Genomic DNA, 57671 nt, shown 5'->3' with positions numbered 1-57671 from the left:
ACTTCATTTAGTACCATACGTATTGGCATGGCTTATATATATTTTTATCGTGCGCCTGTTTCTTCTATATATGCAGTTTGGTTACACCGGCGGTACAGGAATGTTCTCCTCACTGTTCATCTGCTTGCGGTCACTGATTCCTGCTATAGGTGTTTCCATTGTACTTGGTGCGGGAGGCTTGCTCTTACTGCTAGTGTGCGGACTGACGGGTCTGTTCTGTCCCGGCCTGCCGGCACTTATAATACGGCAAATCTCACCACTACCTTCTACGCTCTTAAAAATGTGGGGAATCTCTGCACAATATCATCTATGGTGTAGCAAAGCATTTCCACAATAAATTAACCTTATTTGACATAATAAAAAGGTCCCAATTCCTGTATTCAGGAGCTGGGACTTTTTCTCATTACGGATAACTGAAGAGTATTTGCAAAATCATAAAAGCTCTGTTACAATAAGTCCTGTGCTATTAGTAACAATTTTGTAATCAATTGAAACGATTCCTACATAACTAAATGTATTTATCGTAAGTGTAACTGTCGAAACGTCATTCTCTTGGTGCTTAACACGCCTAATTCCTTTGCACCGGGAAGTGGGGGAACCATATTTTGGGTGAATTGATCTCGCTTTACAGGGATCATAGGGAATCTTCTACCGAACCCTTAAGCTAACCTCGCAGGCCTTGGAAGGAGTACATCTTTTGAAAAGACATAATTTAAGAAAAAAATGCGTCGCTGCGGCGCTAGGACTTGTAATGGCATTATCTATTGGTGGAGGAAGCGCCTTTGCCGACTCTAAGATGGACACTGTAATCTCAAAGACTATTGGAGTTGCCTATAAAACCGGAGGTACAAGCACTGCCGGATTTGATTGCTCTGGATTTACAAAATATGTATTCAAGAATGTAGGTCTTACTTTACCTCGTACATCAAAAGCTCAATATAGCGTTGGAACTGCTGTATCCAAAAGCAATCTGCGTTCTGGTGATCTAGTGTTCTTTAACACACTTGGCAATGGAGTATCCCATGTCGGCATTTATGTTGGAAACGGAAAATTCGCACAATCGTCCTCTTCGCGTGGAGTAACCATCACTTCACTCAGTCAGGCCTACTGGGCCAATCGTTATGTTGGCGCTAAAAGAGTAATGAGTACTTCAGCTTATCAAGCTGTAGCCTTCGATTGAAACCTTCCTCACAACTATAACCTCATAATTACAACTATATGAACCTGAATCTGATTATGCCCGTAATCAAATTCGGGTTTTTCTTTTTTCCATAATATATTTTTACACTATTAGAGCCCAATTGAAACACGTTTATTTGATAAAAATTGCAATTATATTAAAAATTAGGTCATTATTAACGCTTACATATGCCTTTCTACCGTAAAAATGCCAATTTTTCTGCATTAATATGTTAAAAACGATTGCCAAGCGGCTTTCTGTTTGTTACAATTAGCGCAGTGAGATTTTAGTAACATTTTTGTAATCATTAAGTTGTTATTTACAAAGGTTTTGTCATGTATTGATTACAAGCTAATCCTAATCAACAGTATGAGCCGAGTTTCCTAACTATTAGGAAAACGGGGGAACCAACTTTGGGTGAATTGACCTCCATTATATAGAGGGGTCATAGGGGACCTTCAACCGAACCCTTAAGCTAACCTCGTAGGCATTTGGAAGGGGTATACACTTTTGAAGAAGAAGTTAGCAGCAGCAGTACTAAGCTTTTCCATCATCCTCACCATCGGAGCAGGAAGCGCTTTCGCAGATTCCAAAATGGATAAAGTGATTGACAAGGCCATCGGTACTAAATACGTATCCGGCGGTATATCCACTAACGGATTTGATTGCTCCGGATTTACAATGTATGTGTTTGATAAGATTGGCATTAACCTTCCACACCAATCAGGTTCCCAATATCAAATGGGCACAGCAATCTCCCGTGATGATATAAGAGCCGGAGATCTTGTATTCTTCAATACAAGTGGCAAAGGTGTCTCCCATGTCGGCATTTATGTCGGTGAAGGTAAGTTCGCACACGCTTCTACCTCACGCGGTGTTACCATTAGCTCTCTGAGTGATAGCTACTACGTGAAACGCTACGTTGGTGCCAAGCGCATTATGAGCACAGATGCTTACAAATCGGTTGCTGCTGAATCGGAAGACAATGATGATGTGCAATAAATAACGTACATAGGCTCTTTTCCAAGGTAATTCTTGGAGGAGAGCTTGTTTTTTTGTCTTATTACTTATTTACCCCTCTCATAATTTGTAAAACATTCCCCTCATATAAATTTTCTGAGTCGAACCTCCCCCATTTTGTATATAATTAGTAATATAGCAATGTCCTCGTGAAAGGAGATCGTTGACCTTATGATAAATCCCTCGGTAACTTTTCATGTAGTTCCTATGGAGGCAATTCACGGAGAAGCTATTTGTAAGTGGAGCTATACGCCTCCATATAATATTTATGGCTGGATGCCGTGGGAGCAGATGCAGGCCCTTGGCATCGAGTTTGGCGATCCGCAGCTCCGGGAGGAACAATATATCTCCATATTAAATGAACATGAGGTTTTATGCGGATTCGCACAGTTGTTCCCTATGGAAGGAGTCGTCCGTTTAGGGGTTGGGATGCGCCCCGATCTATGCGGCCATGGTTTAGGCAAACTATTCGTGGATGCCATCGTCCAGACAGCCTTGAATCGTTATCCTGATCGTGAGATAGATCTCGAAGTCCTGACCTGGAACCAACGCGCCATTCGAACTTATCAAAAATGTGGATTTACGATTACAGATACGTATGAACGCCGCACACCTACAGGAGACAAACCTTTTTATTGCATGGTCTATGACAAATGATATTAAATACCAGAAATTTCATAAGAATGATTGTATTCTCGTTCATTTTTTTGTCACAAACCCTATGATAACGCTTCACCATAAGCTATAATGTAGGGAGCAGCTTACATAGAAGGGACGAATTGGGATGCAGAAATGGATCATGAGCGGTTTGTTTTTTGCCGCCTGTGCCTTTGCGGTAGTACTCATGTTTACACTTCCGGGTAAAGAAGAGGTAGCGGAAGAAAATAAGCCCACGATGCCGGTAGTTCAACTGGACGCAGCAAAGGCAGAAGCAACCGTGAAAGCCAGCTGTATCACCTGTCACGGCGATCAGCTTCAAGGTGGAGTTGGACCAAGTCTTCAGAATGAAGGCGGCCAGCATGACGCTGAGGAAATCTACAGCATCGTCACCAAAGGACGTGGTCAAATGCCTTCCTTTAAGGAGAAGCTAGCCCCTGAAGAGATCGCCAACGTCGCACTCTGGCTCTCAGAGAAAAAGTAACCCATCAAGCAACTAAAAACGCCCGTGTATGAGATAGGTGACTATCTATGCACGGGCGTTTATTTTATGATTTTGGCTAAACTAATGATTTTTTTCAAAGGCTTCATTAAATTCATGCGCCGCTCGAAGATCTAGAGCCGTAATCCCATCTTCTTCATTAGATTCAAGTCGCAGGGTAACTGTTTTATAATCAATCGTAATATGTGGATGATGATCGAAGGCTTCTGAAATCGTGGCTACTTCATCAACGAACGCAATGCCCTTCATATATTGGCTGAACATATATTTTCGCACCATAACATTATTATCCAGCTTCCAGCCCTCCAGCTTGGTGATCTCCTCACGCAGTTCCTCTTCCGTAAATAACAATTCGTTTCCTCCCTTACAAAAAATTGCAGTAAAGTGCGCAGTTCCCTTTACTTGACTTAGGCGTTAAACAAAACATCCCTTAGCTTCTGAGGTCCAAGGGATGTGCCAGGATAAAGGCGATATTTTCGATTTAATGTATTCACAAATCCCAGCGATTATAACTCGGCTTTATCAATTTTAACACGGGCTACTAACTACGGGCAAATTACGTCCAGACGTCTCCTCTGCCTAAATCAAAACTACTGAAGCCAAATCCTCTTCGCCAACTAAAATATTAATGCGGTGCGTGTCCTTATCGTAAATAATTACGCCGCTCCCCACTTCAATCATAGGTTCATTACCCAGCGCGAAGAAAAGATCCTCAGCCAATGCTTCCCATACCTCCAGCTTTGATTCTTGGGGTAGTTCCTGCCACTCGTCCGGATCCATCTCAAAAAATAAATATCCATCGGAAATTCGTCCGACGGCTTCGGTCAAATCTGTTAGAATTTCACCGTAATCTCTACCATGCTTTACACCCACGTATATCACTCCGTTTTCTTCACAGATGAATAATTACTTACCTTATCCATTATAGCCGAAAAAATGACTTCACAAAAAACCGAATGATGTCGATAAATAAGAATATACGTTAATTCGGTTTCGCACAGAGTGCCCTGCCGCTGTTTCAAGGATGATATACGCGGCATTGTCGGAACACATCTTAAATCTCACGGACGAGGTGCAAAATGGAAATTTCAACAATAATTGGTTTAATTTTTGGTTTGGTTGCTGTAATCTGGGGCATGATCCTCAAGCACGCTCCACTTCATGCTTTGGCCACACCTGCTGCTTACGTTATTATCTTGGTGGGTACGGCAGCGTCTATTTTCATGGCCTTTCCTTTCAACGAGGTCAAAAAGATTCCAAGTCTGTTCAAAATGATTTTTATCAAAAAGAAATTAATCAGTAAACCCGAATTAATCACTATGTTCATGGAATGGGCTTCTATCACACGGCGTGAAGGTCTGTTGGCTCTAGAATCAAAGGTCGATGAAATAGAAGATAACTTCCTCAGGAATGGCATGCGGATGATCATTGATGGAAATGATCAGGATTTTGTCCGTGATGTCCTCATGGAGGATATCCACGCCACAGAGGATAGACATAAAGCAGGAGCGCTCATTTTCTCACAGGCAGGTATGTATGCTCCTACCCTTGGGGTGCTCGGGGCGGTTATCGGCCTCATCGCCGCTCTGGCTGATATGAGTGATATGAACAAATTGGCTGCGGCAATCGGGGCTGCCTTCATCGCCACTTTGCTTGGTATCTTTACAGGTTACGTATTATGGCATCCTATTGCTAATAAGCTGAAACGTCTCTCCAAACAAGAAATCGAAGTTCGAATGATGATGGTCGAAGGTCTTTTGTCCATACAGTCCGGTGTATCTACTATTGCCATCAATCAGAAGCTTGCTGTATTCCTAACACCTTCGCAACGCGTTAAGTTAAATGAGAAGGACGGTGGATCAGGTGAGCAAAAAGACTAGACACGAAGAGCATGAAGAACATGCCGATGAATCGTGGCTGTTACCTTATTCCGACCTCATGACTCTTCTGGTGGCTCTGTTCATCGTTATGTATTCTATGAGCGCAACGGATGCCAAGAAATTTGAAGAGATGAGTCAAGCCTTCAGTTCCGCACTTAATGGCGGTACAGGTATTCTTGAAGAGCGGGCAGCAATGCCTAGTAAGACTCAAGAAGATCTGGGCAAAAATGATAAGATGGGTAGCTCTACCTCCAAGAAAGCTGAAGAAGCAGAAATGGCAAAGCTACGACAAAAGGAACAAGAGGATTTAGAGAAGCTTAAGAAACAATTCGATCAATATATTAAGAGCAACGGCCTAACTGATCTGCTCAGTACGAAGCTTAATCAATCTCAGCTAATGATTACGATCAGTGATAACGCATTGTTCGCCTCTGGCCAAGCCATTGTTAAGGATGATTCGCGGCAATTAGCTAAATCCATCTCAACGATGCTGCAGCAATTCCCGGATTATGATGTAGTAGTGCAAGGGCACACCGACGATATTCCGATTTCCAATAGCAACTATTCATCCAACTGGGATCTGAGTGCGGATCGGGCACTTCAGTTCATGAAGATTTTGCTGCAGAACACAAATCTAAATCCGCGCAAATTTAGTGCGATTGGATACGGCGAATATCATCCTATTTCGGATAATGACACAGCTACCGGCCGAAGCAAGAATCGCCGGGTAGAGGTTTCCATCATTCGCAAATATCAAGAATCCAAAGAGTTCACAGGGATTGTTCCCTCTGCTGAATAAGTGATTTCGTAAGGTAATAAAAAGAGCTGTCCAAAGGTCTTAGACCCCGGACAGCTCTTTTTTTGTTGCGAGTACTACATTCTATATGGACCTGTAACATTGTAATAACATTCCTACAGTAACTCGTAGTTCAGCGTAGCTCCAAGCTCTTTCTTCTCATCAGCAGACAGCTCCCGCCATTCTCCCGTTTGCAATGCCCCCAGGCGAATATTCATAATCCGAATGCGTTGCAGCTTTCGCACCTCATAGCCAAAAGCGCTGCACATACGACGAATCTGGCGATTTTTGCCCTCTGTCAAAATAATACGGAAGACACGCTCCGTAATACGCGTGACCTCACAGGGCAGCGTCTTCTCACCTAATATTTTCACACCGCTCGACATGCCGGTAATAAATGAAGGCGTAATGGGTCTGTCCACGGTAACCACATATTCTTTTTCATGCCGGCCTTCCGCCCGCAAAATTTTATTAACGATATCACCATCATTAGTAAGCAAGATTAATCCTTCCGAATCCTTATCGAGACGACCAATCGGGAATATACGCTCATGATGACCTACAAAATCGACAATATTCCCCTTGATATGCTGTTCTGTGGTTGATGTAATCCCAACCGGCTTGTTTAGAGCAATGTAGACCGTCTGGCTTGAGGTTTCAAGCGCTATACCATCTATTCGCACATCATCGCCCGGAACAGCCTGACTGCCCAGCACAGCAGGCTCTCCGTTGATCGTAACTCTGCCGGCATCCACAAGCTTGTCTGCTTCTCGGCGTGAACAGTATCCTGTCTCACTGATGAATTTATTAATTCTCACGTTGTTCTTCACTCCGTTCATCCTTAATGTTAAGCCAAGGTGTAACCCCTCCAGCTGCAGGCAGCTTAATCATAACGGTTGTCCCCCGGCCAACTTCACTTTGTATTTCCAAATGACCCTTATGAGCCTGAATAATACGCTGGCTAATCATTAACCCAAGACCAGTCCCCGATTCCTTATTCGTGAAGAACGGTTCACCCAGCTTAGGCAGCACGTCCTCTGGAATCCCTTCACCCTGATCTTTGATTACAATAAAGACGCAATCCACAGAGTTCCACAGTTCCATTGAAATGACGCCACCCTCAGGCATAGCCTCAATTGCATTTTTAACAATATTAATAAATACCTGCTTCAGCTGGTTCTCTTCACAATGTACAGTAGCAGGTTGTTCAGAGAATTTCGTACTAAATTGAATATCATGTAGATGAGCCTGACTGTCCAATAGAGAAACTACATCACCTAATATGTAGCGAAGATCTTTCTCCTGAAAATGAACGGCTTGCGGCTTAGCCAAGATTAAAAATTCACTGACGATAAGATTAATCCGCTCCAGCTCGGATAACATCAGCTCTACATGAAGCGGAACCAAGAGCTCCTTCTCCTGTTGAAGCTGTAGAAATCCTTTTAACGTGGTAAGAGGGTTACGAATCTCATGAGCTACTCCTGCGGCCAATTGGCCGACTGTAGTTAGTTTCTCAGAGCGTCTAAGCAGCTCCTCCATTCGATTGCGTTCCGTCATATCACGAGAAACGTGAATAAAGGAATGGGGATAACCCTCTTCATCTCGAATTATCGAGGTACTAACGCTAACTTCAACTAATGATCCGTCCCGTTTAAGTCTCACTGTCTCGATCGGCGGCAGAACTGCACCATTTCTTAACGCGTCAAGCCGCTCTTCCTCTTGCTTAAGCGCTGTTGCGGGTACAAGATATGGCATATTGCCTATCACTTCTGTTGCACTCCATCCGTACAGCTCCTCAAAGGCTCTGTTAGTGCTAGTGATTCGTCCCTCCATATCCAACGTATGAATCGCATCCGACGTACCGTTAATTACGGATTCCAAATGCTCCTTAACCGCCCGGTTCTCTTCCAGCGTCTGCTTAAGACGATTGGTGCGTTGCATAAGATGAGAAGTCATAGCGTTAATCCGCAAGGCTAATTGACCTAGCTCATCACGAGAGGTTACGCTTAATGGAGGTTCGAACTTACCTCGCGCTACATCATTGACTTTAGCAAGTATAGCCTGAATTGGACGGGTAACAAAACCTGAAAGTATGTAACTACATAGCAAAAATAATGCCAGCAACAACAGAGACGTAGTCAAATAATTAGTTAATTGTTCATGAACTACGGATGAAATCACAGAGTAATCCAAAACTACACCGATTACATAAGGTTCCATTTTAGCAGTCTGGATAGGAATGAAGCTTTTGAGTACTCTTTTTCCATGTACTCTCGTCTCCAGTGTAACTGGCTTCTGCTTCTGCTGAGCTAATAGAATGGCCGCTTTATCTTGCTCCACATTACCATAAGTATAGGTACCGAACTTAATTGGGCGGTTGCCAAGTTTCTTTTTAAATGCATCGCTTCCGTCACCCGCCATACTCGCTAAACCAAATGTTGTTGGATTAAATCCTGTAAGCTCTAAAATCCCAGGATTAACTTCTTTGGTTCGTTCTACAATTTGATCGGGATTGGTGATTTTGACATATTCACTAGCCGCAGTATTGAGAATAACAGGATTTATGATGTAGTTGCTCTCTTCATCATGATAATAACCCCACTTCTCAATGAAATCGGGATTGTAGGTTGAATATTCAAATGGGCCTGACCAAAAATGATCCAATGCCTGACCTTGTCCCACAGTGACTTCCTGATTATCAAATAACTCCAAAAGGGCAAGGTACCAGTACCCCCAACCTTGAGTGGACATTCCAATATCAATAGGATTTGATGCCTTTGTCACCACGATATCATTATCAGTCTTTACCAGAATTGAAATATTAGACACGCCCAACTTGGAAGTTAGGGCCTTAAGTTGAGCATTGGTTATATTCTTATAATCCGGACCCAATTCCTTAGAGGCAAAGATGGCAGCCATTCTTAAGTTATGCGCAATTTGATATTCTACATAGTTAGAGCTATAGTTACTTTGTTCTACAGAAACAGCCATTTGCATAGCGGTGATCTGCATATTATTTGCGTTTTCATTTCTTAGATTATTCTGAGCGGCATAAAGGTTAAATGTCAGGTTTAATGCTAAAATTAGCAGTACCGCTCCAAAAATAATAGCAGATAGTTTTGTCTTTATGGACAAACTGTTATTCACCTCTTATCCACTGGTAAATCCTTGCGGAGCCTATAATAAACATCATACCTTTTGCCCCCTCATTTGAAAAGGACATTTAAAACAAGCCTATTAATTCACGAAATATTGAAATTCAAAAGGTGTTTCTCTACAATATATAAGAAACCATCCACATCTTATGCACATATAAACAAATTATTAAAGTCCGATGTGTACAAAAATGTGTATAAGTAGGCTGTTATCCACAGAGTTATGCACATTTTGTTAAGAACGAATATTTGTTCGTTGTACAATGGTTACAGAAGAAGGGAAGATGATCTTGAATATTAAAGCCGATGAATCGCCAGAAGATATACAAGCGGTTCATGAATATTGGATGAGGCAGGCGATCGCAGAAGCACGTAAAGCTGAGGCATTAGGTGAGGTTCCTATTGGCGCTGTCATTGTTCGACATGGTGAAATTATAGGACGTGGATACAATTTACGAGAAACGACAATGGATTCGACAGCCCATGCAGAGATGGTAGCCATTCGCGAGGCCAGCAATGTCCTGAATTCTTGGCGTCTGCTGGATTGCCAGCTGTACGTCACCCTAGAACCTTGTCCGATGTGTGCAGGAGCAATAGTGCAGTCCAGAGTGCCTCTCACGGTATATGGAACGCCTGACCCTAAAGCTGGATGTGCCGGGACCCTCATGAACTTGCTTGAAGAGCCGCGATTTAATCATAGAACTGAGGTAATACAGGATGTTTTACAAGAAGAATGTGCAGATCTACTCACCTCCTTCTTTCGCCGTTTACGTAAAAAGCCAATTAAACAAAAGGAGGACTCCTAAATGACCCTTACTCTATATCATACCTCTCAAGGGATCTATATTTCTCCACTTGAGCTTAAGGATGCACAGCGCCTGCTGGAGCTTCGTTTAAATAACCGGGTAACCCACGAACCGTTTGAGCCAAAACGTGATGAGCACTTCTTTACCCTGGAGAGTCAGCAACAGATCATCAATCAGCGTATTGAGGACGCCCTACAGGACAGAGCTTATATGTTCGGCATTTATCTGCTGGATGGACAGCTAATCGGTCAGATCACATTGTCCAACGTCTCACGAGGTGTAGCACAATATGCTGATTTAGGATATTTAATGGATCATCGGATGCAAGGACAAGGTTATATGACAGCAGCGGTCGGATTAGTCCTTGGCTATGCTTTCCGAGCCTTAGGTCTACATAGAGTTCAGGCAGCTATTTTATTGCATAATGAAGCTTCCCGAAGAGTCCTGGAGAAGAGTGGGTTTAAACCTGAAGGGGTTGCCCGTCAGTATCTTAAAATAAATGGACAGTGGCAGGATCACCAAACCTACGCAATCTTAACTGAAGATGTGCTGACAGAGGAACAGAAATAGGATTCTGCATTGTCGCAGGAATCAGTCTACTTTTTTTCCTGAAAAAAGACCCGCATGGGCGTATAATATACGCCTCATGCGGGTCTTTATCTTGCGAACTGGGATTAATAAGTTCCCAAACCACCGAATTCTTCTCCAAGTTGATCCATTGTAATTACATCATCACCTTGAGGGATACCAATCTTGAATACCGGCTTTTCGTTGATCTTGCTGTATTGGCCCGTTCCATTTACTGAGAAGGCCACTTTTGTGCCATCTTCCGGATCATTTACTTTAACATCCATCAATAAATCCTGATACACAGCGTATCCGTCCTTATTGATCGCAGTATTATAGTGGAACTGGTTGATGGTAAGGTACTTATCAAGATCAGCTAAGCCCTTATCCAATTCAGTTCTAGCTTCACCTGATGTCAGTTCTTCTTTAGCCTTAGCTAGATCTGCATCTTTAATCTGCAGCATATCCTTGTATTCTTCCTTGCTTACGATATCAATGATTTTTGGCAGGGCATTATTCACCAAGATAGTGATTGCTTCTTTAACATTATCGTTAGTCACTTGGAACTGAACGACTTGTTTAGCTTCCACACCTTCTGGTAAATTAGCATCTTTGGGATCAATCTCGTTAAAATATTTTTCTTCGTCATATTCAGCTAGGACAGTGTCCACCACTTCATTAGACAGCTTCTGCATTTTTTGAGTATCCATCGTACTTGGGTTAAATTCTGCACCCTCCTGCTCTGCCAACGCCTTCAGATCAACCTCTACAAACTTATTGAGGATTGTCTCAGGAATCGGTACGAAAGGAATAGATGGAATCTTAACATACAACTTCTCAGCAGTCATTACCATAGGAACATTAAAGCTCATGCTCATATCGCCTTTCAGATTCAGAACCATAGTTAGTTCTGTCTGCATTGGCTCTGCTTGATATACCCCATCAATGGTAATATCAGCATTCTTAAGCATACTAAGTACCTGTGTAGTCATTGCAGCAGATTCAGCGTCAGAAGTCTCGATCGTAAGATCGTTGATCGTGAATTTACTCTTCATCTCATAAGATGACATTGTAGTCGCTTTAGTAGCGGCTGATTTTAAGGCCTCTTTTGGCGCCTCCTGTTTACTTGCACATCCCGGCAGAATTACTGCTGCTGTAAGCAGCAATGCAGCGGCCGACAAACCCCACTTTTTGTTCATTATTGTTCTCCTCTCCCATTGTAAAAGAAATCTCTCCCCCTCCTATGATAAACCATTTGTAAAAATCAAGAAACACTTCTTTAAAATTCTTAACGTTTTTATTTGTTAACCTTGTGGATTATGGTGGTCAACATGGTTCGCTTGTTTCACCTTTTTAGAACCTGAAAGTGGTTCTGGACCTGAAGGAGTATGGTCTTTTCTCCGCTCACCACTTGTTGGCTCTGCCCCAGGAACAGGGATACTTTTTGGTTTCGACATTTTCATTCCTCCTAAGGATTGGTCAAGTTCTGAAGAGCCTGAGCACATTCATGAATTTGCCGTGAGTATTGCTGTGCTAGCTGCTGTACGGCATCACTACGCTCATCAATATGGAGACCGCTCTGTTCCACATCCAACAGATCCACTGCCACTTCTCTGCTATCTACATACTTGCAGCGAAAATCCAGTGAATAGCCTTGATGACCTGCCGCATTAAAATGAATCAGCAAGCTATTGGGATCCCCATTATCCGCCAGCACACTGAAACTATCCCCATCATCCATCAACGCCGGCAAACGCTCCTGCCAGGCTGAGACAAGCTTATGCTGATCAACTTCTAATGATCTATCCATGATTATGATCATCCTCCTTCTCTAATACATTGCGGAGAAATGAAGCTTTTTATTCTCAATAGAACTAGGTCTACCAAACAAAACAAAAAAACCGTCCCCCAGAGGGAACGGTTTCTATCTAATTATTCTTTAAGTTCATAAAGGAATGGCGGAGAGGATGGGATTCGAACCCATGTGGGCTTGCACCCTAACGGTTTTCAAGACCGCCCCGTTATGACCGCTTCGGTACCTCTCCAAATGCATTTAAATTTCACATGCATTAGGATTGTACCATACAATGCAAAGAAAAAGCAACTATATCTTTAAATAGTTTTTGGTTGTATCGATTTTACATTGCGCATATAAGGTTGTAGGCATTCTGGAATCAGAACACTGCCATCCTCTTGCTGATAATTCTCAAGAATTGCTGCAACCGTACGTCCAACAGCCAAAGCAGAGCCGTTCAGCGTATGAACAAATTCAGGCTTCGATTTTGGATCCTTACGGAAACGAATATTTGCCCGGCGTGCTTGGAAATCTTCTGTATTTGAGCAAGAGGAGATCTCACGGTACATCCCACTCTCAGGCAACCACACTTCCAAATCGTACGTCTTAGCCGATGTAAAGCCCATATCAGCCGTACATAACCCAAGTACACGATAAGGCAGTCCTAACAGCTGCAGCACACTTTCAGCATCTGCTGTCATTTTTTCTAATTCCTCATAAGAGGATTCAGGGGTGGTGAGCTTCACCAACTCTACCTTGTTGAATTGATGCTGGCGAATCAAACCGCGAGTATCACGGCCCGCCGAGCCCGCCTCAGAACGGAAACAAGAGCTGTAAGCTACATGGTATTTAGGCAGGTCAGCTGCCGTCAAAATCTCTTCACGATAGTAGTTCGTTACCGGTACTTCAGCTGTAGGAATCAAATAGTATTCGGTATCCCGTAGCTTGAACAGATCCTCTTCGAATTTAGGCAGTTGTCCTGTACCATACAAGCTGTCTTTGTTTACAATGTAAGGCGGCAGCATTTCCTCATAGTTATGCTCACCACTGTGAAGATCCATCATAAAGTTAATCAGCGCCCGTTCTAGACGTGCTCCGAGTCCTTTATAGAAAACAAACCGGGATCCTGTAACCTTTGCTGCAGCTTCAAAATCAATAATATCAAGCTGCTGCGCAAGCTCCCAATGTGATTTCGGAGTGAATCCGAACTCTTTAGGCTCCGACCAACGGCGTAATTCAACGTTATCATCCTCGGATTTCCCTACTGGAACTGAATCATGAGGAATATTAGGGATATTCATAGTAAGATCAGCAATCTGTGCTTCCAGTTCACGTACTTCATCATCAAGCTCTTTAATTCGGTCAGATACTGTACGCATTTCTGTAATTAGATCATCTGCTGGCTCGCCGTTCTTTTTCTTTTTTGCTACTTCACCTGAAACTGTATTACGACGGTTCTTAAGACCTTCGGTTTCTTGCAGTAATTCACGTCGACGCAAATCAAGTTGTGGAAAATCAGCAATTAAGTCCAGTGATTTGCCCCGTTTTTCTAAAGCCTCTTCCACTCTTGCGTAATCACTACGTAGTATTTTTACATCTAACACAAAGTTTCCCTCCTGAAAACAGCCTAAACTCTTTCAAAATGCTGATTACAGCTTTGAAAGAGTCAGGATGTTCTTTATATGCGATTTTGTTGTTGGACTTCCCTATTCGCCTCTACCATATCGGCAAAATATTGGTGCAGTCTGAAATCATCGGTCAGTTCTGGATGAAAAGAACACACCAGCAAGTTGCCTTCGCGCGCGGTTACAATCTCATCATTATAGACTGTAAGCACATCAACTCCCGGTCCTACCTCGTTGATAAGCGGTGCACGTATAAACACAGCACGAACCGGCTCATCAATGCCTTTAACCTCCAGATCACATTCAAAGCTTTCCCGTTGGCGGCCGAATGCATTCCGGGCTACGATAATATCCATCAGCTCCAAATGCCCCGGTTCACCACCGGCAATTTTTTTGGCCAGCACGATCATACCCGCACATGTGCCAAAAATAGGCTTACCCTGATCAGAAAAATCACGGATGGCTTCTATGAAGCCATATTTCCTCATTAGCTTTCCAATCGTTGTACTTTCTCCGCCGGGGATAATCAGGCCTTCAACTTCTTCTAGCTGCTCCACACGCTTGATAGGCACGCCTTCTGCACCGGTCTTCTCTATACTAACAATATGCTCCGTAACAGCGCCTTGCAGCGCCAATACTCCTATCTTCATCCTACAACCTTCTCTCTATTAACGGCCACGCTCCGACATACGTTCAGCCGGGGTGAGAGTTGCAATATCAATCCCCTTCATTGGTGCACCAAGGTTCTTGGATACTTCAGCAATCAGTTTGTAATCAGTATAGTGTGTAGTGGCTTCAACAATCGCACGCGCAAATTTCTCAGGATTGTCCGATTTAAAAATACCCGAGCCTACGAATACACCATCAGCACCCAAATGCATCATAAGAGCAGCATCGGCAGGAGTAGCTACACCCCCAGCGGCAAAGTTAACAACCGGCAGTTTTCCAAGCTCATGTACTTCGAGCAACAGCTCGTAGGAAACTCCCAGGTTCTTTGCTTCATTATATAGCTCGTCCTTGGACAAATTCGTTACTTTACGGATTTGACTGTTGATAAAGCGCATGTGACGCACGGCCTCAACAATGTTGCCTGTTCCTGGTTCACCTTTTGTACGGATCATGGATGCACCTTCGTTAATACGTCTCAGTGCTTCTCCCAGATCCTTCGCTCCACATACAAAAGGAACGGTGAACTCACGTTTATCAATATGGAATACTTCATCAGCAGGAGTAAGAACTTCACTCTCATCCAAGTAATCAACACCCAAAGATTCTAGAACTTTCGCTTCTACATAATGGCCAATACGAGCCTTAGCCATAACAGGGATACTTACCACCTTGAGAACCTCTTCTACAATTGTAGGATCGGCCATCCGTGCTACACCGCCAGCTGCACGAATGTCAGAAGGTACGCGTTCCAGAGCCATAACAGCAACTGCACCAGCAGCCTCAGCAATTTTTGCTTGTTCTGCATTCATGACGTCCATAATGACGCCGCCTTTTTGCATTTCTGCCATGCCTCTTTTAACTCGCGATGTACCTGTTTCCATGTCCTAACCCCCCGAATGATCTATCTTAATCTAACTTGTAATTTTACCCCAATGAAGGGAAATCTACAACCCATTTACTCGGATTTACTGCTGATTTCGACACCAAACTGCATTAGAACAAGTTCTTGATCCCTGAAAATAAATCACCGAAGAAATCACCAATCGCTCTAAGGAACAACTTGAACCAGCCAGCTTTCTCAGCTTCCTCTACAGTGATCAGATTAACTGTTTTCTCCTGTGCTGCTTGCATGCCTTCAGCCTTGTAGGAATAGGTAACTTTACCTACTTTAGAGGATTGAGCTATAGGAGCAACCAAAGTTGCAGGGTCATTTGTTACAACAGTTGTAGTAACTTCAGGAGAAACCGTTCCCTTAGGAACAATGAAAGAAACTCCTTCATCAGTAACTATAGAAACATCTTTATTCTTGCCTTTCAGTACCGGAACTGTTTCCGTGCCAGCAATAACAGCCTTCGGAGCTACAACCTGTTTGATTTCAAAGTTGTTAAATCCGTAGTCTAGCACTTTTTTAGTTTCTGTGAATCGATGTGCCTCCGAGTTAGCACCCATAACAACACTGATTAGACGCATTCCATCACGCACAGCAGTACCGGTAAAGCAGTTACCTGCATTTGTGGTATGGCCAGTCTTCAGTCCATCTAGACCTGGATAAGCATATGCCTTAAAGTTGGGGATACTTTTGTTAGCTTCCAGCATCCAGTTGTAGTTAATGATCGGCGCTGTATCCCGATCACGGAATTTATAAGACTGAATCGTTGTAAATTCAGTGAAGTCCGGGTGGTCTGTAACTATAAATTTAGCAAGAGTAGCTGCATCTCTAGCTGACATCACAGTCTCTTTATCAAGATCAGGACGGAATTTCTTCGGCATGTCTGCCCGATCAAGTCCAGTTGAGTTAATAAAATAGGTATTTTTCATGCCCATCTTCTGTGCAGTCTGATTCATTAGTTCTACGAATTGTTCTTCTGAACCCGATACCAATTCTGCCAAAGCAACTGTGGCATCATTCGCCGATCCTACGGCCATCGCTATGTATAGCTCTTTAACCGTATGTTCATCTCCAGCTGCCAGAAAAATTCGTGATCCGACCTGTTTGGAAGCATTCTCTTGAATGATAACTTTCTGATCCCAAGAGATGTCTCCTTTTTTCACGGCATCAGATACAAGATATTCAGTCATCATCTTGGTCATACTCGCAGGTGGGAGTGGTGTATCTGGATTTAGAGCCATAAGTACTTGGCCTGTAGTTGGTTCTATTAGAATAGCAGAACTCAATTCCAAGTTAAGAGATTCCACAGAAGGGATCTTAACTGCGTTGGTCTTGGGTGCAGTTTCAGTAGTAGTTGCGGCACCTTCAGTTGTAACCGGAGTTTTGCCCGCTTCAGCCAATGCTGGAATTACTGGGTTCATTAACATATTTAAAAGCAGACCTACAGTCGCTGTCTTAATTACAATTTGCTTACCATTAAATTTTCGTTTGTGCTTCAATGATTACGACTCTCCTTTAAATCTCATATCAATAGCTTGTTCTATTCTAACACAGGGGTACCCGCAAAAAAAGACAGACAGGACGAAATAGTCCTGTCTGTCCAAAAAATAATACGGTTAGTCCATTATACGGAATAGTTTGGCGCTTCTTTTGTAATTTGCACATCATGCGGGTGGCTCTCACGAAGTCCAGCACTTGTGATACGAATGAAAGAAGTATCGTTACGCAGTTCTTCCAATGACTTTGTACCGCAATAGCCCATACCTGAGCGCAATCCGCCGATCAATTGATGAACAGTGTCAGAAAGAGGCCCTTTAAAAGCAATACGTCCCTCAATTCCTTCAGGAACGAGCTTTTTATCATCATCTTGGAAATAACGGTCTTTACTGCCTTGTTTCATGGCACTCATACTGCCCATACCACGATATACTTTAAATTTACGGCCTTGATAAAGCTCGGATTCCCCCGGGCTTTCTTCTGTACCTGCAAACATACTTCCCATCATTACAGCATGAGCACCAGCTGCGATAGCCTTAGTGATCTCCCCAGAATACTTAATACCGCCATCAGCGATAATAGGAATTCCGTACTCGCGAGCAACTGTCGCACAATCATAAATGGCTGTAACCTGAGGTACGCCGATACCAGCGATAACGCGTGTTGTACAGATCGATCCTGGTCCAATACCTACTTTAACTACAGATGCACCAGCTTCAATAAGTTCACGGGTTGCTTCGCCTGTAGCTACGTTACCAGCAACAATCGTAAGATCAGGATACAGCTCACGAATTTGGCGAACCGCTTCAATAATATTAATGTGGTGACCATGTGCAGAATCGACGACGATCAAGTCCACACCAGCTTTTACTAATGCTGCAGTACGTTCGAAGGTGTCTTTAGAGATACCAACAGCTGCTCCAACAAGTAGACGGCCATGTGCATCTTTGGCTCCGTTAGGGAATTGAATAGCTTTTTCAATATCCTTAATGGTGATGAGGCCCTTAAGAATATTATTCTCGTCCACAAGGGGAAGCTTCTCGATCTTATGACGTTGCAGGATACCTTCTGCTTCCTGAAGGGTTGTACCCACAGCAGCTGTTACAAGATTCTCATGTGTCATAACTTCTTTAATCTGAATATTGAAATCATGAATAAAGCGTAAGTCTCTATTAGTTAGAATACCGACAAGTTTATTGTCACTGTCTACAATCGGTACTCCGGAAATGCGATATTTACCCATTAAAAGCTCTGCATCAGATACCATGTGTTCTGCCGTAAGTGAGAATGGATTCGTAATAACTCCGCTCTCGGAACGCTTCACACGATCTACTTCTTCCGCTTGCTGCTCCACAGGCATATTCTTGTGTATAATCCCGATGCCACCCTCACGAGCAATTGCAATGGCCATGGCTGCTTCTGTGACTGTGTCCATACCTGCACTCATAAGTGGAATATTCAACTTCACATTCTTACTTAGAACTGTGGTCAAATCCACTTCTTTAGGCAGTACCTCAGATTTACGCGGAACCAGCAGCACATCATCAAAAGTTAGACCTTCTTTTCCAAACTTATCTTTCCACACCTGGGTCATTCCTCCTCGGTTGTTTTAAATTATACCCGCCTACAAACTTTATGAAAGAAGAACCTTTGACTCCAGTCCATTCACGACAGACAATTCTGTACATCTGGGGGCTGAACAAGTGTAGATCTTCAATTAAGGTTTGAGATGCTTATCCAAAAATATATTATTGCCATCTTAGCAAAGGGCATTTGGACTGTCAAGAACATTACATCATCAGAGTAGGTATTCAAAAAACGGCCGCCGAGTAAGCGAATTATTGGACGTTAGTCCGTGCTGAGAGGACAATTTAGTGTGTTAAAAATTTACAGTTTGCCTCTGTTCACCTTTTAAACCACGCTTATCTCCAACTTAGTATCTCAAAATATAGCCCAATGAATTCTTTATTTACTTAACAAAAAGACCACTGTCGATTACTCAACAGTGGTCTTGCGTGCTTGGCAACGTCCTACTCTCCCAGGACCCTTCGGTCCAAGTACCATCGGCGCTGGAGGGCTTAACGGTCGTGTTCGGGATGGGTACGCGTGGAACCCCTCCGCTATCGCCACCAAACGGGCATTTACAGCGTAAATGCTCAGGCTTGATGCCTGAAAACTGAATCCGAAACGAATTTGCATCCTAAGTATAGGATAAGCCCTCGACCGATTAGTATTGGTCAGCTCCATGCATTGCTGCACTTCCACCTCCAACCTATCTACCTCGTCGTCTTCAAGGGGTCTTACTAATTGGGAAATCTCATCTTGAGGGGGGCTTCACGCTTAGATGCTTTCAGCGCTTATCCCGTCCGTACGTAGCTACCCAGCCATGCTCCTGGCGGAACAACTGGTGCACCAGCGGTACGTCCATCCCGGTCCTCTCGTACTAAGGACAGCTCCTCTCAAATTTCCTGCGCCCACGACAGATAGGGACCGAACTGTCTCACGACGTTCTGAACCCAGCTCGCGTACCGCTTTAATGGGCGAACAGCCCAACCCTTGGGACCTACTTCAGCCCCAGGATGCGATGAGCCGACATCGAGGTGCCAAACCTCCCCGTCGATGTGGACTCTTGGGGGAGATAAGCCTGTTATCCCCAGGGTAGCTTTTATCCGTTGAGCGATGGCCCTTCCATGCGGTACCACCGGATCACTAAGTCCGACTTTCGTCCCTGCTCGACTTGTAGGTCTCGCAGTCAAGCTCCCTTATGCCTTTGCACTCTGCGAATGATTTCCAACCATTCTGAGGGAACCTTGGAACGCCTCCGTTACTCTTTAGGAGGCGACCGCCCCAGTCAAACTGCCCGCCTGACACGGTCCCCGTACCCGATAAGGGCACTAGGTTAGAACCTAGATACGATCAGGGTGGTATCCCAACGGCGCCTCCACCGAAGCTTGCGCTCCGATTTCTACGGCTCCCACCTATCCTGTACAGATCGTACCCAAATTCAATATCAAGCTGCAGTAAAGCTCCATGGGGTCTTTCCGTCTTGTCGCGGGTAACCTGCATCTTCACAGGTATTAAAATTTCACCGGATCTCTCGTTGAGACAGCGCCCAAGTCGTTACGCCATTCGTGCGGGTCAGAATTTACCTGACAAGGAATTTCGCTACCTTAGGACCGTTATAGTTACGGCCGCCGTTTACTGGGGCTTCGGTTCATAGCTTCGGGTTACCCCTAACCACTCCCCTTAACCTTCCAGCACCGGGCAGGCGTCAGCCCGTATACTTCGCCTTGCGGCTTCGCACAGACCTGTGTTTTTGCTAAACAGTCGCTTGGGCCTTTTCACTGCGGCCCCCTCGTGCTATTCACACTACCGGGGCACCCCTTCTCCCGAAGTTACGGGGTCATTTTGCCGAGTTCCTTAACGAGAGTTCTTCCGCGCGCCTTAGAATTCTCTTCTCGCCTACCTGTGTCGGTTTGCGGTACGGGCACCTTCTCCTGGCTAGAGGCTTTTCTTGGCAGTGTGAGATCATGACCTTCGCTACTATAATTTTCGCTCCCCATCACAGCCCAGCCTTAACGATGTGCGGATTTGCCTACACATCAGCCTCACTGCTTAGACGGACATCCATCAGTCCGCGTCACTACCCTCCTGCGTCACCCCATCGCTCATAGCGGATTACGGTGGTACAGTAATTTCAAACTGTTGTCCTTCGACTACGCCTTTCGGCCTCGCCTTAGGTCCCGACTTACCCTGAGCGGACGAGCCTTCCTCAGGAAACCTTGGGCTTTCGGCGGATCAGATTCTCACTGATCTTTTCGTTACTCATACCGGCATTCTCACTTGTGTAGTGTCCAGCGCTCTTTTCAGTACACCTTCAACCCCTACACAACGCTCCCCTACCCCAGATGCAAAGCATCTAGCCATAGCTTCGGTGGTGTGTTTAGCCCCGTTACATTTTCGGCGCAGAGTCACTCGACCAGTGAGCTATTACGCACTCTTTCAATGGTGGCTGCTTCTAAGCCAACATCCTGGTTGTCTGTGCAACTCCACATCCTTTCCCACTTAACACACACTTGGGGACCTTAGCTGATGGTCTGGGCTGTTTCCCTTTTGACAATGGATCTTAGCACTCACTGTCTGACTCCCGGCAATAAGTATATGGCATTCGGAGTTTGACTGAGCTTGGTAATCCTTGCGGACCCCGCACCCAATCAGTGCTCTACCTCCACTACTCTTATACCGAGGCTAGCCCTAAAGCTATTTCGGGGAGAACCAGCTATCTCCGAGTTCGATTGGAATTTCTCCGCTACCCCCACCTCATCCCCGCACTTTTCAACGTACGTGGGTTCGGGCCTCCAGTGCGTGTTACCGCACCTTCACCCTGGACAGGGGTAGATCACACGGTTTCGGGTCTACGTCCACATACTCAATCGCCCTATTCAGACTCGCTTTCGCTGCGGCTCCACCTTCTCGGCTTAACCTTGCATGTTAAACGTAACTCGCCGGTTCATTCTACAAAAGGCACGCCATCACCCATTAATAGGGCTCTGACTTTTTGTAAGCACACGGTTTCAGGTTCTATTTCACTCCCCTTCCGGGGTGCTTTTCACCTTTCCCTCACGGTACTGTTTCACTATCGGTCGCCAGGTAGTATTTAGCCTTAGCAGATGGTCCTGCTGGATTCATACGGGGTTTCACGTGCCCCGCACTACTCGGGATCCGTCTCGGAGAGAATACAGTTTAGGTTACAGGGCTTTTACCTCTATCGCGGGCCTTTCCAGACCTCTTCACCTACCATATTCCTTTGTAACTCCATGTGAGACGTCCCACAACCCCAAGAGGCAAGCCCCTTGGTTTAGGCTGTTCCGCGTTCGCTCGCCGCTACTGACGGAATCACTATTGTTTTCTCTTCCTCAGGGTACTTAGATGTTTCAGTTCCCCTGGTCTGCCTCTACACACCCTATGTATTCAGGTATGAGTAACTGCGAATTACCACAGCTGGGTTTCCCCATTCGGACACCCCCGGATCAAAGCTTGCTTACAGCTCCCCGAGGCAGTTTCGTTGTTCGCCACGTCCTTCGTCGGCTCCTGGCGCCTAGGCATCCTCCGTGTGCTCTTATTAGCTTAACCTTGATTTTTCCGCAGGAAAATATCATACGATGACATTCTCTTTGGAATCATCTCACTAATAACATTTACTTGTTTGCACAAGTTGCTAAAAGATGTTCTAAAACGCAAATTCGTTTCGGTATCCAGTTTTCAAGGATCAAGTCTTACTTGAGAGCTTAAACTCTCAAAACTGAGCAACGAGTGAGTAACAGGCCTAAACCTGAGTTTTGGAAGCTGAGCTTCCGATTTGAATGTTCTCATTGCAGAGAACGATTCTCCATAGAAAGGAGGTGATCCAGCCGCACCTTCCGATACGGCTACCTTGTTACGACTTCACCCCAATCATCTACCCCACCTTCGGCGGCTGGCTCCCTTGCGGGTTACCCCACCGACTTCGGGTGTTGTAAACTCTCGTGGTGTGACGGGCGGTGTGTACAAGACCCGGGAACGTATTCACCGCGGCATGCTGATCCGCGATTACTAGCAATTCCGACTTCATGCAGGCGAGTTGCAGCCTGCAATCCGAACTGAGACCGGCTTTGATGGGATTGGCTCCACCTCGCGGCTTCGCTTCCCGTTGTACCGGCCATTGTAGTACGTGTGTAGCCCAGGTCATAAGGGGCATGATGATTTGACGTCATCCCCACCTTCCTCCGGTTTGTCACCGGCAGTCACTCTAGAGTGCCCAGCTTAACCTGCTGGCAACTAAAGTTAAGGGTTGCGCTCGTTGCGGGACTTAACCCAACATCTCACGACACGAGCTGACGACAACCATGCACCACCTGTCTCCTCTGTCCCGAAGGCCGCCGCTATCTCTAGCAGATTCAGAGGGATGTCAAGACCTGGTAAGGTTCTTCGCGTTGCTTCGAATTAAACCACATACTCCACTGCTTGTGCGGGTCCCCGTCAATTCCTTTGAGTTTCAGTCTTGCGACCGTACTCCCCAGGCGGAGTGCTTACTGTGTTAACTTCGGCACCAAGGGTATCGAAACCCCTAACACCTAGCACTCATCGTTTACGGCGTGGACTACCAGGGTATCTAATCCTGTTTGCTCCCCACGCTTTCGCGCCTCAGCGTCAGTTACAGCCCAGAAAGTCGCCTTCGCCACTGGTGTTCCTCCACATATCTACGCATTTCACCGCTACACGTGGAATTCCACTTTCCTCTTCTGTACTCAAGCCACCCAGTTTCCAGTGCGACCTCAGGTTGAGCCCAAGGTTTAAACACCAGACTTAAATAGCCGCCTGCGCGCGCTTTACGCCCAATAATTCCGGACAACGCTTGCCCCCTACGTATTACCGCGGCTGCTGGCACGTAGTTAGCCGGGGCTTTCTTCTCAGGTACCGTCACTCCGGTAGCAGTTACTCTACCGGACGTTCTTCCCTGGCAACAGAGCTTTACGATCCGAAAACCTTCATCACTCACGCGGCGTTGCTCCGTCAGGCTTTCGCCCATTGCGGAAGATTCCCTACTGCTGCCTCCCGTAGGAGTCTGGGCCGTGTCTCAGTCCCAGTGTGGCCGTTCACCCTCTCAGGTCGGCTACGCATCGTCGCCTTGGTGGGCCGTTACCCCACCAACTAGCTAATGCGCCGCAGGCCCATCCCTCAGTGACAGATTGCTCCGTCTTTCATTCTTCTCTCAGGAGAAAAAAGAAATTATCCGGTATTAGCTACCGTTTCCGGTAGTTATCCCAGTCTGAAGGGCAGGTTGCCTACGTGTTACTCACCCGTCCGCCGCTAAGTCATTTTGAAAGCAAGCTTTCAAAATGACTCCGCTCGACTTGCATGTATTAGGCACGCCGCCAGCGTTCGTCCTGAGCCAGGATCAAACTCTCCAATTAGTATTGAAAAGAGCGATATGCTCATTTTGAAACATCTGACGAGAAAATTAATTCTCTAATTTTGGATTTCACTTGCGTGATTTCCTACTCACTCGTTGTTCAGTTTTCAAAGATCAAGTTCTCGTTGGCGCCGTTTAATGTCTCAGCAGCAACTCTTATACTATATCATGTTCGGCTATTTAATGTCAAGCTCTTTTTTTAACTTCTTTTTCGAGCTCGGCATGTGTACTTCTTGGCCGGACTTAGAATATATCATGTATGAAGATGCATTGCAAGAGTTTTTTGAAACTAATATTAAATCTCTACATTCTATAGGAGCGATGAAGTGAAAGCACTGCTTCTAATCAACAGTAGCTGAGAGAACTGCCCTTAGACAGCTCCCTTAAGCCCCGTGTTCTATAGATACTATTCAGTACGGTTACGCATATGTGGAAACAGCAATACATCGCGAATCGATGCAGAATTGGTAAGCAGCATGATCAAACGGTCTACGCCGATTCCCAGTCCGCCAGTAGGTGGCATACCATATTCCAGGGCGCGGATGAAATCATCATCCATCTCATGAGCTTCGTCATTACCTTGCTCTTTCTCCTGGATCTGTGCCTCAAAGCGTTGACGTTGGTCAATCGGATCATTCAATTCACTAAATGCATTAGCGTGCTCACGACCCACAATAAACAGCTCAAAACGATCGGTAAAGCGTGGATCCTCATCGTTTTTCTTCGCAAGTGGTGAAATCTCAACAGGGTGTCCCATTACAAAGGTTGGCTGAATTAGAGTTTCCTCTACAAATTGCTCGAAGAAAGCGTTAAGGATATGACCGAACGTCATATGTTTCTCAACAGGCACACGATGTTCTTTTGCCAAAGCTTGTGCTTCGTCATCTGTCATGTGAACGCTGAAATCAACATCGGTTACTTCTTTAACAGCATCAACCATAGTTACACGACGCCATCCTGGAGACAGATTTACCTCTTTGCCTTGGTAATCCAGCAGTTGTGTACCTAATACCTCTTGGGCAATATGTGCAATCATATTCTCCGTGAGATTCATGATGTCCTTGTAGTCGGCATATGCTTCGTACAACTCAATCATAGTGAACTCTGGATTATGACGAGTCGACATTCCCTCGTTACGATAGACACGACCGATTTCGTACACTTTTTCCAAACCGCCAACGATAAGGCGTTTCAAGTGAAGCTCGATAGCAATCCGCATATACAGCTGCATTTCAAGTGTGTTGTGGTAAGTAATAAACGGACGCGCAGCTGCTCCGCCGGCGATCGTATGAAGTGTAGGTGTTTCAACTTCAAGATAACCAAGTGAATCCAAATAGCGACGCATCGATTGAATAATTCTTGAACGGGCAATAAAGGTCTGTTGAACTTCCGGATTAATAATCAAATCAACATAGCGCTGGCGATAACGCAGTTCTACATCTTTAAGACCATGATATTTTTCAGGAAGTGGCAGCAGGGATTTGGACAAGACTTCAAGATTATGCACTTTGATGGAGGTCTCGCCTGTTTTGGTTTTGAATACTGTTCCACGAACGCCGATAATATCTCCCAGATCGAGAACATTAAACGCCGTGTATTGAGTTTCAGGAATGCTGTCTTGACGAACATAAAGCTGAATTCTTCCGCTAAGGTCCTGGATATGTGCAAAGCTGGCTTTACCCATAACGCGTTTTGCCATAATACGCCCAGCAATGCTCACTTCAACAGAAAGCTCGTCCAATTCCTCTTTGGAAAGTCCATCATACTTAGCTACGATATCGCCAGCGTTAGCTGTGCGCTCGTATTTTTTGCCAAAAGGATCAATACCAAGCCCTCTTAGCTCGTCCAGTTTGGCACGGCGGATCTGCAAAAGCTCACTAAGTTCGTTCTCTGCATTGTCCACATTGTTCATTTCCTCGGTCATGCGATTCATCCCCTTATAACTCAGTAATATCATATACACAAGAAGAAACGGCTCCGTCTCCATAGTTAGAGGACAGTCCCGTTCCAGCTCAAAATATAAGCAGTTTGTTTACCTATCGTTTCTGGATGATTTGAAAAAAGCTTCCCTAAGGAAGCTTTCCCAAACATGTTCCCTTATCTACCTATGTACAGTGAAATGACTAATACATATGGCAGCACATCTATTTACAGACATTAAGGTCTGTATATTACTTCATTCTGATATCGAGAATTTTATATTGAATAACTCCTGCAGGTGTAGAAACATCAACTACCGTACCTATTTTTTTTCCTATAATAGCTTTGCCTACCGGACTTTCGTTGGAAATCTTGTTATTCAGTGGATCAGATTCTGCTGTACCTACGATCGTATACTCCATAGTGTCCCCATATTCCAAATCCTCGACACTTACAGTAACACCAATACTTACTACGTCAGTAACGATCTCGTCGCTATTGATGATACGCGCGTTGCGAAGCATCTTCTCCAAAGTGAGAACGCGTCCTTCGATAAAAGCTTGCTCATTCTTCGCGTCTTCATACTCCGAGTTCTCACTGATATCTCCGTAGCCAATCGCTACCTTAATCCGTTCAGCAACCTCACGGCGTTTTACGGATTTGAGGGTCTCCAGCTCATCTTCCAGACGTTTTAGCCCGTCCGGCGTAAGGATGACTTCTTTATCGCTCATCTCAACCGATTCTCCTGTCGTATACAATTATTGAAAACACCATACTATATGCTAATCTAGAAGGATAAGAACCCTCCCTGCTGCATTGCTCTTACTGTAACGGCGATTTTATACTGTGAAATTATATTGGAACCGCTACAAAATGTCAATGACACCACATATAAAGTCAGATGTGTTCAAATATCAGCAGAAAAAAGGCGATTATACAGCAGAAGAAGACATTTCAATGCCCTTGCTCTCTTCTTCATGCTTTAATTGAACGACAAAATCATTCAATATCCTCACCATTCCATCGCGTTTTGTTTCTGTCATAAGAACATCCTTCACTCTAGCGGCAGCCTTCAAGCCTTTTAAATACCAAGCCATATGCTTACGCATCTCACGGACAGCTACAGCTTCTCCCTTAAGAGCTACCAGACGATCCATATGAAGAATAGCAACCTTAATCTTCTCATCCAAGCCAGGTTCAGGCATAAGCTCGCCGGTGCTCAAATATTGAATGGTACGATACAACATCCAAGGATTACCGAGTGCTCCACGCCCGATCATTACACCATCGCAGCCAGTCTGATCCAACATAGCCCGAGCATCTTCAGGTGTATTAACATCTCCGTTGCCGATAACGGGAATGGAAACTGCTTCTTTTGCCATCTTGATGTAGTTCCAGTCCGCATCGCCTGTGTAAAGCTGCTCCCGGGTACGACCGTGTACGCTGACAGCCTTACCCCCGGCACGTTCAACCGCACGCGCATTATCTTCGACAAAAATATGCTCACTGTCCCAGCCAATCCGCATTTTCACGGTTACCGGTTTATCGACAACATCGACAACCGCAGAGACCATTTCATAGATTTTGTCGGGATTCAAAAGCCAGCGGGCTCCCGCATCACATTTAGTCACTTTTGGCACTGGGCATCCCATATTGATATCGATAATATCAGCATCGGTTTCTTTATCAACGACTTTAGCTGCTTGCACCAGTGACGCTCTATCCCCGCCAAAAATCTGCAAACTAAGCGGTTTCTCCCGTTCATCTACAAACAACATTTCGCGAGTACGTGTATTTCCGTGAATAATGGCCTTATCGCTTACCATTTCCGCACAGACCAGACCTGTACCAAATTCCTTAGCGATCAGACGAAAAGCCGGATTGCACACGCCAGCCATAGGTGCCAGAACAACCTGATTTTTCATCTCAATATCGCCAATCTTCAGCATTCGTATCACTTCCTGCCTTTTAATTCTTGGAAATTATGAGTTGGGATCCACAAGCTCTTCTGTTGTAACCCCTAGAACATTCGCAATTTTATCTAAAATTTGATCTTCTAATCGTCTGTTACCCCTCTCGACTGCACCAAGCACAGCCAAGGAAATTCCGGCAAGATCCGCAAGATCCTGTTGAGTATACCCTTTTAGCTTACGGAATGCCCTGACCCTCCGTCCCAAACGCTTGTTGTCCACAACCGAATTCCTTCCTTCCCGTCTATGTCTTGAAGCGCTGCTGTAATCAGCTTGCGAAGTCCGGAAGATTGTTCATTCTGTGGAACGATGTCACTGAGCGGAAACAATACAAAAGCACGCTCTAACATGCGTGGATGCGGTAACGTTAAATGTGGTGTATCGAGTACCTGACCCTCAACCCACAACAAATCCAAATCTACCGTTCTCGGTCCATAGCGGATATCCCGGATACGACCCAGCTGCGTTTCAATCCCCAACATCACTTCCAGCAAGGACTCGGGCGCAAGTGTCGTTCGCAAAGCTGCTGCCATATTGAGAAACTGCGGCTGATCTAAATAACCTACTGGCTCTGTCTCGTAAACTTTGGAGCAGCGGACCACCGATATTTCATCATGAGCGTCCAGTCTGTTCAAAGCCTCTGACAGTGTGCCCTCGCGGTCACCCAAATTAGCCCCTAAAGCAATATAAGCCTCTGATTCTTCAGAGGTGGAATGTATATTCATGGACCTTGTTCTCACTTTCTAGTTCTGCGCAGCTCTACAGTCACTCCCTGAAAATGAATGTCGAAAGGCGGATGAGGTTTAGTTACCTTAACCGTTACTGCATTGATAACAGTATAAGTGTCCAGTACGGAGGATGCAATATATTCTGCCAAAGCTTCGATCAACTTAAAAGACTTTATTTCGACAATGTTTTTGACTAATTCATGAACTTCAGCATAATTCACAGTTTGACTCAAATCATCATTCAAGCCCGCACCCTGCAAATCAAGCTCTAGCTCTAAATCAATGTAAAAACGTTGTCCCAGCTTACGCTCTTCCTCAAATACACCGTGGTATCCGTAATATTCCATGCGATGCATTGTCATTTTATCCATGATTAATCCGCCCTTTTTCGTAAAATATAGCTATTCACACACCACTGGAGGTGCAGCATACAACATCGCATCACACATCTTAACCGTTCGTTTAATTAGAGATACATCATGTACACGGACGATCTGGCAACCCTGAGCAATGCCAAAAGCTACTGTAGCTGCGGTGCCTTCCACAACATCATCAGACGGCAAATCAAGTACCGTGCGGATGAATTTTTTGCGGGATGTCGCCAGTAACAACGGATAGCCTAACTCAGTCAACCCGTCTAAAAGCATCATTGCCTGCAGGTTTTCATTATAATCCTTAGCAAAGCCGATACCTGGATCCAATATGATATTGGCCGGCTTAACACCTGCGGCTAACGCAAGATCAATACTTTCCTTAAGATCAGCCGACATATCCGCACTCAGATTCGTATAATTACGGTCCTGCCGGTTATGCATCAAAATAATAGGACAGTCAGCAGCAGCGGCCACTGCCGCCATTTCCGGATCGGCCTTACAACCCCATATGTCATTAATGATATGAGCACCCGCAGCTAAAGCTTGGCGGGCTACCTCAGCTTTATAGGTATCGATGGATAACGGAAGATGAGGTGCCGCCTTATGAATACTCTCAATCACAGGCAATACACGGGCTAACTCCTCTTCAAGTCCCACCGGTTGATGACCAGGACGAGTAGATTCACCGCCGATATCAATAATATCAGCACCCTCTGCAGCCATACGCAGCGCATGCTCAACGGCTTTGTCCGGATGATCCCAAAGTCCTCCATCTGAAAAAGAATCAGGGGTAACATTAAGGATGCCCATAATCAATGTTCGATTTCCTAACTCCAAGTCTGTATTTCCACAACGATATGTCCGCTTAAAGAGGACTGGTCTCATTTCGCAATCGCCGTCCTATCTCTATATAATGAAATCAAGCCAGCAGTAATTGTTCCACACTGGCCAGTACCTATAGTAAATCTTGCATCTCCGTGCCACACCCCGGTAACAGGAACAATTTCTTGTACGGAATTGGTAAGAAACACTTCATCAGCAGCTTTCAACTGCTCCCAGTGATATGTTCCTTCTTCAACACTAAGGCCTGCACTAAGAGCCAGCTCCAGCACCATTTCCCGGGTAATTCCCGGAAGAATGCCTGTGGTGAGATCTGGGGTATAGAGCCTGTTGTTTTTAATAAAAAAGATGTTGCTGACAATGCCCTCCGCAATAAATTCTTCTGCCGACAGCATTAGTCCTTCAGCACCATTTGCCGCAGAAGCATACCCTCTAAGCTCACGCTTAGCCAGAATGTTATTCATATAATGCAGCGACTTGAATCGCACTGTTCCCTCAGGAGTATTACGGCGCAAGGACAACAGCTGCAGCTCTTTGCCTTCACTGTAAAGCTTATCTGGTACTTTCGGCAGCGCTTTGATGTACAACAAATGATTGGGCTTTTGATAATCACCAGCAGGTAATCCGAGAATATCCTCACCGGCTGTTACGGTATAGCGTATATAAGCTTCTTTTAATTCATTTTTGTCCATCACGCGCTTAATCCAGTCAAGTAGATGTGCCGCTTCTGCCTCAAATGGAATGCCCAGTTCCTTGCACCCCTCTGCCATACGCTTCAAATGACGCTCCAGCAAAAAGGGAACTCCCCCATAGGTCCGAAAGGTTTCGAACAAGCCAATGCCGTACAAAAAGCCGTGATCCAAGGCAGAAACCACGGCTTCTCGGGCGTCAATGACACCATTGTTAAATCCTATATATTTCATGCCGTTTCTCCGGCTCTCCGTTTCAAGAAATTACGCAGCATCGTATGACCATGATCCGTAATAATAGATTCCGGGTGGAACTGCACACCTTCAATAGGATATTCTTTATGGCGCAATGCCATAATCTCCCCCTCTTCAGTCTCAGCCGTAATCTCCAAGCAATCTGGGAGACTCTCCCGCTCTACAATCAGTGAATGATATCGGGTAGCTGTAAATGGAGACTCCAGACCTTCAAAAACTGAGGTCCCGTTATGGTAAATAGGCGATGTCTTCCCATGCATCAAACGCTCAGCACGGATGACATTGCCACCAAATGCTTGTCCAATCGCTTGATGTCCAAGGCATACGCCGAAGATCGGAATGATCCCCTTGAAATGATGCAACAATTCCAGACTAATTCCCGCTTCATTTGGCGTACATGGGCCTGGTGAAATTAGAATATGGTCAGGGGCCAGCTTTTCAATCTCTTCGATAGTAATTTCATCGTTGCGGTGCACTTTAACCTCTTCTCCAAGCTCACCTAAATACTGTACGAGGTTATACGTAAAGGAATCATAATTATCGATGACCAAGATCACAGTGCTACTCCCCCTTCGGCTCCGCTGGTAGCTGGCAGTTCCTGCTGCAGTTCACTACAGAGTACTGCCTTCACTACCGCTTTGGCTTTATTATGGCATTCACGGTATTCACGGTAGGGATCGGAATCGATCACTATGCCGGCACCTGTCTGAATATATCCGACCCCGTCTTTTACAGCCAGCGTTCTTATAATAATATTTAATTCCATATTGCCGTTATAGTCAATAAAACCCATCGAACCTGTATAGGGTCCACGTCGAACCGGCTCCAGTTCTTCGATAATCTCCATTGTCCTTACCTTGGGAGCCCCCGTGATGGTTCCCCCCGGGAATAAAGCTGCGATAACCGCATAAGCGTCTTTATCCGGCGCAATCTGGCCCTCTACCTGCGAAACGAGATGCATCACATGAGAGTAGCGCTCCACCGTCATCAGCTCCGGCACGCTGACGGAACCGTATGCAGCGACACGTCCGATGTCGTTGCGTTCCAGATCGACAAGCATAATATGCTCGGCGATCTCTTTTTCGCTCCCGCGAAGCTCCGCCTCCATGGCGGCATCCTCCGCGGGAGTGAGTCCCCGGCGCCGGGTGCCGGCGATGGGCCGGGCGCTCACTTTGTCCCCGTGCAGCTTGACGAGCAGCTCCGGTGAAGCGCTGGACAGCGCGAAGCCGGGCGACCGCAAGAGCCCCATGTACGGGGACGGGTTGAGCTTGCGCAGCCACTCGTAAACATCCTCCGGCGAGGACTTCAGCTGCGCCTCCTGGCGCAGCGAGAGGTTCACTTGGAAGACATCGCCTTGGCGGATGTATTCCTGAACGTCCACCACTGCCTGCTGAAACTTCTCAGGCGAAAAAGCCGAAGCCATGCCCGGCCACTCTCCTGATGAAACTGTAAGGGCCTCAATGCTGCCCACAGCCTCATCATCCAATCCTGCAGCTGAAGATATCAGCTGCCACTGCTCTACCATTTGTCCAGCCTGTTCTATACTGCCAAGATAGAGATTTTGCAGATCCTCCAGCCCACAGTCTGCTGGAACTGGAACGTGGACAGCACAATACAGCACATGCTCTTCGTGATCATAAATCCATATCTCGTCAAACCTCATAAAAAGATAATCAGGAAAACCAGGATCATCTTGGGCAAAAGAAGGCAACCGTTCCAAAGAACGAACCACATCATAACCAAGGAATCCAATACATCCACCAGAGAAAGGAGGAACATCTTCATCCTTTAACTTAGGCGACGTAAAATCCGACATCCATTGCTGCAGTAGCTCCAGCGGTTGTCCCTGCAGTGTTGTTGCCTCAGGTGTCCTCTCCTCGTTCACTGATGCTGATTCCAAAGATTCAGTAGGGAAGCTAAATACTTCCGCGTTATCCTCCTTGCCTTTCAATATCGAAACAGGATTTAAGCCCAAGTACGTATAACGGCCACCCTTACCACTTTCTAAAACTACAGAATACTGGGAAGCTAACTCCCAGGCTTTCTCCCAGGACGCGGGTAATTCGTTGGTGCACCGGGGGGATTTTATAATCAAGGGAAACATGCTCCAGTCTTCAGCAGCCCATTGTTCCCACTCGTTCCAGGTTGTTATGATTTCCAAAGCCATCCTCCTAAAAGTTTTGTCTAGCATCATCTTACAGTTTAATTTTTGAGACAAAACTCGCTTCGTAAGCATTTGCTTAGTTTTGTCCAATCGTCAGTAGTATATTGCCTGTCAGTATACTGTACTTAAGGCATTATTGAAAAGCCCTCAGCGATAGGAAATTATTATGATTTTTTCGTTTCCTGTAAAAACCAGAGCTTTTTTCAACAATAATAAAATTACCACGTCTAGCCTGCCATATATGCAAAGTACCAAATGCCTTTTAAATCAACGAAAAGAGTCTCCATCACCACCAAAAAAGTGGTATGAAGACTCTTATAGATTTACGTTATTGCAAACAATTACGCTTCGAAATTGTAAAGTGGTGTGCTCAGGTAACGTTCGCCGTTACTTGGGATAATGACTACTACTTTTTTGCCAGGGCCTAAATCTTTAGCTACTTTAAGAGCGGCAAATACAGCAGCACCTGAAGAAATACCAGACAAGACGCCTTCTTCTTTAGCTACACGACGTGCAGTTTCGAAAGCTTCATCATTCTCAACGTGGATGATTTCATCATAGATATCTTGGTTCAAAATCTCAGGGATGAAGTTAGCTCCGATACCCTGGATTTTGTGAGGGCCTGGTTTGCCTCCAGCCAAGATTGGGGAAGCAGCAGGCTCCACAGCATAGATCTTAATATCAGGATATTGGCTTTTCAGCACTTCACCCGCACCAGTGATCGTTCCGCCTGTTCCGATACCTGCAATAAAAGCATCCAAAGGACCGCCGATGGATTCAATAGCGTCAATGATTTCAGGTCCAGTAGTCTCACGGTGAATCTTCACGTTCGCTTTATTCTTGAATTGCTCGGATGGGAAATAGCTTGGGTTCTCTTTCAGAATTTCGTCTGCTTTCTTAACCGCACCATTCATACCTTCCGATCCTGGGGTCAGCACCAATTCCGCTCCATATGCGCGAAGGAGATTACGGCGCTCCAAGCTCATTGTTTCCGGCATTACGATAACTGCCTTATAACCTTTAGCAGCAGCTACAAGTGCCAGGCCGATACCAGTGTTACCACTAGTAGCTTCTACAATCGTACCTCCCGGTTTCAGTAGACCTTCACGCTCAGCTTCTTCCACGATGCTGATTGCAATCCGGTCTTTTACGCTTGATCCCGGGTTCTGATATTCCAATTTCAAATAAATATCTGCGGAGCCTTCCTGTGCCAGACGATTCAAACGAACGAGCGGAGTACCTCCGATCAATTCTGTTACGTTGTTAACGACTTTAGCCATGAGCAAAAACCTCCTTAGAATGATAAATGCGATATAAGAACGTAAATTATGACTTTATGCTTCTGTGTATGGAGTTTAAATTGTTGACCACCGTCAGTTATTTCCGACTAAAACGGTAGGGTTTACGTTAATATCATATTATCAATCTTGCAGGCTATTGTCAATATTTATTGATACCTCATATTTATTGCGTAAATCGCTTTCCACCTGCTGCAAGGGAGGGGCTTGCTCCAAAGCCAGCTCTTGACGTACAAGCGCCCGAATTTCTTTCTGATCCGGCATTTCTGGAGAGTGAATACTCTCCAAGCGGATAATGGCGAAGTCTTCCCCTGTCTCGATCGGACCGGCTATATCACCCACATCCAATCCAGCGGCAGTCTTTAACATTCCCTCTGGCCAAAAAGGGTCGTCTTCCTCTACTTTACCTAAGCTGCCTCCGTGCTGCCGACTCTCATCATCATTAGACACTTCCCTAGCCAAATCAGCGAAATTCTCACCCTGTTCCAAGCGATCCATTACCTGCTGCCCTTCCTCATAGGATGAAACCTTGATCATAGAAAGCTGCATTTCCTTTTTTGGAATGAAGCGCTCGGCATTTTGCTCTAAATAAGCATCTATATCGGCATCACTGATTGTAATGCCCACCGTGGCTATCGCTTGTAAGGACAGACGATAATCTGTCTCTGCGAACACTTCCTGACGAGATAATCCGAGCTGAGATTGCATTTGAGCATAATATTGCGCTTCTGATTCGTACCCAACTATAGTGCGTGCCAGTTCCTGCTTAACCTCATCGTCTGTCACGGTAATTCCTAATGCCTTAGCTTCCATGTTCACGACAATATGGTTAAGCATACTGATTAACACTTCTTCTCCATGCTTTTTTTTGAGCTCATCCATCCACTGCTGATCCGTTATCGGTTGTCCGCCTGCAGTCGCTACATCCGGTGATTCATTGTCTGTTGTATCTCCTTTAAGAAGGGCCATGGCGCGCAAACTCCAGAATAATAGACCCCCGAGCATTAAAGTTGCAACAGCTAGAATAATAACCGTATTGCGAAGTGCACGTTCCTGTCTCGTCATCATCCCAATACCCTACGAATTCGCTTGTTCTAAAATGACCTGTAAATCGTCCTTATTGAAAACATAAGCCTCATTGCAAAAATGGCATACGACTTCAGCCTGTTCATCTTCTGCAATTAATCTCTCCAGTTCATCCCGTCCTAAGCTAACCAATGTCTGCTCTACCCGCTCACGCGAACACTGACAAGCAAAGTTAATATCCAGTTCATCCATAACCACTGCATCCGGCAACAGGTAGCGCAGCATTTCTTCTGGCTCCAGCCCCTGATCGAGAAGCGCTGTTACAGAAGGCATCGCCCCTACAGCTTTTTCAATCTCTGTGATCTCCGCATCAGTCAGACCAGGAAGAAGCTGAACAATAAATCCTCCAGCCACAATTACTGACTCATCGGTATCTACCAGTACACCTAGGCCGACCGCAGCTGGAGTTTGCTCAGAAACCGCAAAATAATAGGTAAAATCATCGCCAAGCTCCCCGGAGATAATAGGAATACTACCTCTGTACGGCTCTTTCATACCTAAATCTTTTATAACATCAATGAACCCTTCAGTTCCCACCGCTCCAGCTACATCCAGCTTCCCCATGCTATTGCTCGGTAAATGAATGTGAGGATTATGCACATAACCACGCACTTCTCCCAATGCATTGGATTCTGCAACGATTTGTCCGATCGGTCCATTCCCTTTAACCATAATACTCAGCTTCTCACTACCCTTGAGCATAGCGCCCATCATGGCTGCAGCGGTAACTGTACGTCCCATTGCGGCTGTAGCCGTTGGATACGTATCGTGTCTGCGTCTCAGTTCTTCAACCAATTCAGTTGTGCGGACAGCAAACGCTCTCACTTTACCATTAAGAGCCGTGCCGCGGATTAGTCGATCCTTCTTTTTTTCCATTGGGTGCATAGCCCTCCTATCTCTTCGCCTTTTAGGCTTCTTTATCTTTATTGGTTACGATCGTAAATAATTCTTAATCCTTCTAGCGTTAACATAGGATTTACTTCATCGATACAGTCCGTTTCACCCGCAATTAGGGAGGCGAGGCCTCCGGTCGAAATAACCTTCAGTTCGGGAGCGTTCATCTCGACTTTAATTCGTTTAACAATGCCCTCAACCTGACCCGCATAGCCAAAAATAATCCCGGCCTGCATCGCGTGCACCGTATTACGCCCGATGACCTTTTTAGGCTTCTCCAATTCAATTCGCGGCAGCTTAGATGCCCGCTGGTATAATGCCTCCGTTGAAATGCCTAGACCGGGGACAATCGCCCCACCAAGATAATTAGCACCTGCATCTATGCAGTCAAAAGTCGTAGCCGTACCAAAATCAACAACGACAAGTGGACATTTGTATTGTTCAATCGCAGCAACTGCATTAACAATCCGGTCTGCGCCAATTTCACGCGGATTCTCATAACGTAAGTTAAGCCCCGTCTTAATCCCTGGTCCAACAATCAATGGGTCTTTCCCTATATATTTAATACACATATCCTCAATAGTCTTAACTAGTGGCGGAACAACCGAAGATATAATTACACCTTCAACGTCTTTGACAGATATACCTGACATGTGAAAAAGATTGTGTATCATTACTCCATATTCATCCACGGTCGATTGACGCGCAGTGCTTAGCCGAAAATGATGCAGCAATTCGCGTTTTCTATATACACCGAGAACAATATTGGTATTACCGATATCGACAGCAAGCATCATGACAAAGGCCCTTCCTTCTTGGCATTAAGGTCTAGACTGATATCCAGACTGGAGAAGGAGTACGTAAGGCGCCCGACAGAAATCACATCCACACCCGTTTCAGCAATCCCGCGTAAGGTTTCTAACGATACATTGCCAGAAGCCTCTGTCTTAACATGCGGAGCTTTCGATTTAATCCTAGCCACGGCTTGCTTCATCATATCGTTAGACATGTTATCGAGCATTATAATATCAGCACCTGCTGCCAGCGCCTCTTCGACTTGCTCTAAATTCTCGGTCTCCACTTCGATGCTCATCGTATGCGGGATGTTCTTCCGGGCACGACCTACAGCCTGCCGAATACCACCTGCGCCTTTGATATGATTATCCTTGATCATAACTGCATCATATAACCCAAAACGGTGATTAAAGCCTCCACCAATACGAACAGCATATTTCTCCAGCATCCGGTGACCTGGTGTTGTCTTACGTGTGTCCACTAGACGAGTTGGTAATCCCTCCAACACCTGCACGAAAGAAGCTGTTCGTGATGCCACACCCGAAAGACGCTGCATCAAGTTAAGCGCAAGCCGCTCACCTGTTAGAATCGCATGTGTGCTGCCCTCAACCTCAATAATTACAGTCCCTTTGGTTACAGCTTGACCTTCCTCGACAAGTGCTGTAAAACTAAGCGCCGGATCCACAATTTCAAAAACCAGCTCTGCAATTGGAATGCCACAAATTATACCGTCTTCCTTGGCATGAATAATCCCTTTGGACTCATGGCCCACTGGAATCGTCATCTGCGTGGTTACATCTCCGGAACCAACATCTTCCCGCAACCAGGCCTTGATGGATTGTACTAGCTCTTCATTGTAACCATTAAACATCATCGCTTAATTCCTCCACTATTCCCAGTTCGCGAATTTGAAGCAGGTGCTTACGCCACTGATCATCATCCCGCTGCGGATAATCCTCACGGTAATGCGCCCCACGGCTCTCTTCCCGTGCCAGAGCAGACTCTGTCACAAGCAAACAGCAGGTCAGCATATTAGCAAATTCATATTCCTCACGTTTGGACAATGCTGATCCAAAGATTGGCAGCTGTCGTTTTAATTCATCTAGTCCTTTAAGTAACATCTCTTCGTTACGACGTAGTCCGGCATATCGAACCATTACCTTCTGTAGCTTCAAACGACGTTCCACAATAGCTTGAGTTGGCGAATCTACACGTCCCTCGTTACTCTTAACCGATAATACATCACGGTCCAGCGGGGAAAGCTCATGAATCCGATCAATAATACGCTGTCCGAATACAATGGCCTCAGATAATGAATTACTAGCTAAACGGTTAGCGCCATGCAGGCCTGTGGAGGAAACCTCTCCGCAAGCAAACAGACGTGGGATGGTGCTCTCTCCATTCAGATCGGTCTTAATCCCCCCCATCATATAATGCGCAGCGGGAGCCACTGGAATCCAATCACTTGTAATATCCAGTCCATAGCCCATACATGTCTCATATATTGTGGGAAACCGATGCTTCACCATCTCTGGAGATTCATGTGTAATATCCAAATAAACGAACGTTGATTTAGTATGTTCCATTTCACTTACAATAGCTCGTGCTACAATATCCCGCGGAGCTAGCTCAAGCAGGTCATGATAACGTTCCATGAACCGTTCTCCATTAATATTGCGCAAGACTGCTCCTTCCCCACGCACAGCTTCGGAGATTAAAAATCTAGGAGCTCCCGGGTAACTAAGTGCTGTAGGATGAAATTGAATAAATTCCATATCTCGTATATGAGCCCCAGCGCGATAGGCGATCGCTACACCATCTCCTGTAGCTACTTCTGGGTTGGTAGTGTATCGATATAATTGTCCTGCTCCACCAGAGCACAAAATGGTCGCATCCCCTTGCAGGAACAACCTTCCACCACCGGGCCGTTGCAATAATGCGCCTACACATTCTCCACCTTCAGTGATGAGATCGATAACATAATGATCATCCCAGACCTCAATATTCTCATGTTCGGCTACCTGTTCCGCCAATGCACGAACAATCTCATAACCTGTAGCATCCCCATTAGCATGCAAAATACGGCGGTGGCTGTGTGCACCTTCCTGAGTCAAAGCCAGTACCCCATCTTCCTTATCAAACAGAGTTCCTAAGCGAATTAACTCATGAACGCCTTCCGGCCCTTCATTAACAAGTGCATCGACAGCTGTTGAGGAGCAAAGACCTGCTCCGGCCATTAAGGTATCCTGCCGGTGGTAAGCAGGGGAATCATCCTCAGCTATAACAGCTGCGATCCCCCCCTGTGCATAGCGAGTATTACTTTCCATTACTGATTTCTTTGTGATCATTATGACACGCCGATCTTCACTGGCTTTAATAGCTGTGAATAACCCGGCAATCCCTGAACCAATAACAATACAATCTGTCTTTACCGTAGGAATATCCCGAAGATCAAAATCAACCAAATATTGTGGAATCATGACCGCTTTTCACCTGTTTCAACGAAAGAGTAGCGCATGCTACCGGACTTGTAGCATGCGCTCTAGGGATGTTCTGGCTTTGTCGGCGACAGCAGGCGGTACATAGATTTGTGGCTTCATCGTCTCCAGGCATTTCACCAGTTTTTTTAGATTATTAACTTTCATATTAGGACAAACAAGAAATTTGGTAGCAAAATGGAATTCTTTATCTGGACTATCCTTACGAAGCTGATATCCGGTACCATCTTCCGTTCCAACGATAAATTGCTTACGATCCGATTTCCGGCAATACTCCAGAATTGATGTAGTGCTGCCTACATAGTCACCCATGGCGACTACTTCAGGACGACACTCTGGATGAACTACAAATTCCGCATCTGGATATTTTGCTCTCATTTCTACTACATCTTTGACGGTCAACATGTCGTGAGTGTTGCAATAGCCTTCCCAAATAATCAGCTTCTTGCCCGTCTGATCTTGTACATATTGACCAAGATTCTTATCTGGGACCCAAATAATCTCTTCGGCGTCAAGGGATTCGATTACTTTCACAGCATTAGCAGAGGTACAACAAATATCGGTTTCTGCTTTAATCTCGGCGGACGAGTTGATATAAGTGACTACTTTAGCATTTGGATGTTGAGCTTTTAGCTTACGCAAACCGTCTACATTGACCATATCTGCCATTGGACAGCCTGCACGTTCATCAGGAATAAGGACGGTTTTGTTCGGGGCTAGAATTTTTGCACTTTCCCCCATGAAATGAACACCGCAGAATACAATAACTTCTGCATCTGTCTCTGCAGCCTTCTGAGCGAGTAAAAAAGAGTCGCCCCGGAAATCGGCAACCTCCTGAATTTCATCACGTTGATAATAATGAGCTAAAATGATTGCGTTTCGTTCCTTTTTAAGCTGTTCAAGACGTATACGAAGTTCTCGATTCTGTTCCTGCTTGCGCTCAAGCGCCAGAGCTTCCACCGATTGTTCTCCCCCTTAAATCCTCGCGGCTTTTCGCCGACATGATGTTATCAAATGGCATGCGCCATCATGGTGAAAAAATGAACATGCTGATATAAATAGTAAGTAATATTAATCACTAATGTACACAACGTTCCAGCCTCTGTCAATGTAACTGGACAGGCTTTAAGGCATAGAATCCCTTAAAATTTAAAATAAAAAATCCGGAGAACAGTTACGTTCTCCGGATAAATTTACATCATATGAATGGTGGACCCAATTAGGTAAGGCTAGTGCCCCCACCTTTGTTGTCATCACCGGAACCGTCATTACCCTCAGAATCAGGGTTATTCGGGATATCCTTCGACAGGTCAGGAAGTGTGGACTGTTCATCCTCAGGCTTGCCTTGAATGCGAACTCGCACATCACCGATATTGTCGATGACAGGCTCGCCAACTTCATGGGCAACACCTTCGCCACCCTCTGGTTTACCATCCTCGGAAAGGAATCCTTGTTCAATCAGTTGTGTGATCTGATCAAGCTCAAGTGTTTCTTTCTCAAGTAATGTATTGGCAATCAAGTGCATTTCTTTGGAGTGTTTGATCAACAGATCTTTACAACGTTCGTAACTCGAAGTAATAAAGTTCTGCATTTCCTGATCAATCTCATAAGCAATGGAGTCACTGTAATTCTGTTCATGCCCAATATCACGACCCAAGAATACTTGACCTTGAGAAGATCCGAACTGCATAGGTCCAAGCTTATCGCTCATACCGTACTCCATAATCATGGCACGCACGATGCGCGTAGCCTGTTGGAAGTCACTGTATGCACCCGTACCGATCTCACCAATAAACAATTCTTCAGCAACACGTCCACCAAGTAATCCAGTAACCTTATCCAAAAGCTCCTGCTTGGTAACGATCATCCGATCTTCCTTCGGAAGCATAATAACATATCCGCCTGCACGTCCGCGTGGGATAATAGTAACTTTATGCACCATATCGGCGTGCTCAAGGAAGTAACCTGCAATAGTATGGCCTGCTTCATGATAAGCTACAATACGTTTCTCGCGGTCACTGATCACACGGCTGCGTTTCTCAGTACCTACGATAACACGGTCAATAGCTTCATCCACTTCAATCATGGAAATATCTTTACGGTTACGACGTGCAGCTAGCAAAGCTGCCTCATTCAGCAGATTCTCCAGATCAGCACCTGTGAATCCGGTTGTGCGTTTAGCAACAACATCCAGTCTTACATCTTTCGTAAGCGGTTTGTTACGAGCGTGAACCTTAAGTACAGCTTCACGGCCTTTCACATCAGGACGGTCAACCGTAATTTGACGGTCAAAACGTCCTGGACGAAGCAATGCCGGATCAAGTATATCAGCGCGGTTAGTCGCCGCTACAATAATAATGCCTTCGTTACCACCGAATCCATCCATCTCAACCAGCAATTGGTTAAGCGTCTGTTCACGCTCGTCATGTCCGCCACCAAGACCGGCGCCACGCTGACGACCCACAGCATCAATTTCATCAATGAAGATAATACATGGAGCATTCTTCTTAGCATTCTCGAACAAATCACGTACCCGAGAAGCACCGACACCCACGAACATTTCCACAAAGTCAGAACCGGAAATACTAAAGAAAGGAACGCCAGCTTCACCTGCTACCGCACGGGCAAGCAATGTTTTACCTGTTCCCGGAGGACCTACAAGCAATACGCCCTTAGGAATACGTGCGCCAACAGCTGCAAATTTGCGTGGATCTTTTAGGAACTCAACGACTTCGACAAGCTCTTGCTTCTCTTCGTCCGCCCCTGCTACATCCTCAAAGCTGATTTTCTTCTTCTCTTCATTATATAACCGAGCCTTGCTCTTGCCGAAATTCATGACTTTACCGCCGCCACCTTGCGCCTGGTTAAACAGGAAGAAGAACAAGATGAACATAATTACCAGTGGGATAATTGAAGAAAGGAATGTCAGCCAAATGCTGGTACCTTCCATTTTCTTCTGAGTTAATTCAATCCCATTAACATCACTGGCTTGAATCAGTTCATTGATAGCGGCATCTGTAGGAGGAATATATGTGGAGAAGCTTTTCGATTTAGTATCGGCAGGCAGCTCTCTATACTCGCCTGTGACCAGAAAGGCATTACCCTCAAACTGAACCGTCAAATCCTTCACATTGTTGTTCTTGATCTCCTGCCGTAACTCGTCGTATCTAGGGAAATCGGCGGCTTCATTTCCATTGCTCACAAACTGGACAATACCCACCACGACTAAAAATAAAATCAAATAAAAACCAGAATTCCGGATGAACCGATTCATCCCCTACCTCCTCTCACAACACTCAAGTTATTGTACCATAGCCTCTTGGGACACCTCAAATAAAGGAAGTTGTGGGTATCCGATCCGTATGATCGAGGCAGTCCTTAGTTCAATTGGAATAAATCTCAGGTTTCAGTACTCCAACATATGGGAGGTTCCGATACCGCTCGGCATAATCCAATCCGTAACCTACTACAAATTCGTCAGGTAACACGAAGCCTGTGTAGCTGGCTTCAAGATTAACAGTGCGGCCTGATGGTTTATCAAACAAGGTAACCACAGAGATAGTAGCAGCATTCCGGTTGCGGAGCAACTCAATTAAATAGCTGAGTGTAAGACCACTGTCAATAATATCTTCAACGATCAAGATATCGCGGCCTTCTACCGATACATCCAAATCCTTAATAATTTTGACTACTCCAGAGGACTTGGTGGATGCTCCATAGCTGGACACTGCCATGAAATCCATCTCAACAGGTACTGTAATGGCTTTAACCAAATCTGCCATAAATATAAACGCACCTTTTAGTACACAAATTACTAAAGGGGTACGACCTGCGTATTCTTCGCTCAGTGTTCGACCGAGCTCCTTAATTTTCTGCTGAAGTTCCTCTTCGGTGATCAATACTTCTTGAATATCGTTTTGCAACTTGCGAAACCTCCTAAGTTATACTATGAAAGACTTACTTCGACCATTACGTGACTTCGTGGTCATCCAGCTCTGCCAGAGACAATAGAAGTACGGAGGTCGTGTGCCGCCCTACTGCGGCATGCATCGAGCGTCTTACGCCCGGAATCCAGACGATATTGCCCAAACCATCACAAACGAGGGGAATCAATGACCGTTCGGAAGCAGGTATTTTATCATCAATATAAATATCTTTTACCTTTTTGCTTCCGTTTAATCCCATGATCCTTATGGTATCTCCAGGCAATCGGGATCGTATCGTCAGTGGAAAGACCAGTTCATCACGGTCAAACCAAGCCGACATCTTCCCATAATCCTCCCCCTGTACAAAAAAGTTTTCTCTCTCCAGTACCGCCATCGACATCACCTTACCTATTTCCTCCAATTTAAGCTCAGAGTCCGGTAAAAACAGACGATATGTATAGCTTGCCTGTGGCGTCGTGGGCTTGGACGAGAACAAGATACTATCATATTGCCGCATACAAGTCAGGCCTCCACCCAAATCCAAGCTCCAGGTGGTGGGATAGCTCTGCAGCGTTCCCCGACGTACAGCTTCAATCTTGGGGAAATCAAGGGCAGATAAATCCGCCGACAGATAATTTAATATTAGTTTAATCAAACGCCGTTGTAAAGCGGAGGGTATGGCAGCAAATGAAGCTCTGTTAAAGGTGTATTTCCCATCCCCTTCCGAAACTAGCTCTTCAAAGCATTTTGCCGCAGACGTCTCCATATACTCATCTTCAGCTCCCGCAATTTCCGCAAGCTGTACGAGGGATTGCCTCACTCTGCCATTATACTTTTCCAGAAAAGGAAGAACTTCCAAACGAATGGCATTCCGCTTGTATTTCGTCAGCAGATTGGTGGCATCCTCAGCATAAGTAAAACCTTCATTTTGGCATAACCCTAAAAGTGCTGTTTTGTTAATACGTAGGAATGGGCGAATGAGTTCCACCTTTTTTTCTGTTCTTTTCCACTTGATACCCGACAGTCCAGATAAGCCACTTCCGCGTAATAGACGCATAATTACAGTTTCTGCCTGATCATCAGCATGATGAGCCAGAGCAACAGAACGCGCCCCATATCGGTGTGCCGTATCAATCAGAAATTCATACCGCTTCTCACGTGCAGTACCCTCAGGACCAAGTCCACTCTCTTTAGCCAAGGAGGGAATATCGAATTCCGCAAACTCAAAGGGCAATCCCAATTCTTCAGCCATACCACGTACGAGCTCTGCCTCTTCCTTCGACTCCGGCCTAAATCCATGATTCACATGAGCACATATTAAGGTAAGCGGTATAAATTTTAAAGATATTTCATGTAAAACATGCAAAAGAGCCACAGAATCCGGGCCGCCGGAAACTGCGACTACAATGGTGTCATGGGGCGCCCACAGCTCATGCTCGGCTGCTGACTCCAATACAGACTCCACCAGTCCATTCATTTGCTCCATATGCGCCCCCCTCTCTCTCCAACTATATGTATGAGTTCAAAAGCGGAATACCCAATAAATCGTAAAGGCGAGCAAAAACAAAGACAATGCGAATGCATTTTTTAACCACCGCGGGGTGTCCATACTATCCGGGCGCTTTCTGCGCGAGTTATAAATATGGTTTCGCCAGACCTCAGTAGCATCCGCAGAGCCTGAGAACCCCCCTTTTAACGCCATACAAATCCAGGAGGATAGTTTCTTGTTGGGTAAATTTCTAGCCAGCTTAAATAATTCGTCCACACTTCTCGTCTGCGGCAGCTGTAAGGCTGCCTTTTTGAGCCCTTCTTCATTGAGCAAACGAAGACACAGCACAGCAAATGCGAAAAGATCGTAACCCTCATCGCTGATTCGACTGCCCGCATTCCAGAAACCACGATCATGCCATTCGGTAAACTGCTTCACGCTACGACCAATAGGGCTTGTGCCCCCAAAGTCGATCAGCTCGACTTCGCCGTACTTTGATACCATGACGTTCTCGGGCTTCAAATCACCGAACACAAATCCACATTCATGCAGTGTGCGCAGCTTTTCAAGCAGACCAAGACCTACCAGGCCTAACCAATCGGGACCGTTTTTCGATAAAAAATGATGCAGCGGTTTGCCTTCAACATACCTCATCACATAGAAGGGGATATTATCCCCATTCGCAAAATCATCCGCTTCCAAAAAATAAGAAGACAATGGATTCTCACGACGAGCCCGATGTTCATTCCGCTTTCGTCGCGATTGCAGCGAGGTCAGTACATTGATCTCCGATTGAAGTTCAAGTGTATCGTATCCGATTTTTAGCGCGTACCTTTCCCGTCTGCCTTCTCTTTGCACAAGATATACGGTTCCGTTCGCGCCCCTTCCCAGCATCCGCTCAACGACATAACGGTTACCCCGCCATTTGCCGTTAATTAAGGTACCAGTAGGATAGGACGGATTAGACGACATACCCACCAATCATCCCTTCTCTTTCGTCGTGGTTATCGCTTAGTCGGCGTCCACGATGTTCATCCAGTGTATCATAACGATAATGTTCAAGCACCTTGAAAATAGCTGGGCCAGTCGGTGTTGCGCCTCTCATGTGTAATTTAGAGAATAGCGTACGAATACCTGACATGTCATGCGTCCAATCCAGGTCAAGCTTGGCATCTTCACTGCTGTTATTTCCGGGAAAATGAAACACAGCGATCTCACTCTTGCCTTCCCGTGCTTCTAAACTGAGTGCCAAATCGCGGATTGCATCTTCCACAGCACCCAGTTTAGGCTTCATACTGGCACTGGCATCGATAAGAAGTGCAATGCGCAGAGGCGTTGTTTCTGTCAGTTCATCTACAACTGTAACAACCTGTGAACGTTGAACAGGAGGCAGCTGATCCAGTGAGCCGTCGCCTAGTATCTTTTTTACCTCTTTATTAACCGCCTGCTGGATCGTCTGAACCACGGTCTTGCGTGTCATCATCTGAATCGTCTGCGCCAGTTGTGGTGTTCCGACTATTCGGCTAAGGCCTCCCCCGGCCTTGGCAATGTCAGCAATCTCCCGGCTGCCGATTTCACCGATCGTACCATAATCAACTACACCGACCACATTTACGGTGATTCCCTCCTGCAGGGCATGCGCCGCTGCCAACACCGGACTTTCTCCTACATTCGAACAACCGTCAGTAATGAGCATAATTTGCTTCATAACCCTCAACTCCCCCTTTGTTTGAACCTCTGTTTCTAGCATATCCAGAAATGAGAGATTTCAAACGGTCGATATTAAGTGTGGGAATTTCGATCAAATAGGGGGGGTAGTGAATAGGGGAACTGCGAGAAATGTTTGGGCTTTCGATCGCTGTTGTCCTCAGATTCCTTGATTAGAACCGCCTCTCGCGGTTGGAATCCGAGGACAAAGGCGAACGCTCCGCTTCTACAGCTCCAAACTTTCTCTCCGTTCCATACCTTCACTAGTAAACAGTTTAGATCTACAGATTTCGTCCCAAGTCAGCCGACCATTGAAACGAGAATAGTAGAGGCCGGCGAGTTACACATCACGGACTCGCCTCGACTGCCTCCATTAGCACGACGCCTTACGCGTGCTACAAACTCACAAGAAACACGACGCTTCGCGCGTGCCCCCAAGCAGCACTATATCTTGCGCGTGCCTTAAACTATACAAGCAACACGACGCTTCGCGCGTGCCCAACATTAAAACCTACTAAACCTAAAATAACTAACTTACCGTACGCGGGCGCTCCATACGACCGATGCCCGGCATATGCAGGCTGGACCATTCCGGATGGAAATGATCAAGACGGCTGACGACAATAGTCATGTCATCAAGGATCTCATTGCCCTGATAACGGATTACTTTCTCCAACAGGCTATCCGCTAAATCTTGAGGATCATCACCCTCAAGCTCTTGGATCATCCGTTTCATCCATATCTCCTTATTAACGGCATATCCAGGCGCATCATAAATACCATCGGTCATCATAATTAAAATATCGCCGGGGCGAAGCTGCATACTGATTAGATCCACATCAATATCTTTAATGATTCCTATAGGCAGATTGCTAGAGGTTATTGGAATGACCTCACTCCCCCTCCGGATGAAGCTTGGTGCTGAAGCAATCTTCATAAACGTTGTCTGCGCAGAATATTGATCGATTAAAGCCATGTCGACAGTAGCATAGAATTCATCAGGGGAGCGTAATAAAAGAATTGAGTTGACCGACTTTACAGCCAGCTTCTCATCCATTCCGGATTGCAGCAGCTTTTCTAACATGCCGAGTGCGGCACTGCTCTCCATCCTTGCCCGTTCACCATTCCCCATACCATCACTAATGGATACTGCAAAAGTGCCATTTCCAAGCTCTACGGTGCTGAAGCTATCGCCAGACAGCATATCCCCACCTTTTGAAACAACTGCCACACCCGTGTTTACCTCAAAGGCTTTGGCTGAACCAAAGGTAACCATTGAGAGTCCTTCCCGGGGATGAACCGCCGTCTCACTCATGACAGCAATATTCTCATCCAGAATGTCGGAGAGGAGTGGGGCAATCATTTTACGGCATTCATCAAAACCGCGATTATAAGCGTGCACTACTTCTATTTCTACGCGTCCTGGGTCCAGACTTAAAATTTCAATACCATGAATAGACAGTCCCAATTTCTCAAGAGCCTCGCGGATTTGCGCTTCCTGCCGATACATGGCCTGTCCCTCGCGCTTAATTTCCTTGGCCAAGTCTTCCATAACCTGTGACACGCCTGACAACTGCTCAGCAACAAATTGGCGACTATCGTATATTTGTCTTTTCCACCGCATATCATGTTGGTAGAGATCATATTGTCCCTTCATGACCTCAAGCACTTCTCCGGTTTTGCCACAAATACGGCTCCATTCCGGTGGCAGCTGAGCAGCCGTAATATCAGGGCATTCCTCAACAGTTGTCATCATATCTGTCATGTATCTATATGTCTGATAGAATTTTGCATCCCAGCAGTGGGTACGGCGAATGCAGCCAGCGCAGGCGCCTTCTGTGACCGTATTCATAAAATCTTCCATTTCACGATCCGATTTGCCCACTTCTCCGGCACGTGGAATCTGACCAAAGCTACTGGAGAGCTGTTGGAATACCTGTGAGAATTGAGTGACCCGTTCTGCAGTCAGATCCCTGACCCTGCGGGCATATTCATGTTGAGATCGGCTATGATCTGACGTGCCCGGTACATATTTTGCAATCGCTGATATCATCGCCTTAGGCGTTAATAGAAACAGCACTACTGCTGCGCAGGTCTCCCATGTTGAGGCCATCATATCACCCGGACCCGTAAAATAGACGGAAAGGATCGTTGATCCCAGCAGCATGCCGATAGATACCGCACCCTTTCGCCCACCCTGCATCATTCCCGCTAGCATTCCGGAAAAAGCAAGCAGGCTCATCTGATAGATAGCACTGATATCAGCCAGACTGAGGATCAACCCCGTCACTACCCCAACAGCTGCACCGAGCGGAGCGCCTCCTGCCATAGCAAAGAGCAAAATTAAATAACGAGACAATATATGTTCTAATGACCAACCATTAAGTGTCCAGCCCACAAGGCCTGTCATTACGGAGGCTAACAGAATAATAAGGCATAAAATCTCCTCGTTCCTCAGCGATCTGCTCTTTTGTTTGTAAGTTAGTAGAGGAAGTGCCTGAATGAACACAAGCGTAAGTACAAACCCGAGTAAAGCATCTAAAGTAGTCATCATAAAAGGGTACCAGGAAAGAGACGGTCCGAGAACAATCTTGAACAGGCCAACCATAAACGAAGATACGAAGACCATAAGGGGTGCATAGGACAAATCTATTCGTTCGAAACTTTCAAGCCCTCTATAAACAAGAAAAAAGATAATCAGTTCAGCCGTAGTAACCAAGGCGCCCGGAAACGGAGTGAAGAGACTTCCAGCTATAATAGCACCCGCTACAGGTAACATAGAGTCTCGACGCATAAACACAATGACGGCAAAATATGCGACAGCAAAAGGGGACAGCTCGTCCAGAATCATAGCTCTACCTAGCAGAAACCCCATAAAGCTTAACAGAAGCATCCACTTCTTCGCTGTAATAAGCTGAATATATCGCTGCTTCTGACCCCAAGCTATAATACGCGTGCCTAAGGCTTGTCTCTGCTTCTTATCTTCGCTTCCCACTCTTGTCCACTCTGGCAAATTCACCACATTGCTTTTACTCATTTCCCTACACCACCCGTTTAAGAATTTATGGTTCTCATTATATAGCGGGTCATTTGAGAAAGTTTGTCAGAAATGGAGGGACAGTCATAAGAAATTTCCGACAAAAAAGCCTTTGTTCATTATTCCTAAAAAAATAGATCGATCCCTTGCGGCGCAGTAGGTTGCTTCTCCTTAAGCTTGTTTCCAGTGCAGTTTTAGGCGCAAGCCTGGCGGTCATTCGCCAGCGATTGCCCTAGAGTTATGTGAGAATGACATGGATGCTGTCGGCAAGTTTATATGACACGACAAAAAAACCGCAAGGGCGAAATGCCCTTGCGGTTATTTATGATGTACAGGTATTGGATTATACGCGTTTGGCTCCACGGCCTCCGCGCTTTCCTTCTGTGTTCTTCTTAATCGAAGATATCCGTTCTTCGCTGTCTTTCAGGAATCGCGACATTTTATCCTCGAATGAAGGTTTACCGGCTGCAGGCTTAAATGGACGCCCACCCCGTTCACGATTGAATCCACCGCCGCCTCCACCACTGCCGCCACCGCCGCCGAAACGGTCTCCGCCGCTAGGACGTTCTGGTCTTGGAGCTCTAGGCGGACGTACTTCCGATGCTGGCTTGTCAACAGCCTGCTTGATGGAAAGTCCGATCTTGCCGTCCTTATCGACGTTGATCACCTTGACGGTTACTACATCACTAATCTTCAGATGATCGTTAACATCCTTGACGTAATTATCGGCGATTTCCGAGATGTGAACGAGACCTGTGACACCTCCTGACAGATCCACAAATGCTCCGAAATGCGTGATGCCTGTCACTTTGCCTTCTAACTTGGTGCCCACTTCAATTGCCATAGAATAAAATGATCCTCCCTTAAAAATATACAGACGAATATTAAGGTCATCCTGTCTGCGGTGATTTGATTATACAGTAAAGAGCAAAGCAAGGCAACAGAGTAAAAGCCTCTTTTAGCCAGTATTATTGCTCTGATTGCTCTGTTCGAATAGGAGTTTCCCCTTGAGGATAGATATTGTACCATTTACGCGCTAATTGGCCAATATACTCATCATCATTAAGTCTGGACACTTCATATTTCAGTTGATTCAAAGATGCTGTGACACTCTCACTAGTCTTTTGTTTCTTGGCGAGTTGCTCGCCCTTGTCCGTAATTGCCGCACTTTGATTGAAGTAAGTATAACCCGCCCAGCCAAAAAATACTGCCACAAAGAGAATCCACATAACTCTTCTTCTCTTCGCGCCTGCGGCCGAATTTTTGCTGGGATTACTTTTCTCTTCCGCAGTGAATCTGTTCATGCAGCGTACCCCCTAATTCAAAGGTCAGCGTTTCCGCCATTTGGTAATCCATCCAGTAATCTTCACGATCCAGGCGCTATGCTTAAGCCGAGATAACCATGGAGAAATCCACCTTACTGGTAATACCCAAATTGGCTTCGTTAGACGCAGCAGAAGCTTAAGGATGAATAATAGAATACGACCTAGCAGCAATAGCAACCCTATAATAAGGCGCCAAAGCCAGCGAAGAGGTTTACCTATTAGAATCTCCACAAGTCTCCATAGCAATCTGCACATATACTGAACCGATTGAATTAACATTAACACAAAACGCCGCACCGTAACACTGAAGATCAAAAAATAGATCCATATTCCTAGAAATAAACCTAAAAAGACATAAAATCGCAATTGCCCCTGATTTCCGGCATAGAGCATTCTAAAAACAAACAAAGCAGCACAAAGCCAATACAGCAGGTCAAGCATGGCATTCAGCCATTTGGGAAAATTGAACTTGAGCGACAGCACCCGGTAGCTGTCATAGGCCAGTCCCATTGTCACCCCGGCCAATATCATGTAGAACAGCGTTAGCCACTGAACTGCAGGATTCATTTAAATAGCTTACCGAGTAGACCTTTATTTTTGCCCTGCGATCCGGGATCTAGATAAATCAGGGAATGTACATTGCCCTCCAAGGACAACAGTCCATTCTCCAGACTTAAATTTTTGATATGTAAATGATTCCCGCGAATGGTGAGATGGCCGAGTTCTGTACGAAGCAAAAATTCCTCGCTATCAAAGCTCTCCACATTTTGCACGCCCGTCAACTCTAGCTGTTTACGACTGCGCATGTGCAGATCATGCTGTTTATTTACCTTTCCTGGCTCGATCATAGCATGTACCCCTCCTTCTTACCTCTAATCTATGGCAGTAGAAGAAGTTATAGAACATTCCAATCCACTAAAATAAGAGAGATAAAAAAAGAAAAAAGAAGGCACAACTCTACAATATGTAAAGTTATTCCTTCTTATTTACTATTAACTATGTTACTCCTACCAGTCCAAGCCGGTGCTTTTGGCAACAGGCTCTTCCCGAAGTAGAGTATACATACCAGCGGCTTCGTCCTTGCGTGTCGTTTCGACTAGCTTTTCGACTTTGACCGTTACAAGCTTTTGTCCAAATTGCACAGTAATCTCGTCACCGATCTTAACTGCACTACTTGGCTTAGATTCCCGCCCGTTAATCAGCACCCGGCCTTGTTCGGACACATCCTTGGCCACTGTACGGCGCTTGATTAATCGGGACACTTTCAGGAATTTGTCAAGACGCATTAGTTAACGGCTTCTTTAAGCTTGTTACCAGCTTTAAATGCCGGTACAGTTGATTCTGGAATTTCAATCGTTGTGCCCGTTTGCGGGTTGCGACCAGTACGTCCTGCACGTTTACGAGTTTCGAATGTACCGAAACCGATCAGTTGAACTTTATCGCCTTTTGCCAAAGCTTCTGTGATCTCACCCAAGAATCCGTTCAATACTGCTTCTACATCTTTTTTTGCCAATCCGTTTTTCTCGGAAATGTTGTTTACCAAATCTGTCTTGTTCATAATTTAAAGTTCCTCCTAGGATACGAAAAAATAAATGAAACGAGATTCACCGCCATATTATGGGGCAAGCCGTCATTTCGTCTTTATGATATTCTTGATGTCATCTTAAAATCCTGCCACGAATCGTCGTTTTTTAAAAAAAGAAACAGTTATTTCTCAGAAATCGTCGCAGAATCTATTCTATAGCACTATTAAACTACTCGCCATAATCTAAATCAGAGATGAATGCTACTTTCACAGCATTGCCTCATCTTAAGGTCCGTATACCGTACATAGTCTGAGAAAATTACTATACTTTTCGTTCCTCAGTCTTTGCCTCCTGCCACAACTCTTCCATCTCTTCCAAGCTGCTATCTTCTACACTCATACCCTTGGCTCGCAGACTTTGCTCGATATACTGAAACCGACGCACAAATTTGCGGTTGGTCCGGGTTAAAGCTTCTTCCGGATCTGCGCCAATAAATCGGGCAACATTGGTAACAGCAAATAATAGATCGCCCAGCTCCAGGATTTGATCCTCGGCGGCTGCATCAGTATCGATGGCTTCTTGCAGCTCTTCTACTTCTTCACGAACCTTAGCTAAGCAATTCGTAGCGTTGTCCCAATCAAAGCCCACCTTGGATGCTTTTTTCTGAAGCTTGTACGCCTTCATAAGAGCGGGCAAATCACGCGGAACCCCACTGAGGGCGGATAATTCCTCTGGCTTCACGCCTTTACGCCGCTTCTCCTCTGCCTTCATGCCCTCCCAATTGATCAGAGCTTCTTCAGCGTCATTCGCATTCTTGTCACCAAATACATGGGGATGGCGGAAGATAAGCTTATCATTCAGTCCTTCTATGACGTCAAATACGTTAAACGTGCCCAGCTCCTCTTCCATTTGGGAGTGCAGCATGATCTGCAGCAAAAGGTCGCCCAGCTCCTCTTTCATATGGTCTGGGTCATCCTCATCAATCGTCTCAAGCACTTCGTAGGTTTCTTCGATTAGATTTTTACGCAAAGATTCATGAGTCTGCTCCCGATCCCACGGACAACCGTCCGGACTGCGCAAAATATCGACAATCTCATGCAAGCGAGCGAAAGTACGATTTCTTAGCTTCTCCTCACGATTCGCAGGTACATAGACCAGAGACAAATTGCCATAACCCTCAAGCCGGTCCAATTCGTATAGAGGAACAGTCACAATGTTTTCTTCGTTCTCCACGCCAAGGGCATGACCCACCACCACTTCATATTCGGGCGGATACAGCTCCATCAGACATAACTTTGTCTCCGAAGCTGTAAAGCTGTCATAAACCTGGCCAATCAGAGTATGCAATTCAGGTTGAAGCTGAGCGCTGCGAATGCCTGAAGCATCTAATAACTGGAAGCCTTCAATAGGGTCGAACCCCAGTCGCACAAACGCCTCGTCCAGAAAACTCTCCCCGCCTAATATTTGCAGTTCTATTCCTTCTTCCGGGCAACGCTGACGCAGCTGTGAAACAGCTGACTCTGCAACCATGGGGTGCCCCGGAACCGCATAGACAATATCTGTACCGTCTGCGGCGGAGCGAGCCTCTTCAATCAATTTTGAAGTAATTGCAGCATAAACCTCAGGAAACGAAGCTAATGTTTCATACAGTCCATCAAAGGATTGCGTGGCGATTTCAAGCTCGGTGAGAGCAGCCATGACTGGATGCTCTTGGGTACGAACGTAGACAACGGATGCTGCCTTCAGTTTTTTTATAATTCCTAGTGTCAGCCGATCGGGATTACCTGACCCGAGACCGACAACTGTTAATGTTGCACTCATATCTGTTCCTCCTTTTAAGCGGGTTAATTATGGAAATAATCGCAGCTTTTTGAACTTGTCCGCCAGAGACGGGCCGATGCCCGGAAGCTGGCGAAGCTCGCTTTCGCTGAGCAGCCGCAGCACCACCGCGCCTACGGCAAAGACAACGCAGCCTGCGAGCACCCCGAGCAGGCTCTGCGCCAAGCTGGCGGTGCGTCCGCCGCCGATGCCAGCGGCCGTAGCCGCGGCGCCAGTGCCCCAGCTGGCAGCTGCGGCGGCAAGAGCCAGGCCCGCTGTGAGCAGCGCGGGCCGTGCCAGGGCATCTGCGAGGCGAAGCCGCAGATGGCCCTGGCGGTACAGCAGCAGCACGTTAAGCGCTGCTGCGAACGAATGCGCAGCCACGCCAGCGATGGCCGCGCCGGTAATGCCCTGCTGCGGAACCAGCAGCAGGTTCAGGGCCGCCTTGAGCAGCGCGGCGGCCAAAAGGTGCAGGGCCGGGGCGCGCACGTAGCCGAGGCCCTGCAGGAGCGCAGCAGAGATGATGCTGACTGTACCGCCAACAGCGGTAAAAGCCAGCCAAGTCATTGTGCTGCTGCCAGCGGTATCGCCGTAAAGAGCCATATTAATCGGCTCAGCAAGCACTGCAAGGCCCGCTGAGGCCGCTAGACCTAACAGCCAGAACCAACGCAGCGACAAGCTGCAGCGGGTCTCAATCAGCTTCATATCTCCCTTGTACTTCGCTTCCGCCAAAGCTGGAATGAACACAACAGACAGTGAGGTGGCAATCATCGTTATAATCTGCACAAGTGGCAAACCCCGATTGTACACACCAAACTGGGCCATCGCAGCTACTTCACTTCCGTCAGACGACAGCAGTCGAGGCACAGTGAATACATCTACAAGACCGATAAGAGGCATAGCCAGTGCACCTAGCATTACGGGAATTCCATAAGCCAGCAGTGTACCTGCTTTAATGCCCATAAACCCTTGCTTGGAACCTAGCCCATGTCCTGCATCCAGCGCTCTTACACGCTGACTTTCGACAGCAGCAGCTTCCTGTTTTACCCTCCGGTGGTGACGTCTCAAGTACAGCAGCATAATTACAAGCCCTGCAGCTCCCCCTCCGGCAGAACCAAGCAGCGCGCCAGCAGCGATGCTCTCAGCTCCTGCTCCCTGCGAAGTGAGATATAAAAGAAGAACAATCATCACTGTAACCCGTACAGACTGCTCTACAATCTGTGACACGGCAGTAGGAACCATATTATGCAGCCCCTGAAAATACCCGCGTATGGCTGACATGACAGGGACAACTGCCAAACCCCAGGCGCTTGTCCGCAAGGCAGGCATTACATGTGAGTTACCTACCCATTCGGCAATGATGGGTGCACCTGCATAGGTGATGGCGCCGATAATCAAGCCGCTGATGCCTGTAATTAGCGCGGATAATAGTAGAATCCGGCGGCCTTCTTCATCGCGTCTCCCAGCCGAAGCTTCGGCGACAAATTTGGAGATCGCCGCAGGCAGACCTAGCATAGCTACCGTTAACAGCATTGTATACAAGGGATACACTGTGTTGTATATACCAAATACAGCATCTCCGCCTAGATTTTGCAGCGGAATTTTTTGAAGTGTGCCAATAAGCTTTGAGATAATGGCCGCGGCACTAAGGATAAATGCGCCTTGCAGCAATCGTGATGTTTGTGTATTAGATTTCATATAATACCTGCTTCTACAACTTTGATGGGATGAATTTCTATATTATAACGTATGTATGCCCACAAGTAGAAACGGTTTTGTGTAAACGACAAAACCCCGTTTGCCCTTTGTATATCTTACCAAAAGGAAAGCGGGGTCTAAATTAAGATTACTGCTCCATTTGTTTGCCCAGGAAAGCGGCAGCCGTTTCGGCCATTTTTATTTCCATTTGCGCCATCTTCGCCGAATCATCCTTGCTCACCATCACTACACAACCAATAGGATCTCCACCGGAAATGATCGGTGAGGCTACATATGAGGACACCAAATCCGGATGATCTTTAGCAATTTCATAACTGCCTTCATTGGTTTCTAACACAGTCTTACGGCTGTCCATGACTTTCTCCAGCAGCACTCCTACCTGTTTCTCCAAATAATCTTTTTTGGAGCCGCCTGCAAGGGCAATGAAGGTGTCACGATCAGCAATCATCGTAATGTGTCCAGTACCTTCGAACAATGACTCCGCGTACTCTTTTGCAAAGTCACCCAACTCACCAATCGGAGAATATTTCTTGAGGATGACTTCACCGTCCCGATCGACGAATATTTCCAGTGGGTCTCCTTCTCTAATACGAAGAGTACGTCTAATTTCTTTGGGAATAACCACGCGTCCGAGGTCATCAATACGGCGAACAATTCCAGTAGCTTTCATTTCACATGTGCCCCGCTTTCTTAAGAAGTATGGTCTTACTACTGTCCATTATGGGAAAGGATAATCCCAGTGATTTATCGTAATATCTGACCATAGTATTCATCTCTTCCCAGATCCTTATACATAAGCTGACATGTATTAATATCTGCATCAAGATAAAGGTAGTTCTACAACCGTTTCTGCGAAATAAAAAGCCATCTTCACTTTAAGTGAAGATGGCTTTTCTAAGGTAAGCTTGTCCATATTTACCGATGTTTATTCAGCCGCATCTGTAGCACTTGGAGAAGCACTTGGGGATGCGCTTGGAGCTGTAGTGGCTTCTGTTCCACTATTTGTTCCGGTTTCATCTGCGGCAGCAGAGCTTTTTGGCAGATTGATGTTCTCAATAATGGCTTCCAGATCCTTTTCCATGAACGTTTCTAGGTTCTTGGATACAATTGAGCTCTTAATGCCTTCTTTTTGCTCATCCGTTAACTGGTCGAAAGTCTTGTCTGTACGGGACTCCACCTTGATGATGTGGTAACCGTAAGAAGTTTCTACAGGATCACTGATGGTATTTAGAGGCAAGGTCTGTGCAGCCTTCTTAAACTCCTCCACATAAGTGCCTACAGCTTTATCTTTATATTCCCCGCCTGCCTCTTTAGAGCCAGTATCGTCAGAATATTCCTTAGCGATGGCTGCGAAATCAGCACCGCCATCCAGCTTCGCCTTAACTTCTTTCGCTATTTTAAGCGCTTCTTCGCTGGTACGCTCTTTGTTGTCTGCATCTGTCAGACCAATTAGCACATGACGCAGTGTGGCAACCGTAAAGTCGCCTTTAGTCGCTTCGAATTCTTTGACAACTTGATCATCAGTCACTTTAAGCAGCATATCCTGATAAACTGTCAGCACACGCTCCATATAAGTACGAATATCTTTCTCTGTAACGTCAGCATCTTTCAGTGTCTTCTTAT

54 protein-coding genes, 1 tRNA gene, 3 rRNA genes and 2 riboswitches (2 of these 60 cut by a window edge) are annotated in these 57671 nt (G+C 45.8%); of the genes, 9 read left to right on the top strand and 49 right to left on the bottom strand.

Annotated features, from left to right (window positions below):
* The 5 genes from MHI51_RS00550 to MHI51_RS00530 all read left to right on the top strand — a co-directional run.
* Nucleotides 1-337, top strand: the end of a protein-coding gene (locus tag MHI51_RS00550) for a hypothetical protein (RefSeq protein WP_076187222.1). The gene continues 494 nt to the left of window position 1, outside the view; 337 of the gene's 831 nt are visible here — the last part of the coding sequence; the start codon falls outside the window, past its left edge; the stop codon is at nt 335-337.
* Nucleotides 338-555: 218 nt separating this feature from the next.
* Nucleotides 556-694, top strand: a riboswitch (cyclic di-AMP (ydaO/yuaA leader).
* Between the two features lie 57 nt (nt 695-751).
* Complete coding sequence (locus MHI51_RS00545) at nt 752-1180, top strand: C40 family peptidase (protein WP_076130394.1); 429 nt, start codon at nt 752-754, stop codon at nt 1178-1180.
* A 362-nt stretch (nt 1181-1542) separates the two neighbouring features.
* Nucleotides 1543-1685, top strand: a riboswitch (cyclic di-AMP (ydaO/yuaA leader).
* A gap of 5 nt (nt 1686-1690) precedes the next feature.
* A complete protein-coding gene (locus MHI51_RS00540; protein ID WP_341000893.1) occupies nt 1691-2182 on the top strand; it encodes a C40 family peptidase in 492 nt (163 codons plus the stop codon).
* Nucleotides 2183-2371: 189 nt separating this feature from the next.
* Nucleotides 2372-2857, top strand: a complete 486-nt coding sequence (locus tag MHI51_RS00535) for a GNAT family N-acetyltransferase (protein WP_076220343.1) — start codon at nt 2372-2374, stop codon at nt 2855-2857.
* A 127-nt stretch (nt 2858-2984) separates the two neighbouring features.
* Nucleotides 2985-3341: a cytochrome c gene (locus tag MHI51_RS00530; RefSeq protein ID WP_036679962.1), complete on the top strand. Its 357-nt coding sequence runs from the start codon at nt 2985-2987 to the stop codon at nt 3339-3341.
* Nucleotides 3342-3422: 81 nt separating this feature from the next.
* Here the strand turns inward: MHI51_RS00530 and MHI51_RS00525 are convergent, their stop codons facing one another.
* Nucleotides 3423-3710, bottom strand: coding sequence for a 4a-hydroxytetrahydrobiopterin dehydratase (locus MHI51_RS00525; protein ID WP_076130383.1), 288 nt, complete (start codon nt 3708-3710; stop codon nt 3423-3425).
* 228 nt (nt 3711-3938) lie between these two features.
* The gene (locus MHI51_RS00520; protein WP_036679966.1) at nt 3939-4232 is read right to left on the bottom strand and encodes a hypothetical protein; all 294 of its coding nucleotides are present in this window, start codon (nt 4230-4232) and stop codon (nt 3939-3941) included.
* Between the two features lie 206 nt (nt 4233-4438).
* On the opposite strand from MHI51_RS00520, the gene motA reads away from it, so the two are divergent.
* Nucleotides 4439-5239: a flagellar motor stator protein MotA gene (motA, locus tag MHI51_RS00515; RefSeq protein ID WP_036679967.1), complete on the top strand. Its 801-nt coding sequence runs from the start codon at nt 4439-4441 to the stop codon at nt 5237-5239.
* On the top strand, nt 5223-6038 hold the full coding sequence (gene motB / locus MHI51_RS00510) for a flagellar motor protein MotB (protein ID WP_076130384.1): 816 nt from the start codon (nt 5223-5225) through the stop codon (nt 6036-6038). The genes motA and motB overlap by 17 nt, the downstream gene beginning before the upstream one ends.
* Before the next feature lie 113 nt (nt 6039-6151).
* On the opposite strand, the gene rluF is transcribed toward motB, so the two are convergent.
* Together rluF and MHI51_RS00500 are read right to left on the bottom strand one after the other, a co-directional pair.
* A complete protein-coding gene (gene rluF / locus MHI51_RS00505) occupies nt 6152-6853 on the bottom strand; it encodes a 23S rRNA pseudouridine(2604) synthase RluF (RefSeq protein WP_036679985.1) in 702 nt (233 codons plus the stop codon).
* Nucleotides 6843-9170: a sensor histidine kinase gene (locus MHI51_RS00500; RefSeq protein ID WP_076277999.1), complete on the bottom strand. Its 2328-nt coding sequence runs from the start codon at nt 9168-9170 to the stop codon at nt 6843-6845. Before MHI51_RS00500 ends, rluF begins: the two co-directional genes overlap by 11 nt.
* Before the next feature lie 310 nt (nt 9171-9480).
* On the opposite strand from MHI51_RS00500, the gene tadA reads away from it, so the two are divergent.
* Together tadA and MHI51_RS00490 are read left to right on the top strand one after the other, a co-directional pair.
* Entirely contained in the window at nt 9481-9996 is a 516-nt protein-coding gene (tadA, locus tag MHI51_RS00495; protein WP_342410312.1) for a tRNA adenosine(34) deaminase TadA, read from the top strand.
* Entirely contained in the window at nt 9997-10566 is a 570-nt protein-coding gene (locus MHI51_RS00490) for a GNAT family N-acetyltransferase (protein ID WP_076277997.1), read from the top strand. It begins immediately after the preceding gene.
* Between the two features lie 104 nt (nt 10567-10670).
* On the opposite strand, the gene MHI51_RS00485 is transcribed toward MHI51_RS00490, so the two are convergent.
* From MHI51_RS00485 to MHI51_RS00265, 45 genes are all read right to left on the bottom strand, one after another.
* Nucleotides 10671-11762 (bottom strand): hypothetical protein, encoded by a 1092-nt coding sequence (locus tag MHI51_RS00485; protein ID WP_076130388.1) that lies wholly within the window; start codon nt 11760-11762, stop codon nt 10671-10673.
* A 105-nt stretch (nt 11763-11867) separates the two neighbouring features.
* Nucleotides 11868-12020, bottom strand: a complete 153-nt coding sequence (locus tag MHI51_RS00480; protein WP_076138623.1) for a small acid-soluble spore protein P — start codon at nt 12018-12020, stop codon at nt 11868-11870.
* 11 nt (nt 12021-12031) lie between these two features.
* Nucleotides 12032-12373, bottom strand: a complete 342-nt coding sequence (locus tag MHI51_RS00475) for a hypothetical protein (protein WP_036679977.1) — start codon at nt 12371-12373, stop codon at nt 12032-12034.
* A 146-nt stretch (nt 12374-12519) separates the two neighbouring features.
* A tRNA-Ser gene (locus MHI51_RS00470) sits at nt 12520-12608 on the bottom strand.
* Nucleotides 12609-12675: 67 nt separating this feature from the next.
* The gene (gene serS, locus MHI51_RS00465; protein WP_038568043.1) at nt 12676-13962 is read right to left on the bottom strand and encodes a serine--tRNA ligase; all 1287 of its coding nucleotides are present in this window, start codon (nt 13960-13962) and stop codon (nt 12676-12678) included.
* Nucleotides 13963-14036: 74 nt separating this feature from the next.
* Nucleotides 14037-14633, bottom strand: a complete 597-nt coding sequence (gene pdxT, locus MHI51_RS00460) for a pyridoxal 5'-phosphate synthase glutaminase subunit PdxT (protein ID WP_076220098.1) — start codon at nt 14631-14633, stop codon at nt 14037-14039.
* 18 nt (nt 14634-14651) lie between these two features.
* Nucleotides 14652-15533: a pyridoxal 5'-phosphate synthase lyase subunit PdxS gene (pdxS, locus tag MHI51_RS00455; protein ID WP_076148021.1), complete on the bottom strand. Its 882-nt coding sequence runs from the start codon at nt 15531-15533 to the stop codon at nt 14652-14654.
* Nucleotides 15534-15645: 112 nt separating this feature from the next.
* On the bottom strand, nt 15646-17040 hold the full coding sequence (locus tag MHI51_RS00450; protein ID WP_036679981.1) for a D-alanyl-D-alanine carboxypeptidase family protein: 1395 nt from the start codon (nt 17038-17040) through the stop codon (nt 15646-15648).
* Nucleotides 17041-17165: 125 nt separating this feature from the next.
* Nucleotides 17166-18623 carry an IMP dehydrogenase gene (guaB, locus tag MHI51_RS00445; protein WP_036679982.1) on the bottom strand — a complete coding sequence of 486 codons (1458 nt, stop codon included), beginning with the start codon at nt 18621-18623 and terminating at the stop codon, nt 17166-17168.
* 432 nt (nt 18624-19055) lie between these two features.
* Nucleotides 19056-19172: ribosomal RNA gene (gene rrf, locus MHI51_RS00440) — 5S ribosomal RNA — on the bottom strand.
* Between the two features lie 73 nt (nt 19173-19245).
* Nucleotides 19246-22171 (bottom strand): 23S ribosomal RNA (locus MHI51_RS00435).
* A 262-nt stretch (nt 22172-22433) separates the two neighbouring features.
* Nucleotides 22434-23991: ribosomal RNA gene (locus MHI51_RS00430) — 16S ribosomal RNA — on the bottom strand.
* Together the 16S, 23S and 5S rRNA genes form the textbook arrangement of a ribosomal RNA operon.
* Nucleotides 23992-24396: 405 nt before the next feature.
* Nucleotides 24397-25914, bottom strand: coding sequence for a lysine--tRNA ligase (gene lysS, locus MHI51_RS00425; protein WP_405173484.1), 1518 nt, complete (start codon nt 25912-25914; stop codon nt 24397-24399).
* Between the two features lie 247 nt (nt 25915-26161).
* Entirely contained in the window at nt 26162-26641 is a 480-nt protein-coding gene (gene greA, locus MHI51_RS00420; protein WP_036678719.1) for a transcription elongation factor GreA, read from the bottom strand.
* A 201-nt stretch (nt 26642-26842) separates the two neighbouring features.
* Nucleotides 26843-27859 (bottom strand): tRNA dihydrouridine synthase DusB, encoded by a 1017-nt coding sequence (dusB, locus tag MHI51_RS00415; RefSeq protein WP_405173483.1) that lies wholly within the window; start codon nt 27857-27859, stop codon nt 26843-26845.
* A gap of 33 nt (nt 27860-27892) precedes the next feature.
* The gene (locus MHI51_RS00410; protein WP_076099929.1) at nt 27893-28102 is read right to left on the bottom strand and encodes a helix-turn-helix domain-containing protein; all 210 of its coding nucleotides are present in this window, start codon (nt 28100-28102) and stop codon (nt 27893-27895) included.
* Complete coding sequence (folK, locus tag MHI51_RS00405; RefSeq protein ID WP_036678725.1) at nt 28054-28605, bottom strand: 2-amino-4-hydroxy-6-hydroxymethyldihydropteridine diphosphokinase; 552 nt, start codon at nt 28603-28605, stop codon at nt 28054-28056. Before folK ends, MHI51_RS00410 begins: the two co-directional genes overlap by 49 nt.
* Before the next feature lie 11 nt (nt 28606-28616).
* Nucleotides 28617-28979, bottom strand: a complete 363-nt coding sequence (gene folB, locus MHI51_RS00400) for a dihydroneopterin aldolase (protein ID WP_036678726.1) — start codon at nt 28977-28979, stop codon at nt 28617-28619.
* Between the two features lie 30 nt (nt 28980-29009).
* A complete protein-coding gene (gene folP / locus MHI51_RS00395; protein WP_405173482.1) occupies nt 29010-29867 on the bottom strand; it encodes a dihydropteroate synthase in 858 nt (285 codons plus the stop codon).
* The gene (locus tag MHI51_RS00390; RefSeq protein WP_405173481.1) at nt 29864-30745 is read right to left on the bottom strand and encodes an aminotransferase class IV; all 882 of its coding nucleotides are present in this window, start codon (nt 30743-30745) and stop codon (nt 29864-29866) included. Before MHI51_RS00390 ends, folP begins: the two co-directional genes overlap by 4 nt.
* A complete protein-coding gene (gene pabA / locus MHI51_RS00385; RefSeq protein WP_036678733.1) occupies nt 30742-31323 on the bottom strand; it encodes an aminodeoxychorismate/anthranilate synthase component II in 582 nt (193 codons plus the stop codon). Before pabA ends, MHI51_RS00390 begins: the two co-directional genes overlap by 4 nt.
* Complete coding sequence (locus MHI51_RS00380) at nt 31320-32933, bottom strand: anthranilate synthase component I family protein (RefSeq protein ID WP_405173480.1); 1614 nt, start codon at nt 32931-32933, stop codon at nt 31320-31322. The genes pabA and MHI51_RS00380 overlap by 4 nt, the downstream gene beginning before the upstream one ends.
* A gap of 338 nt (nt 32934-33271) precedes the next feature.
* On the bottom strand, nt 33272-34210 hold the full coding sequence (gene cysK / locus MHI51_RS00375; protein WP_036678737.1) for a cysteine synthase A: 939 nt from the start codon (nt 34208-34210) through the stop codon (nt 33272-33274).
* 141 nt (nt 34211-34351) lie between these two features.
* The gene (locus tag MHI51_RS00370; protein ID WP_341000888.1) at nt 34352-35296 is read right to left on the bottom strand and encodes a peptidylprolyl isomerase; all 945 of its coding nucleotides are present in this window, start codon (nt 35294-35296) and stop codon (nt 34352-34354) included.
* Nucleotides 35297-35305: 9 nt separating this feature from the next.
* Nucleotides 35306-36190, bottom strand: coding sequence for an Hsp33 family molecular chaperone HslO (gene hslO, locus MHI51_RS00365; RefSeq protein ID WP_036678742.1), 885 nt, complete (start codon nt 36188-36190; stop codon nt 35306-35308).
* 47 nt (nt 36191-36237) lie between these two features.
* The gene (locus MHI51_RS00360; protein ID WP_036678745.1) at nt 36238-37005 is read right to left on the bottom strand and encodes a type III pantothenate kinase; all 768 of its coding nucleotides are present in this window, start codon (nt 37003-37005) and stop codon (nt 36238-36240) included.
* Complete coding sequence (gene nadC, locus MHI51_RS00355; protein ID WP_076220479.1) at nt 37002-37877, bottom strand: carboxylating nicotinate-nucleotide diphosphorylase; 876 nt, start codon at nt 37875-37877, stop codon at nt 37002-37004. Before nadC ends, MHI51_RS00360 begins: the two co-directional genes overlap by 4 nt.
* Nucleotides 37867-39483, bottom strand: a complete 1617-nt coding sequence (nadB, locus tag MHI51_RS00350) for an L-aspartate oxidase (RefSeq protein ID WP_076277923.1) — start codon at nt 39481-39483, stop codon at nt 37867-37869. The genes nadC and nadB overlap by 11 nt, the downstream gene beginning before the upstream one ends.
* A 39-nt stretch (nt 39484-39522) precedes the next feature.
* Entirely contained in the window at nt 39523-40461 is a 939-nt protein-coding gene (nadA, locus tag MHI51_RS00345; protein WP_036678753.1) for a quinolinate synthase NadA, read from the bottom strand.
* Nucleotides 40462-40720: 259 nt separating this feature from the next.
* Nucleotides 40721-42775 (bottom strand): ATP-dependent zinc metalloprotease FtsH, encoded by a 2055-nt coding sequence (gene ftsH / locus MHI51_RS00340; protein ID WP_036678755.1) that lies wholly within the window; start codon nt 42773-42775, stop codon nt 40721-40723.
* Between the two features lie 109 nt (nt 42776-42884).
* The gene (gene hpt, locus MHI51_RS00335) at nt 42885-43424 is read right to left on the bottom strand and encodes a hypoxanthine phosphoribosyltransferase (protein ID WP_036678757.1); all 540 of its coding nucleotides are present in this window, start codon (nt 43422-43424) and stop codon (nt 42885-42887) included.
* A gap of 46 nt (nt 43425-43470) precedes the next feature.
* Nucleotides 43471-44913, bottom strand: a complete 1443-nt coding sequence (gene tilS, locus MHI51_RS00330; RefSeq protein ID WP_076219481.1) for a tRNA lysidine(34) synthetase TilS — start codon at nt 44911-44913, stop codon at nt 43471-43473.
* Nucleotides 44914-44949: 36 nt separating this feature from the next.
* A complete protein-coding gene (locus tag MHI51_RS00325; protein WP_036678862.1) occupies nt 44950-45888 on the bottom strand; it encodes a protein kinase domain-containing protein in 939 nt (312 codons plus the stop codon).
* Nucleotides 45878-46624 carry a VWA domain-containing protein gene (locus MHI51_RS00320; protein WP_076277925.1) on the bottom strand — a complete coding sequence of 249 codons (747 nt, stop codon included), beginning with the start codon at nt 46622-46624 and terminating at the stop codon, nt 45878-45880. Before MHI51_RS00320 ends, MHI51_RS00325 begins: the two co-directional genes overlap by 11 nt.
* Before the next feature lie 528 nt (nt 46625-47152).
* The gene (gene spoIIE / locus MHI51_RS00315; RefSeq protein WP_076277926.1) at nt 47153-49660 is read right to left on the bottom strand and encodes a stage II sporulation protein E; all 2508 of its coding nucleotides are present in this window, start codon (nt 49658-49660) and stop codon (nt 47153-47155) included.
* Between the two features lie 343 nt (nt 49661-50003).
* On the bottom strand, nt 50004-50504 hold the full coding sequence (locus MHI51_RS00310; RefSeq protein WP_036678766.1) for a S1 domain-containing RNA-binding protein: 501 nt from the start codon (nt 50502-50504) through the stop codon (nt 50004-50006).
* Nucleotides 50505-50628: 124 nt separating this feature from the next.
* Nucleotides 50629-50964 (bottom strand): septum formation initiator family protein, encoded by a 336-nt coding sequence (locus MHI51_RS00305; protein ID WP_076130075.1) that lies wholly within the window; start codon nt 50962-50964, stop codon nt 50629-50631.
* Between the two features lie 24 nt (nt 50965-50988).
* Nucleotides 50989-51552, bottom strand: coding sequence for a spore cortex biosynthesis protein YabQ (yabQ, locus tag MHI51_RS00300; RefSeq protein WP_076277927.1), 564 nt, complete (start codon nt 51550-51552; stop codon nt 50989-50991).
* Entirely contained in the window at nt 51549-51833 is a 285-nt protein-coding gene (yabP, locus tag MHI51_RS00295) for a sporulation protein YabP (RefSeq protein ID WP_036678773.1), read from the bottom strand. Before yabP ends, yabQ begins: the two co-directional genes overlap by 4 nt.
* 159 nt (nt 51834-51992) lie before the next feature.
* Nucleotides 51993-52271 (bottom strand): RNA-binding S4 domain-containing protein, encoded by a 279-nt coding sequence (locus MHI51_RS00290; protein WP_076130073.1) that lies wholly within the window; start codon nt 52269-52271, stop codon nt 51993-51995.
* Nucleotides 52271-52543: an HU family DNA-binding protein gene (locus MHI51_RS00285; protein WP_036678778.1), complete on the bottom strand. Its 273-nt coding sequence runs from the start codon at nt 52541-52543 to the stop codon at nt 52271-52273. Before MHI51_RS00285 ends, MHI51_RS00290 begins: the two co-directional genes overlap by 1 nt.
* Nucleotides 52544-52832: 289 nt before the next feature.
* Nucleotides 52833-54332, bottom strand: a complete 1500-nt coding sequence (gene mazG / locus MHI51_RS00280) for a nucleoside triphosphate pyrophosphohydrolase (protein ID WP_405173479.1) — start codon at nt 54330-54332, stop codon at nt 52833-52835.
* 27 nt (nt 54333-54359) lie between these two features.
* Nucleotides 54360-56027, bottom strand: a complete 1668-nt coding sequence (locus tag MHI51_RS00275) for a polysaccharide biosynthesis protein (RefSeq protein WP_076218448.1) — start codon at nt 56025-56027, stop codon at nt 54360-54362.
* 148 nt (nt 56028-56175) lie between these two features.
* On the bottom strand, nt 56176-56718 hold the full coding sequence (gene spoVT / locus MHI51_RS00270; RefSeq protein WP_036678783.1) for a stage V sporulation protein T: 543 nt from the start codon (nt 56716-56718) through the stop codon (nt 56176-56178).
* 255 nt (nt 56719-56973) lie between these two features.
* Nucleotides 56974-57671, bottom strand: the 3' portion of a protein-coding gene (locus MHI51_RS00265) for a peptidylprolyl isomerase (RefSeq protein WP_076186806.1). 355 nt of this gene lie beyond the right edge of the window; 698 of the gene's 1053 nt are visible here — the last part of the coding sequence; its start codon lies beyond the right edge, outside the window; the stop codon is at nt 56974-56976.

Source organism: Paenibacillus sp. FSL H8-0260 (genome assembly GCF_045040625.1).
GTDB classification, from domain to species: domain Bacteria; phylum Bacillota; class Bacilli; order Paenibacillales; family Paenibacillaceae; genus Paenibacillus_AQ; species Paenibacillus_AQ odorifer.
Note: the sequence above shows the minus strand (reverse complement) of the source record. Positions and strands in the feature narration are given on the sequence as shown.

What these genes read in the sequence shown, in the direction of transcription:
- MHI51_RS00545 (WP_076130394.1), top strand. Translation starts at nt 752, where the DNA reads ATGGCATTATCTATTGGTGGAGGAAGCGCCTTTGCCGACTCTAAGATG.
- MHI51_RS00535 (WP_076220343.1), top strand. Translation starts at nt 2,372, where the DNA reads ATGATAAATCCCTCGGTAACTTTTCATGTAGTTCCTATGGAGGCAATT.
- MHI51_RS00530 (WP_036679962.1), top strand. Translation starts at nt 2,985, where the DNA reads ATGCAGAAATGGATCATGAGCGGTTTGTTTTTTGCCGCCTGTGCCTTT.
- motA (WP_036679967.1), top strand. Translation starts at nt 4,439, where the DNA reads ATGGAAATTTCAACAATAATTGGTTTAATTTTTGGTTTGGTTGCTGTA.
- MHI51_RS00490 (WP_076277997.1), top strand. Translation starts at nt 9,997, where the DNA reads ATGACCCTTACTCTATATCATACCTCTCAAGGGATCTATATTTCTCCA.
- MHI51_RS00485 (WP_076130388.1), bottom strand. Translation starts at nt 11,762, where the DNA reads ATGAACAAAAAGTGGGGTTTGTCGGCCGCTGCATTGCTGCTTACAGCA.
- MHI51_RS00480 (WP_076138623.1), bottom strand. Translation starts at nt 12,020, where the DNA reads ATGTCGAAACCAAAAAGTATCCCTGTTCCTGGGGCAGAGCCAACAAGT.
- MHI51_RS00475 (WP_036679977.1), bottom strand. Translation starts at nt 12,373, where the DNA reads ATGGATAGATCATTAGAAGTTGATCAGCATAAGCTTGTCTCAGCCTGG.
- pdxT (WP_076220098.1), bottom strand. Translation starts at nt 14,633, where the DNA reads ATGAAGATAGGAGTATTGGCGCTGCAAGGCGCTGTTACGGAGCATATT.
- pdxS (WP_076148021.1), bottom strand. Translation starts at nt 15,533, where the DNA reads ATGGAAACAGGTACATCGCGAGTTAAAAGAGGCATGGCAGAAATGCAA.
- lysS (WP_405173484.1), bottom strand. Translation starts at nt 25,914, where the DNA reads ATGACCGAGGAAATGAACAATGTGGACAATGCAGAGAACGAACTTAGT.
- greA (WP_036678719.1), bottom strand. Translation starts at nt 26,641, where the DNA reads ATGAGCGATAAAGAAGTCATCCTTACGCCGGACGGGCTAAAACGTCTG.
- dusB (WP_405173483.1), bottom strand. Translation starts at nt 27,859, where the DNA reads ATGCTGAAGATTGGCGATATTGAGATGAAAAATCAGGTTGTTCTGGCA.
- folK (WP_036678725.1), bottom strand. Translation starts at nt 28,605, where the DNA reads ATGAATATACATTCCACCTCTGAAGAATCAGAGGCTTATATTGCTTTA.
- folB (WP_036678726.1), bottom strand. Translation starts at nt 28,979, where the DNA reads ATGGATAAAATGACAATGCATCGCATGGAATATTACGGATACCACGGT.
- folP (WP_405173482.1), bottom strand. Translation starts at nt 29,867, where the DNA reads ATGAGACCAGTCCTCTTTAAGCGGACATATCGTTGTGGAAATACAGAC.
- MHI51_RS00390 (WP_405173481.1), bottom strand. Translation starts at nt 30,745, where the DNA reads ATGAAATATATAGGATTTAACAATGGTGTCATTGACGCCCGAGAAGCC.
- MHI51_RS00380 (WP_405173480.1), bottom strand. Translation starts at nt 32,933, where the DNA reads ATGGCTTTGGAAATCATAACAACCTGGAACGAGTGGGAACAATGGGCT.
- cysK (WP_036678737.1), bottom strand. Translation starts at nt 34,210, where the DNA reads ATGGCTAAAGTCGTTAACAACGTAACAGAATTGATCGGAGGTACTCCG.
- MHI51_RS00370 (WP_341000888.1), bottom strand. Translation starts at nt 35,296, where the DNA reads ATGATGACGAGACAGGAACGTGCACTTCGCAATACGGTTATTATTCTA.
- hslO (WP_036678742.1), bottom strand. Translation starts at nt 36,190, where the DNA reads ATGGAAAAAAAGAAGGATCGACTAATCCGCGGCACGGCTCTTAATGGT.
- MHI51_RS00360 (WP_036678745.1), bottom strand. Translation starts at nt 37,005, where the DNA reads ATGATGCTTGCTGTCGATATCGGTAATACCAATATTGTTCTCGGTGTA.
- nadC (WP_076220479.1), bottom strand. Translation starts at nt 37,877, where the DNA reads ATGATGTTTAATGGTTACAATGAAGAGCTAGTACAATCCATCAAGGCC.
- nadB (WP_076277923.1), bottom strand. Translation starts at nt 39,483, where the DNA reads ATGATTCCACAATATTTGGTTGATTTTGATCTTCGGGATATTCCTACG.
- ftsH (WP_036678755.1), bottom strand. Translation starts at nt 42,775, where the DNA reads ATGAATCGGTTCATCCGGAATTCTGGTTTTTATTTGATTTTATTTTTA.
- tilS (WP_076219481.1), bottom strand. Translation starts at nt 44,913, where the DNA reads ATGGAGCAAATGAATGGACTGGTGGAGTCTGTATTGGAGTCAGCAGCC.
- MHI51_RS00325 (WP_036678862.1), bottom strand. Translation starts at nt 45,888, where the DNA reads ATGTCGTCTAATCCGTCCTATCCTACTGGTACCTTAATTAACGGCAAA.
- MHI51_RS00320 (WP_076277925.1), bottom strand. Translation starts at nt 46,624, where the DNA reads ATGAAGCAAATTATGCTCATTACTGACGGTTGTTCGAATGTAGGAGAA.
- spoIIE (WP_076277926.1), bottom strand. Translation starts at nt 49,660, where the DNA reads ATGAGTAAAAGCAATGTGGTGAATTTGCCAGAGTGGACAAGAGTGGGA.
- MHI51_RS00310 (WP_036678766.1), bottom strand. Translation starts at nt 50,504, where the DNA reads ATGGCAATTGAAGTGGGCACCAAGTTAGAAGGCAAAGTGACAGGCATC.
- MHI51_RS00305 (WP_076130075.1), bottom strand. Translation starts at nt 50,964, where the DNA reads ATGAACAGATTCACTGCGGAAGAGAAAAGTAATCCCAGCAAAAATTCG.
- yabQ (WP_076277927.1), bottom strand. Translation starts at nt 51,552, where the DNA reads ATGAATCCTGCAGTTCAGTGGCTAACGCTGTTCTACATGATATTGGCC.
- yabP (WP_036678773.1), bottom strand. Translation starts at nt 51,833, where the DNA reads ATGATCGAGCCAGGAAAGGTAAATAAACAGCATGATCTGCACATGCGC.
- MHI51_RS00290 (WP_076130073.1), bottom strand. Translation starts at nt 52,271, where the DNA reads ATGCGTCTTGACAAATTCCTGAAAGTGTCCCGATTAATCAAGCGCCGT.
- MHI51_RS00285 (WP_036678778.1), bottom strand. Translation starts at nt 52,543, where the DNA reads ATGAACAAGACAGATTTGGTAAACAACATTTCCGAGAAAAACGGATTG.
- mazG (WP_405173479.1), bottom strand. Translation starts at nt 54,332, where the DNA reads ATGAGTGCAACATTAACAGTTGTCGGTCTCGGGTCAGGTAATCCCGAT.
- MHI51_RS00275 (WP_076218448.1), bottom strand. Translation starts at nt 56,027, where the DNA reads ATGAAATCTAATACACAAACATCACGATTGCTGCAAGGCGCATTTATC.
- spoVT (WP_036678783.1), bottom strand. Translation starts at nt 56,718, where the DNA reads ATGAAAGCTACTGGAATTGTTCGCCGTATTGATGACCTCGGACGCGTG.